Here is a 44399-nt window from a genome sequence, read left to right on the forward strand (position 1 = left end):
CGCCGCTTTCACGTCCGCCACACCTTTTTCGGCATCGACGAAACGCGCGGCTTCGGTTTCCGGGGCCAGGGTCGGGTCGTTGAACAGACCGTCGGCCAGCTCGCCGAGGCCGGCCTCCAGGGCAATCTGGCCCTTGGTGCGGCGTTTTTGCTTGTAGGGCAGGTACAAGTCTTCGAGACGGGTCTTGGTGTCGGCCAGCTTGATGTCACGCTCAAGTTGCGGGGTCAGCTTGCCCTGTTCCTGAATGCTGGCCAGGATGCTGACGCGCCGCTCGTCGAGTTCTCGCAAGTAGCGCAGGCGTTCTTCCAGATGACGCAGTTGGGTGTCATCGAGGCTGCCGGTCACTTCTTTTCGGTAACGGGCGATAAAGGGCACCGTGGAGCCTTCATCCAGTAGCGCGACGGCCGCTTCGACCTGTTGTGGGCGTACGCCGAGTTCCTCGGCGATGCGGCTGTTGATGCTGTCCATAAAACCACCTGAAAAATTGTGAAATCAGACCCGCCACCGCAGAAGCCGGGCTCGGCGAGACTGGTTGAGCGGCCTGGCGTGCGCCGCTGCCTGGGTCAAGAGGCTGCCTGTTGACCCGCGAAATTCAGAAAGTGCTGCCGGGCAAGGGAAAAAAACGATACGTCGGGATCACGATCCGACATTCCCTGGCACAAAAGGCCGCGCATTATAACCAGCGTTCCGTTCTTAGGGGGCTCCGTGGTCTGTAGGCTTGATACCCGGATTGGTGGAGATAGAGGAAAAATCTGCTAACAATGCACACGGTGCGTATAACGGCAGCTAGGCCATAATGCGCGCCGAGATCAAAGGAGCTTCCTATGAGCAGCACTGCACAAACTGCTGAAGGCGAAAAAATTCTTATTGTTGACGACGATCCGGGGCTGAGCAGCCTGCTGGAGCGCTTTTTCGTCAGCAAGGGCTACCGCGCCCGCACCGTACCGAACACCGAGCAAATGGATCGGCTGCTGGCCCGTGAGGTCTTCAACCTGGTGGTCCTCGACCTGATGCTGCCAGGTGAAGACGGTTTGACGGCCTGCCGTCGCCTGCGTGGCGCCAACAACCAGATCCCGATCATCATGCTTACCGCCAAGGGCGATGAGCTGAGCCGTATCAAGGGGCTGGAACTGGGTGCTGACGATTACCTGGCCAAGCCGTTCAACCCGGACGAGCTGATGGCTCGGGTCAAGGCGGTGTTGCGTCGTCAGTCGGCTCCGGTGCCTGGCGCCCCGGGCAGCGAAGATGAAAGCGTGACCTTCGGCGACTATGAACTGTCCCTGGCCACTCGCGAGCTCAAGCGCGGCGATGAAATACACATGCTCACCACCGGTGAGTTCGCCGTGCTCAAGGCCCTGGTGATGAACGCCCGTCAGCCGCTGACCCGCGACAAGCTGATGAACCTGGCCCGTGGCCGTGAATGGGATGCGCTGGAGCGATCCATCGACGTGCAGATTTCCCGTCTGCGCCGGATGATCGAGCCTGATCCTTCCAAGCCGCGATATATCCAGACTGTCTGGGGCGTGGGTTATGTGTTCGTGCCGGATGGTGCCGCCAGCAAGTGATCGGTGATTTGTAGGAGCGGGTGGCCTGGCGGATTGAATTTCTTCCTGCAGGCGACTCGCGGTCCGTTATTGTGCGAGCATCGCTCGCTCCTGCAAGTGTGTAGCGGCTATTCATGAAAACCCCCGTTTGGTTCCCCCAGAGCTTCTTCTCCCGCACCCTCTGGCTGGTGCTGATTGTCGTGCTCTTTTCCAAGGCACTGACGCTCGTCTACTTGCTGATGAACGAAGATGTGCTGGTGGACCGGCAGTACAGCCACGGTGTTGCCTTGACCCTTCGAGCCTATTGGGCTGCCGATGAAGCCAACCGGGAAAAGATTGCCGAAGCGGCGACCCTGATCCGGGTGGTTGGCGCCGGCGTGCCGGAAGGCGAACAACACTGGCCTTACAGCGAAATCTATCAACGGCAGATGCAGGACGAACTCGGCGCCGATACCGAAGTGCGATTACGTATGCACTCGCCTCCGGCGCTGTGGGTACGTGCGCCGAGCCTGGGGGATGGCTGGTTGAAGGTACCGTTGTACCCCCACCCGTTGCGCGGCCAGAAAATCTGGAACGTGCTTGGCTGGTTCCTGGCCATCGGCCTGTTGTCGACCGCTTCGGCGTGGATCTTCGTCAGCCAGCTCAATCAGCCGCTCAAGCGCCTGGTCTATGCGGCCCGACAGTTGGGCCAGGGCCGTAGCGTGCGGTTGCCCATCAGCGACACGCCCAGCGAAATGACCGAGGTGTACCGCGCTTTCAACCAGATGGCCGAGGACGTCGAGCAGGCCGGACGCGAGCGTGAACTGATGCTTGCGGGCGTCTCCCACGACCTGCGCACACCGTTGACCCGTTTACGGCTGTCGCTGGAGTTGATGGGCGAGCATACCGACCTGACCGATGAAATGGTCCGCGATATCGAAGACATGGACGCGATTCTCGATCAGTTCCTCGCGTTCATTCGCGACGGTCGGGACGAGTCCGTGGAAGAAGTCGATCTCAGCGAGTTGGTACGGGAAGTGGCCGCGCCCTATAACCAGAACTGCGAAAAAGTGCACCTGCGCCTGGAGCCGATCCAGCCGTTCCCGCTGCGCCGGGTGTCGATGAAGCGATTGCTGAACAACCTGATCGGCAATGCCCTGAACCACGCCGGCACGGGCGTCGAAGTGGCGGCCTATGTTTCCGGTGATACCAGCGCACCTTATGTGGTGCTCAGCGTCATGGACCGTGGTGCCGGGATCGATCCGTCGGAACTGGAAGCCATTTTCAACCCCTTCACCCGGGGCGACCGTGCCCGGGGCGGAAAAGGCACGGGATTGGGCCTGGCCATTGTCAAGCGCATCGCTTCAATGCACGGCGGTAATGTCGAATTGCGCAACCGCGCCGGGGGTGGTCTGGAAGCGCGGGTGAGGTTGCCGTTGGGGCTGTTGTTGCCCAGGGATGCGGTATAGGGACACACCCGTTTGCTCAAGAACTGATGTGGGAGCGAGCCTGCTCGCGATAGCGATGGATCAGCAGCATTGATGTTGAGTGACACACCGCCATCGCGAGCAGGCTCGCTCCCACATATCACCTAACCCTTGCCCTTGGTCCGGGTCATGTTCGGCCCGCCATTCTTTTCCAGATGCTCGATGATCATCCCCGCCACGTTCTTGCTCGTGGTGGTTTCGATCCCTTCCAGACCTGGCGAGGAGTTGACCTCCATTACCAGTGGCCCGTGATTGGAGCGCAGGATGTCTACGCCCGCCACGGCAAGGCCCATGACTTTAGCGGCGCGCAGGGCCGTCATGCGCTCTTGCGGCGTGATCTTGATCAGGCTGGCGCTGCCGCCGCGATGCAGGTTGGAGCGAAATTCCCCGGGCTTGGCCTGGCGCTTCATCGAAGCGATCACCTTGTCGCCGACCACGAAGCAGCGAATGTCCGCGCCGCCGGCTTCCTTGATGTATTCCTGGACCATGATGTTCTGCTTCAGTCCCATGAACGCTTCGATCACCGACTCGGCGGCCGTCGCGGTTTCACATAGCACTACGCCAATACCCTGGGTGCCTTCTAGCACCTTGATGACCAGTGGTGCGCCGTTGACCATGGCGATCAGATCGGGAATGTCGTCGGGAGAGTGGGCAAAACCGGTCACCGGCAAGCCGATCCCACGGCGCGACAACAATTGCAGCGAGCGCAACTTGTCCCGGGAGCGGGCGATGGCCACGGACTCGTTGAGGGGAAACACGCCCATCATTTCGAACTGGCGCAACACGGCACAACCATAGAACGTTACCGATGCACCGATGCGCGGGATCACCGCATCGAACCCTTCCAGCGGTTTTCCACGGTAGTGGATCTGCGGCTTGTGGCTGGCAATGTTCATGTAGGCGCGCAGGGTATCGATCACCACCATTTCATGGCCACGTTCGGTCCCGGCTTCAACCAGGCGACGAGTGGAATACAGACGCGGATTACGCGACAGCACAGCGATCTTCATGCAACACCTGTGGCAGAGGTAGTGGACACCGGGAACACCGGCTTGTCTTGAACATATTTGATGCCCGGATTGACCACCAACTGGCCGTCGATCAAGGCTTTGGAACCCAATAACAGGCGATATCGCATGGACTTGCGGCAGGCAAGCGTGAACTCGACTCGCCAGATCCGATCCCCCAGTGCCAGCGTCGTGCTGATCACGTAGCGAACCTGAGCGTGGCCGTTGGAGCTTTTTATCGTTTTGCGCGCCACCAATGGAGCTTCGCAGCGACGATGGCGCAACTGCACCACCGTTCCCAGATGCGCGGTGAAGCGCACCCATTTTTCACCGTCACGCTCGAACGGCTCGATGTCGGTGGCGTGCAGGCTGGAGGTGCTGGCGCCGGTGTCGATTTTTGCCCGCAGGCCCGCGACACCCAGGTCCGGGAGCGCCACCCACTCGCGCAGACCGACAACGGTCAGATGGTCAAAAGTCTTCAATAAAAAAACCTGCGATCAGTACATCGGATCGTGGAGCCCGCGAATTGCGGTATTCACGCAGAATAATCACAAAATGGCGACAGTTATCTACACACCTGTTTGCGCTCGTGACCGACAGCGGCGCGCATCGAGCCGCCAGTCGGTTCGGCCGACATTCTATCCGTCGGACCGAATTCGTGCGCCCGACAAAAACGGTAGTACAGTTCTGACTATTGGCTGAAAGAGGAATTGCAGTGGCACAAAAAAAGGAAGAAGACGACAAGGTCCGTCTCGATAAATGGTTGTGGGCAGCGCGATTCTATAAAACCCGTGCCCTGGCCAAGACCGCCATCGAAAGCGGCAAGGTCCATCACCGGGGTGAACGCTGCAAACCGGGCAAGGAGCCTCGCATCGGCGACGAATATGTCATTCGCGCCGGATTCGACGAAAAAACCGTGGTGGTCCAAGCCCTGTCGATCGTGCGCCGCGGCGCGCCTGAAGCCCAGACGCTGTATTGCGAAACCGAAGCCAGCATTGCCAAGCGTGAAGCCGCAGCCGCCCAACGCAAGGCCGGCGCCCTGGGGGTCAGCACCGATGGCAAGCCCAGCAAGAAGCAGCGGCGGGACCTGTTCAGGTTTCATGGTAGCAACAGCGAATAAAAGATCGGCCATTGGGGCCCGGAGTGCCTGTGGCTCAGATGAGCAGTCAGCCCATCGTCAGACAAAGCCTTGCGTTGCTTGGAACCCACCCGGAATGTCCATAAAATGCCCGCCATCCTTTGTCATCACCTCAGATACCAGACCCTATGACTGATTTGCCGGATACCGACTACACCCAACGCTTCATCTTCGATGACAGCGACACTCGTGGCGAGCTGGTGGCGTTGGAGCGTAGCTACGCCGAAGTGCTTGCCAAGCATCCCTATCCGGAACCGGTCGCCCAACTGCTCGGTGAACTGATGGCGGCTGCGGCGCTGCTGGTCGGCACCTTGAAGTTCGATGGCTTGCTGATTCTCCAGGCCCGTTCCGAAGGCCCGGTGCCGTTGTTGATGATCGAATGCTCCAGCGAACGCGAGATCCGTGGCCTGGCCCGTTATCACGCTGAGCAGATCGCCCCCGACGCGAGCCTGGCCGACATGATGCCCGATGGCGTGCTGGCCCTGACGGTCGACCCAACCCACGGCAAGCGCTACCAAGGCATTGTCGATCTCGATGGCACGTCCCTGGCTGAATGCTTCACCAACTACTTCGTCATGTCGCAACAGACCAACACTCGCTTCTGGCTATACGCCGACGGGCGGCGCGCCCGTGGTTTGCTGCTGCAGCAATTGCCCGCCGACCGCCTTCGCGACCCGGAAGAACGTGACGCCAGTTGGCAGCACATCACCGCTCTGGCCAGCACCCTGAGCGCCGATGAGCTGCTGAGCCTGGACAACGAAACCGTGCTGCATCGCCTCTACCACGAAGAGCAGGTGCGCCTGTTCGACGGTCAGCCGTTGCGCTTCCAATGCAGCTGCTCTCGTGAACGTTCCGGCAATGCGCTGGTCAGTCTGGGTCTGGAAGATGCGCAGCAATTGGTGATCGAACATGGTGGCGCCATCGAGATCGATTGCCAGTTTTGCAACGAGCGCTACCTGTTCGACGCTGCGGACATCGCCCAATTGTTCGCCGGTGCGGGTGTCGACACACCGTCAGATACTCGTCACTAAAACGGTTCAGCGCAGGTAAATCTCCTGGCAAACGCCGGATTTACGCCGTACTGACGGGAGGGCCCTACTTTTTTTGGGCTTTTCTGGCATAATCCGGCCCACTTTTTTCGGGTAGTAGTGCGCGACTTCCTACTACAAAACGTTTGGAGCACTCGGCCACAGGCCGACGGGGAATCTCATGACGCAAGCCAATAACGCCGTGTACACCGATCTGAGTGTCGATGATCTGGTCAAAGAAGCCCTCAGTCGCGGTGAAGGCGAGCTTGCCGATACTGGCGCGCTGGTTGTTCGCACCGGTCATCGTACCGGTCGTTCACCGGTTGACCGTTTCATCGTTGAAGAGCCGACCACCCAGGACGCCATCGCCTGGGGCCCGATCAACCGCAAGTTCCCGGCCGACAAGTTCGACGCCCTGTGGGACCGCGTAGCAGCCTATCTGGGCGAGCGTGAGCGTTTTGTCTCCCATGTTCATGTAGGTTCCGATCCTGCGCACTACCTGCCGGTCAAGATGACCACCGAGACTGCCTGGCATAACCTGTTCGGCCGCTGCCTGTTCATCAACCCCGAGCAGTACAACGCCGGTGGCAAGGATGAATGGCAGATCCTCAACGCGCCGAACTTCGTCTGCGAGCCTGAGCGCGACGGCACCAATTCCGACGGCACCGTGATCATCAACTTCGCGGCCAGGAAAGTGCTTATCGCTGGCATGCGTTACGCCGGTGAAATGAAGAAAGCACTGTTCTCCGTCCAGAACTTCCTGCTGCCAGCGGTTGACGTATTGCCGATGCACTGCGCCGCCAACATGGGCGAAGAGGGCGATGTGACCCTGTTCTTCGGCCTGTCGGGCACGGGTAAAACGACTCTGTCCGCCGATGAAAGCCGTTACCTGATCGGTGATGACGAGCACGGCTGGGGCGTTGGCGTGGTCTTCAACATTGAAGGCGGTTGCTATGCCAAGTGCATCGACCTGTCCGAGAAGAACGAGCCGGTTATCTGGAAAGCCATCCAGCACGGCGCCGTACTGGAAAACGTCGTCCTGGATCCGGTCACCAAGAAAGCCGATTACGCCGACGACAGCCTGACCCAGAACAGCCGCGCCGCGTACCCGCGTGAACTGATCGAAAAACGCGCACCGAAAAACCTCGGTGGCGAGCCAAACGCAGTGATCTTCCTGACTTGCGACCTGACCGGCGTACTGCCGCCGGTGTCGATCCTCAGTGAAGAACAAGCGGCCTACCACTTCCTGTCCGGCTACACCGCACTGGTGGGCTCGACTGAAATGGGTTCGGGCAGCGGCATCAAGTCGACGTTCTCCACCTGCTTCGGCGCTCCATTCTTCCCACGTCCTGCCGGTGAATACGCTGAGCTGCTGATCAAGCGTATTCGTGGCTTCGGCTCCAAGGTCTACCTGGTCAACACCGGCTGGACCGGCGGTGGCTACGGCGTCGGCAAGCGCTTCAACATCCCGACCACCCGTGCGGTGATCGCGGCCATCCAGAGCGGCGCGCTGATCGGTGCTGAAACCGAGCACCTGGACATCATCAACCTGGACGTGCCGCTGGCTGTTCCGGGCGTTGAGACTGGTCTGTTGAACCCACGCAACACCTGGACCGACAAGGCTGCGTACGACGAAGCGGCCAAAGCTTTGGCTGGCTTGTTCATCGAGAACTTCAAGAAGTTTGAAGTGAGCGACGCGATCAAGGCGGCTGGACCGCAGTTGTAAGGATTGGTTAGCGAATGAAAAAACCGCCCTCTTCAGGGCGGTTTTTTTATGGGCGGCTATCTGTACGTGTAAGGTTTGGAACTGCCATTATTCCATCTGAAATTGAGCTAAACAGCCAGAATAATGCCACTTAAGGCATCCAGACCGACTAGTCCTGTTCCACTTCCTGCGTATCCCACCGTTGTGCCTTGATGGCCTTGTAGAGCATGCCAATGGTCAACGGCATCTTGTTACCACGGCCCTTGGCCCTGCGTTTTTGAAACACATCGAATCCTTCCGGCTGAAAGTAGCGGTAAGCGTCGTAGTCGATGAGGTCGATGGCGAACCGCTCCTCCAAGGCTTCCATCAGATGCCGAGCGTCCGCGCCGTCACAGCCAAGGTCGAGATTGATGGCGGTGTCCAGACGGATTGTCTTGCGCTCCGGCAGACCGATTTCTTCATGGAGCAGTTCCATGAGCTGGCGCATGGCGTGGTCGTCGGGAAAGTCTGGAGCGAGGCGCATGGAAAAATGTCCGGGGCTGAGGGGGCGTCTGTAAAGGTGGGAAGTTTAGGGCGAAATTTTTCCCAATTGGAAAAAGAAGAAATATTCCACGACAGTCTCGGAACTGTCCTGAACCCAAAAATAAAGTGCAGGAATAATGCTCGCGCCTGAAGCTTCGACAGTCGCGAGCGGTAGCGGCTTTAGGATCAGTCAGCCAACGGCCCAGGGATGCGTCGCGAGGCGGCCTCCAGGTCCATCAGCCCTCTGCCGTAGGCTTCGTTGTTGGCGTAGATGCCGGTGCGGTTGGCTGTCGCCAGCAGATGTTCGCGCACTTGCTGTGCGTTGAGCTGCGGGTAGAGGCTTTGCAGCGCCGCCAGGGCGCCGCTGACCAACGCAGCGGCCGGGGATGTGCCTGCGGTTTGGACGTAACGGCCATCCTTGCCTACGGTTAGCAGGCCCGCCTGTGGGCCCGCGTCGCCCCCGGGTACGGCGATGCACCAGGCGGCTGCAACGCCGCAATAGTTGGATTTGCCATTGATTGCGCTGCCATCGTTTTTCAGTGCAACCACCGCGATCCATCCTCTTTCCAATTCAGGCAAGGCCACCGGCAACCCCGGTTCGGCCAGGGGCTCACGCTTGAGTTCGTTACCTGTCGGGAAGACAAACACAGCGCCGTCTTCCACCAGTTTTCGGGCAACGGCCAGGGAGTCGGGCATCACCTGGTTGTAACGCGCTTCAGTGATTTCGGTGGCGGGAATGGCGTTGGCCCAGGAGTTATTAAACAGGCGGGCGCCCTTGTCGAAACCGCTTTGCCAGGATTGTGCGATTTCGCTGTCGAAGAAAAACGGTTCGTTGTCGTCGCCGAAACGGAAGGGGATCAACCGGGCGTCAAACGCCATGCCATGCATCCCCTGACCGTCCTTGTTCGCGGCGAGGATGCCGGCCATTTGCGTGCCGTGACCGACACGGTCAACGGTGCCGGGACGGTTTTCGACATGGTCGAATCCGGGGTCACTCAGCCTGCCCTCGAACTCCGTCAGGTTGCTGTTCAGTCCAGAGTCGATGAGCGCCACGGTCACGTTCTGGCCGGTGCCGCCTCGGGCATACAGCGCTGAGGCCTTGACGATCTCCAGACCTTGCTGGGCACGGTATTCCGGTGTTTCAAAGGCGGCGGCTTCCGTGTGGGGTTGTTCAGGAAGGGTCAAGCAGCCGGCCAGCAGTGAGGCCGACGTTAGCGCCAGGGTGCGTAGCGCGGAAAAAGGATGTGGCATGGTTCATTCCTTGAACGAAGTTTTGAGCGCCAGGCTTCCTGGCCTGCAGCGCATGTGGATGGCGCACCTTACCTTGCAAGCGAAACGGGAACGAGACATCAAAGTGCCTGGATTTGTATCACTTCATGGCAAAGCATAAGGGCGCTGAGGCTGTATCATCCGGTATCGTTTTCTCCCAAACCTTTTCTCGACTCCCTGCGCTGTCCGGCTAGGCTTTTGGCATCGCAGCAGTCAAGGAGTGACCGCTTATGCACAGCACCCTGGAACAGGTTTTCGGTTATCCGCAGTTTCGCCCCGGTCAGGAGGCTGCCGTCAGCGCCGTGCTTGCCGGACGGTCGGCAGCAGCCATTTTCCCCACCGGCTCGGGCAAGTCCCTGTGTTATCAACTGCCGGCGCTGTTATTGCCGCACTTGACGCTGGTGGTCTCGCCGCTGTTGGCGCTGATGCAAGACCAACTGGCGTTCTTGCATCGCCATGGCATCGCGGCGGCGAGTATTGATTCAGTCCAGCATCGTGACGAAGCCAGCGAGGTCATGGCACGGGCCCGTTCCGGCGAATTGAAAATCCTGATGATTTCAGTGGAGCGGCTCAAGAACGAGCGCTTCCGCAATTTCCTGCAGCAGGTGCCAATCTCGTTGCTGGTGGTGGACGAGGCCCACTGTATTTCCGAATGGGGGCATAACTTTCGTCCCGACTACCTCAAGCTCCCCGATTATCAGCGTCAGTTCGACATTCCCCAGGTGTTGCTGTTGACGGCCACCGCTACGCCCAAAGTCATCGCGGACATGCAGGCGAAGTTCGCCATCGCCCCCGACGATGTGGTCACCACCGGTTTCTATCGACCCAATCTCAACCTGCTGGTGGAACCGGTGCGCGGTGCGGATAAGCGGCGGCGACTGGTGCAATGGCTGGGCGAGCGAGCCGGGCAACCGAGCATCGTCTATGTCACCTTGCAGCGAACCGCCGAGCAGATTGCCGAGCACTTGAGCCAGCATGGGATTGGGGCCGAGGCTTATCACGCCGGCTTACCTCATGAACAACGCGAAGCCATCCAGCGACGGTTCATGGGCGGGCAGTCCAATTGCATCGTCGCGACCATTGCCTTCGGCATGGGTATCGACAAGAGCGATATCCGCAACGTGGCGCATTTCGACCTGCCTAAATCCATCGAGAACTACAGCCAGGAAATCGGCCGGGCGGGGCGTGACGGGTTACCGTCCGATTGTCTGGTACTGGCCAACCGCGACAGCCTCAACGTGCTGGAAAACTTTGTTTATGGTGATACGCCGGAGCTGGCGGGTATTCGGTGCGTGCTTGATGAGTTGAAGGCCGCCGCTGCCGATGGGCAGTGGGAGTTCTTGCTGGGGCCGCTGGCGGACAAGAGCAACATCCGGCAACTGCCGCTCAAGACGCTGCTGGTGCAACTGGAACTGCGCCGGCTGATCGCGCCGCGTTATGCCTATTTCGCGGAGTATCGCTTCAAGTTTCTGATCGAGCCGCACGAGCTGCTGGAGCGCTTCGAGGGTGAACGAAGGGGCTTCGTCTCGGCCATCATCCAGACCTCCAGCCGTGCCCGTACCTGGGCCACGGTGGATTTCGACGGGATGCACCAGCAGTATCACGCCGAGCGTAACCGCGTGGTCAAGGCGCTGGATTACTTTCAGGAAAAAGGCTGGATCGAGCTGGAAAGCAAACAGATGACCGAGGTGTATAACGTGCTTGAAGCAGGGTTCGACGTTCAGGCACTGAGTGCAGAGTTGCACGACTATTTCACCCGACACGAGCGTGGGGAAATCGCGCGGATCAACGCCATGCTCGAGCTGTTCGCCACTGATCGTTGCCTCGGTTATCGGTTGGCGCAGTATTTCGGCGATGAAGATGCTCCGCAGCGTTGCGGTCATTGTTCGGTCTGCCATGGACATGTTGCCCGTCTGCCGGAGCCGCCGGCATTACCGGTACTGGTGGACAGAGACTTCAACGCGCTGTGTAGCGCCTTTATCAACAGGCACGAGCAGCATACTGGCGGTGCACCCTCTGCGGAGCGGGTGACCCGGTTCCTCTGCGGCATCAGCGTGCCGTTGTTCACCAAACTGAAGGCGCGGACGATTCCAGGATATGCGCAGTTGGAAGATTACCCATACGCCGAAGTTCGCCACTGGGTTCAAGCGGCTTTGTAATCCGCATCCATCCGATGAATGCCCGCCATCACACGAATAAATTTCAAAAATATTCTGTGGCTGACTAAGGTGAGAGCTGTCTTTGGATCGCCAACAAGAGAGCAAACATGAGCCAGACACCCTTCGATATTCAGCGCGCCGCCGTGGTCGGTGCAGGCACTATGGGGCGGGGCATCGTGATGTGCCTGGCCAACGCCGGCGTGACGGTGCAGTGGGTCGACAACAACCCGCAGATGCTGGAACAGGCGTTGGCTGCCGTGGCCGATACTTATGCTCACAACGTGCGCCAGGGCCGTATCGACCAGGGTGAAGCCGATGCCCGAATCGCCAGGGTGACGCGGGCAGATGACTACCCGGCGATCCGCAATGTGGATCTGGTCATCGAGGCGGTTTACGAGAACCTTGAGCTCAAGCAACAGATCTTCCGCGAGCTGGACGGCTTGCTCAAGCCGCAAGCCATTCTGGCGAGCAACACCTCGGCGCTGGACATCGATGCGATTGCCGCCGTCACCCGCCGGCCCACCCAGGTGCTGGGTCTGCACTTCTTCAGCCCGGCGCACATCATGAAGTTGCTGGAAATCGTTCGGGGGGCGCAGACCTCCAAAGCGGTGCTGGATGCAGCCCTGGCCTTGGGCAAACGCATGGGCAAGGTCAGCGTGGTGTCGGGCAACTGCCACGGGTTCATCGGCAACCGGATGCTTCACCCCTATGTGCTGGAGGCGCGCAAGATGCTGCTGGAAGGGGCGTTTCCCCATCAAGTGGATGCCGCATTGCAAGGTTTCGGCTTTGCCATGGGGCCGTTTCGCATGTACGACGTCGTTGGCATCGACCTTGAGTGGCGCGCTCGGGAACTGGCGGGAGAAGGACAGGATGCACCCGAGGTGCAGGTGGACAACCGTTTGTGCGAGCTGGGTCGGTTCGGCCAGAAAAGCGGCGACGGGTATTATCACTACGAAGCCGGCAGTCGGCAGGCCGAGCATGATGTAGAGGTCGATGCGCTGGTGCAGCGGGTCAGTGAAACGTTGGGTTTTCAGCGTCGCGAGATCGGCCCCGAGGAAGTGCTCGAGCGTTGCTTGCTGGCGCTGGTCAATGAGGGCGCAAAAATTCTGCAGGAAGGTATTGCCGAGTCGGCTCACGACATCGACCTGGTGTATCTCAACGGCTACGGCTTTCCCGCAGACAAGGGCGGCCCGATGGCCTGGGCCGACCATCAGGGACTTGAAGACATCCATGCACGGTTGCTGGAACTCGAAACGAAGCAGGGGGACCACTGGAAGCCCGCGCGTCTGATCGGGGAGCTGGCGGCACAGGGCAAGGGATTCGCACAACACCAGGCCTCAAAATCCTGAACAACGCATGAACCATTGAGCAACTGTAAAGGACACCTGATGCCCCAACGTAGCGAATACCCGCACCTGCAACCGATCACCACACGCTGGCACGACAACGATGTGTACGGTCACGTCAACAACGTGACTTATTACAGTTTTTTCGACACGGCGGTGAACACTTATCTGATCGAGGTCGGTGGCCTCGATATCCTCGACGGGGAGGTGGTGGGGTTCGTGGTGAGTTCGGCTTGCGACTACTTTGCTTCGATCGCCTTTCCCGACCGGATTGAAATCGGTCTGCGGGTGGGGAAGCTGGGCAGCAGTTCAGTGCAGTACGAGCTGGCGGTATTCAAGGCGGGGGAGGACGAGGCCTGCGCGGCGGGGCGCTTTGTGCATGTTTTTGTGGAGCGGTCTTCGAATCGGCCAGTGGCGATTCCGGATCGTTTGCGCGCCGCTTTGGAACGGCTGGTGATTTAAACGAAAATCGCAGTCTCCTGTCAGGCTCTTGAGAAGCGCTGACGAAGACTGCGATTTTCTATCGACGGCTGGTCAGAGCCAGTGATCAATCATCGTGATAGCGATGTTTGTGCTTGTGCTTGCGATGCCCGTAGGCATGGCCACGACCCGGATGGCCGTCACGGTAGTAGCGGCGATCACCACGGCGACCGTCATAACGACGATCGTCGTCATCGTCCTTGCCCATATAGTTGCCCAGTGCACCGCCAGCGCCGCCGCCTGCTGCAGCACCGATCAGGCTGCCGGTGGTGCCGCCTACGCTACGGCCGACCACGTTACCGCCGGCTGCGCCCAGCGCACCGCCAATCGCTGCTTCGCCGCGGCTGCGTTTGTCCGCACCGACCGCACTGCCACCCGCGCCACCCAAGGCTGCGCCGATGGTGGACCCGGTGTTGCCGCCCAAGGACTGGCCGACCACAGAACCCAGAACCCCGCCCAATGCGCCGCCCACGCCTGCTTCGGTGGTGCCACCGGCAGAGGCTACGCCACTGACCAGGCCAAGGGACAACAAGAGAATCGAGGAGAACTTCATAGAGGAGCCTCAAAGGGATGACGGCGCGATCCTGAGGCTGGCTTCGCTTGGTTACAATCGAAATCCGACGAGTAACACGACTTGTGCACAATTCGATAAGTTATTGTTTTATGGGCGGAACTTAACAGATTTTCGCCGGTCTTTAGCTACTTCGGACAGGCCGTTTTCTATGGAAAACGGCCTTTTTTGTGGGCGTTAGAAAATGCGCTGTAGCGAGGAAATTTATCTCGCTGGTAGAGAGCAACGAGGTTGCGATTTCCCCGGCCCGTTCAGTCCGAAGCGAACGATCAAGCTCTAAAGATCGCAGCCTGCGGCAGCTCCTACAGCCTGAGGGGAAATCTCATCGCCTTAGGGACTGTCTCAGGCCGACTTGGCCAGAATCAGCCCATTCTCGCTCGCCGCTTCCAGGCGGATCGCCACGAATTTCGAGGTCGGGGTATGGCTGCCGTCGCCGGTGCTCTCCAACGGCACCAACGGATTCACTTCAGGGTAATAGGCGGCGGCCTGTCCGGCGGGAATATCGAATGCCAGCAGGGTAAAGCCTTTGACCCGTCGCTCGCGCCCGTCATCCCAGAGCGAGACGATGTCGGCCTTCTGCCCAGGTTTGAAGCCCAGTCGAATGATGTCCGCTTCATTGACGAACAACACGTCACGCTGGCCCTTCACGCCGCGATAACGGTCATCGAGGCCATAGATGGTGGTGTTGTACTGATCGTGAGAACGCATGGACTGCATGATCAGGTCAGGCAATTGGCCGGTGGCGCGGGTGCGTTCATGCACCAGATCGGTCGGCAACCGGTTGGGCTTGAAGTTGGCGCGGCCGGAGGCGGTATTCCAGCGACGTGCACCGGCACTGTTGCCCAGATAGAAGCCGCCTGGGTTCTGGAGCTTTTCGTTGAAGTCTTTAAACCCCGGGATAGTGTCGGCGATCAAGTCGCGGATGCGGCTGTAATCAGCCACCAGCCAGTTCCAGTCCACCGGGCGGCTGCCCAGCGTGGCGGCGGCGATACCGGCGATGATCCAGGGTTCGGAGCGCATCTGGTTCGACAGCGGCTGCAATTGGCCATTGGACGCATGGACCATGCTGAACGAGTCTTCCACGGTCACCGCTTGCGCGCCTTCGACTTGAAGGTCGATGTCGGTGCGGCCCAGGCACGGCAGGATCAGCGCCTCTTTCCCATGAGCCAGATGGCTGCGGTTGAGCTTGGTGCTGATCTGCACAGTCAGGTCGCAATTGCCCAAGGCCTGGAACGTCCGATCACTGTCCGGGGTGGCCTGGGCGAAGTTGCCGCCCAGAGCGATGAAGACCTTCGCCCGGCCGTCAGCCATGGCGTGGATGGCTTCGACCACGTTGTGGCCATTCTCACGCGGCACCTTGAACTGGAAGCGACGCTCCAGCGAGTCAAGGAACGCCGCCGGCGGACGCTCGTTGATGCCCATGGTCCGGTCGCCCTGCACGTTACTGTGGCCGCGAACCGGGCACAGGCCGGCGCCCGGCCGGCCGATGTTGCCGCGCAGCAGCATCAGGTTGGCGATTTCCTGGATGGTCGCCACCGAATGGCGATGCTGGGTGATGCCCATCGCCCAGCACATGATCACGTTCTTGCTGATGGCGTACATGCGCGCCGCTTGTTCGATCTCGACCAGGGTCAAGCCCGACTGCTCAACGATCTGCTCCCACGGCGTGTCATCGACCACGGCCAGGTAATCCAGTACGTCGATGCTGTGCTCGTTCAGGAACGCGTGGTCGAACACCGCCGCAGCGCCGGTGTTTTGCGCCTCACGTTCCCATTGCAGCAGGAACTTGGCCATGCCCCGCAGCACGGCCATGTCGCCACCCAGGGCCGGACGGAAATAGGCGGAGTTGGTCGGTTTGTCCCCGTTGGTAAGCATCTCGATCGGGTTTTGCGGGTGCTGGAAACGCTCCAGGCCACGCTCTTTGAGCGGGTTGATGCACACCACCTGGGCGCCGCGTTTCACCGCTTCGCGCAGCGGTTCGAGCATGCGCGGATGGTTGGTGCCTGGGTTCTGGCCCCAGACGAAAATTGCGTCGGCATGCTCGAAATCGTCGAAAGTCACGGTGCCTTTGCCCACGCCGACACTCTGGGACAGCGCCACGCCACTGGCTTCATGGCACATGTTCGAGCAGTCGGGGAAGTTATTGGTGCCGTAGGCGCGCACAAACAACTGATAGAGGTAGGCCGCTTCGTTGCTGGCCCGGCCCGAAGTATAGAACTCAGCCTGGTTCGGGCTGGAGAGCCCCTGCAAGTGTTTGCCGATCAGGGCAAATGCCGCTTCCCAGCTGATGGGTTTGTAGCGGTCGGTTTCGGCGTCGTAGCTCAATGGCTCGGTCAGGCGCCCCTGGTATTCCAGCCAATAGTCGCTCTGCTCCAGCAGCGACGTCACACTGTGTTTTGCGAAGAACGTGCCATCGACACGGCGCTTGGTCGCTTCCCAGTTCACGGCTTTGGCGCCGTTCTCGCAGAACTTGACCATGCCGCTTTCCGGCGAGTCGCCCCAGGCACAGCCTGGGCAGTCAAAGCCGCCGTTCTGGTTGGTCTTGAGCATCATGCGCAGGTTCTTCAGCGCATTGTCGCTGGTCAGCCAGGCCTGGGCGACGCTGATCAACGCGCCCCAACCACCGGCCGGGCCCTTGTAGGGCTTGTAGCGCGGTACGGGTTTCTGATCGGCTTGTTGATGATTGCTCACGCTTGATTCTCCATCGCAGGGCTGTAGACCCGCGGCGCACTTTTTTGCGGCAGGTGGATGAGATTGAGGTTGTGTTGTCGGGCCCATTGCACGGCAAGGCCGGTGGGAGATGACAGGCTGACCAGGGTCTGGATGCCGGCGCGCAACACCTTCTGGATCAATTCGAGGCTGCAACGACTGGTGACGATCGCCACGCCTCCGTTCACCGGGATCTGTTGCCGGATCAGCGCGCCGATCAGTTTGTCGAGGGCGTTGTGCCGGCCGATGTCTTCGCGACCCAGCAGCAATTGGCCTTGGGCGTCCATGAACAGGGCCGCGTGTACCGCGCCGCAATGCTGGCCCAGGGGCTGGAACTGGCCGATGCGTTGACGCAGGCCTTCGAGCCACTGGGCCGGTGGCAGTGGCGTGCCGGGCAGTGCCTTGAGGTTCGGTAATGCCTGCTCCACCGCTTCCACCCCACAAAGCCCGCAGCCGCTGGTGCCGGCCAGTTGTCGGCGTTGTTGCTTGAGGCTCCAGAAGGCGCGATTGGCGATGGTTACCTGGGCGTATTGCGCAGAACCGTCGCCGCTCAGTTGCACGTCATAGATGTCCGCAGGGTCTTCAATGATGCCGCTGCCCAGGCTGAAGCCGACGATGAAGTCTTCAAGGTCAGAGGGCGTGACCAGCATGACAGCCTGACTGATGCCGTTATAGGCGATCGCCAGCGCCACTTCCTCGGCCAGCGCGGTGCTGTCCGATTGGGAATGGTCCAGGTTGCAATAGCGATAGCTCTGGCTGGCGGCTGGCGCGGGTATTTTCTCCGCAGGCGCAGAACAGACCGGAGGCTTGTCGTTCATAGGCATCACTGACAGTAGGAATAGTGTTAAGACTAAATGCGGCAATCTGCCACGTCTAATTGCTATTACTGATCTATCAATAGATGACGTCGATCAAGATGTCGTTGATGATTTCTGATAGAGGGCGAAGCAAGCCTCCGCCAAAGCCGAGCGCGGAGCGCCGCGGCGCATGATCAGACCCAACGGGACCAGGGTTTGCGCGTCTTTGATGGGCTGGATGCGCAAGTCCTGGGTCAGCAAACCCAGGCCACTGTCCAGCGGCATCACCGCGCAACACAGTCCGCCGTGTACGGCTTGTAACAATTGATGCACCGCGTCGGTTTGCAGCAGAGGGCGGGGTGTGAGGCCCCGACTGTGGAAGTTGTGGTCGATGGACTGACGAAAATGCATGCCGCTGGTGAGCATGCCCAGGGGCAACTCGATCAGTGCTTCCCAGCTCAGCGGCTGCTCGCCGAAATAGAAGTAGCGTTGGTCATAGAGCAGGCCCATGCGCGTATGGCTGAAGGGCAGGGCGTCAAAGCGTTCGGTGTCCAAGCGCTCCAGATAGGAAATGCCCAGGTCGATGCGGTTGTTCGCCAGTTGTTCGAGGATGCGTTCGGAGCTCAGGGAGGACAGCTCGAAATGCAGGTTAGGGTGCTCGCTGTGCAGGCGCTGCATCATCGACAACGGATCGAAGTCCGACAATGGCACCACACCCAGGCGCAGGGTACCCACCAGGTTGCCACGGCAGGCCGCCGCTTCGGCCTGAAGACCGTCATAGGCCGCCATGACCGTGCGCGCCCAGGCCAACACCCGTTCCCCTGGAGCGGTGAAACCTTCAAAGCGCTGGCCTCGATTGACCAGGGGCAGACCCAACTCCTCTTCAAGGCTGCGCAGGCGCATCGACAGAGTCGGTTGGGTGATGTGGCAGCGCGCGGCCGCCTGGCCGAAGTGGCGGGTTTCGTCGAGCGCGATGAGAAATTTCAGCTGCTTGATGTCCATCTTCGTTCCAGGGCGCGGGAAGGTTCGGATTCTAGCGCTTTGTGCGCGGCAGGGTCATTGGTCGGCTGGGAACCGGGTTCGTTTGGCTTGGTCTAGGCTTTTGCGTCTGGACACTTAAACCTATGGAGAGAACACGATGAGCCTTTTCAGTTTTTTGAAAGATGCCGGTGAGAAAATTCTTGATGCACTGACGCCCGACAAGGCACAGGCCAACAGCGAAGCGCTGACCAATCATGTAAAGGATGCGTTGACAGGCATTGATACTGCAAAAATCCAGGTGAAAGTCGAGGGCGAAAAAGTCATTGCCTCGGGTGAAGCCGCGACCCAGGAAGAGAAAGAAAAGATTTTGTTGGCGCTGGGCAACGTGCACGGTATCAGTGAAGTCGATGACCAAATCACGGTGACGGGTCCTGTGGCTACTGAGGCCAAGTTCGTTACCGTCGCAAAAGGTGACAACCTGAGCGCCATTTCCAAGCGTGTTTATGGTGATGCGAACAAGTACAACAAGATTTTTGAAGCCAACAAACCGATGCTGTCGCATCCGGACAAGATCTATCCGGGGCAGGTGCTGCGCATTCCTGAGTAGCCGGTCCCCTGTGGCGAGGGAGCTTGCTCCCGCTGGGCTGCGCAGCGGCCCCCATGCGACTGCTGCGCAGCCGAACGGGAGCAAGCTCCCTCGCCACATAGGGCTTTCAGAGCCCTTCGATCAGTGTCCGGTAGTCGATCAACGCTTCAAACTCCCCGGTGTCTTTCGGCCCTTTGCGGCTGTCCGGTACGCTAACCGCCAGCAGGTGCGCCACGCCGAACTCCCGAGCACTACGTAATACGGGCAAGGTGTCATCGATAAACAGGCTGCGGGCCGGGTCGAAGTTCAGGTCGGCTTGCAGCGCATCCCAAAATTGCGGACTTTCCTTGGGAAAACCGTAGTCGTGGGAGCTGATCAAACGCTCGAAATAGGGGGCCAGTTCGATGCGTTCCAGCTTCAGGGACAACGAATCGCGATGGGCGTTGGTGATCATGACCACCCGTTTACCCGCCCGCTGGATCGCCGCCAGGAACGTGTCGGCGTCCGGGCGCAGGGCAATCAGGTGCGCGGTTTCCAGCTTCAGTTCGCGCACCGGCAGTTTCAGCTCGATGCTCCAGAAGTCCAGGCAATACCACTGCAATTGACCGGCGTTGCGCTCGAACAGCGGCTGCAACTCCAGCTCGGCCATGGCCCGGCTCACGCCATGCAGTTCGGCGTAGCGCTGGGGCAAGTGTTCCATCCAGAAATGGTTGTCGTAATGCAGGTCCAGCAAGGTGCCGTCCATGTCCAGCAGCACCGTGTCGATCTCGTGCCAGGGCAGCAAGGCCATAAAACTTCTCCAGCGGTAATCGGATATCCGACACAAACAATCAGAATAGGCCGGGTATAGTAGCTCGCTATCGCCCAGGGAGCCGTTTATGCGCCAGAAACCCACCATACTCGATCGACGGATCGTCGCCACCAGCCGCCTGTTTTGCGTGGAAGAACTGAAACTGCGGTTTTCCAACGGCGTGGAGCGCACCTATGAACGTTTGGCGGGCAAGGGCGCAGGTTACGGCGCCGTGATGATCGTGGCGATGCTCGACACCGATCACGCCGTGCTGGTGGAAGAATACTGCGGCGGCACCGATGCCTACGAACTGTCCCTGCCCAAGGGGTTGATCGAGCCGGGTGAAGACGTGCTGGCGGCGGCTGAGCGGGAGCTTAAGGAAGAGGCCGGTTTTGGTGCGCGTCAACTGGAGCACCTGACTGAACTGTCCCTGTCCCCCGGCTACATGAGCCAGAAGATCCAGGTGGTGCTGGCGACCGATCTCTATGAAGAGCGGCTGGAAGGCGACGAGCCCGAGCCGATGCGCGTGGACAAGGTCAATCTGCGTGAGTTGTCGGCCTTGGCGCAAAACCCTCAATTCACGGAGGGTCGGGCCTTGGCGGCGCTGTACTTGGCCCGTGACCTGCTGACCCAGCGCGGAGCGTTCCTGTCATGAATTTTCCCGATCCCCTGATGGCTCCTGTGGTCGAGCTGGCGCTCAAGGCCGGTGAGGCGATCCTGCCGTTCTGGCGAGCCAATGTGCAGGTCAACCACAAGGCCGACGCATCGCCGGTGACCGCCGCAGACATGGCCGCTCACGATGTGATCGTGGCCGGGCTGACCGCGCTGGCGCCGGATATCCCGATCCTCTCCGAAGAGGACGCTAATATTGCGCAAAGCGTACGCGCCGGCTGGCAACGCTGGTGGTTGGTGGACCCGCTGGATGGAACCAAGGAGTTCATTTCCGGCAGTGAGGAATTCACCGTCAATATCGCACTGGTCGAGCAGGGGCGGGTGGTATTCGGCGTAGTGTCGATGCCCACCAATGGTCGCTTTTACGTCGGTGGCGCGGGGCTCGGCGCCTGGCGTGGCGACCAGGGTGGCGAGCCTTTGCCGATCGAAGTGCGTAACGTACCGGCACCGGGTGATGCTTTTACGGTGGTCGCCAGCCGTCGCCATACCAGCCCGGAGCAAGAGCGTCTCTTGGGCGGCTTGAGCGAGTGCCTGGGTGAGTTGCAACTGACGAGCATTGGCAGCTCGTTGAAGTTCTGCCTGCTGGCCGAGGGCGCGGCGGATTGCTATCCGCGACTGGCGCCGACGTCCCAATGGGACACCGCCGCCGCCCAAGGCGTGCTGGAGGGTGCGGGCGGTGAGGTGCTGGATCTACGCGGCGAGCCGTTCTGTTATCCACCGCGGGAGTCGCTGTTGAATGAGTCCTTCCTGGCGTTGCCGGCAAAGGCGGCGTGGAGGGCAAAGCTATTGGAACTCGCCCGCTCTTAAGCCGCCTCCGATCCTCTGTGGCGAGGGGATTTATCCCCGCTGGGGCGCGAAGCGGCCCTGTTGTTAGGGGGCTGTTGCGCAGCCCAACGGGGATAAATCCCCTCGCCACAGAGGCTGCGTTGCTTCAGCGGTGCAACACGTACTGCCCCACAAATTGCACCGCAGTGGCTTCGCTCCCGGCATTTATCACCTGGGTTTGCAAGGTCAGTCGCGCGCGTCCGTAGCGCCGGTAGGTGGCCAGGAAGCGTTTCCAGACCTTTTCTTCGGGGGGCTGGCAAATGACTGTGGCGTCCCTCGTGACCGGCAGAGGATAGCTGATCTGCCCTTCCTGAATGACGATATGCCCGTCCTCAATGCCTTCTTCGCGCAAGGCCAGGTGCAGCCAGCCCCAGCCGCCCAGCACTGCGCCGCAGTACAGGCTGCCGCCGAACATGGTGCTCTTGTGGTTGACGTTGGCCTCCAACGGTAAAAACAGACGCAGTTGCCGGGCCTGCCAGTCGAGCACCTTCAGGCCCATGTCCCGCGTCAACGGGATGTCGTGATGCAGGATCGATTCCAGGTAGCGGCTGTCGCGGTTCATGCAGGGCCTCTTTTGAAAGGGAAGATGGCAATCACTCAAGCAGACTCAATCGGACTCATCGGCATGGCCCTGGCTGTCGCCGAAGTTCAGCCCATGCTTGCGTAATTTGTCGTGCAAGGTCTTGCGCGGAATGCCCAGGGCTTCGGCGAGGCTACGCACCGAGCTGTGAGGGCGAGCCAGTTCGGCGGCGATCAGGGTTTTCTCGAAATTTTCCACCTGCTCGCTCAAACCGCCGCTGACCAGCTCGACCGGTGCGCCGGGGTTGCCGTCTGGCGCGCTGTTGTCCAGGGCCAGTTCCAGGCCCAGGGCAAAACGTTCGGCGGCGTTCTGCAATTCCCGCACGTTGCCCGGCCAGCTATGACGCAGCAGCAATGCCCGTTGGGCTGGTTGCAACTCGTGGGGCGGGAGGCCGTGACGGGCGCTGGCTTCGTCGGCGAAATGCTGGAACAGCATCAGGGCATCCTCACCACGTTCACGCAGCGGCGGTATACGCAGCGGCGCGACGTTCAGGCGGTAATACAGGTCGGCGCGAAAACGACCCTGATCAGCGGCCTGACGCAGGTCTTCCTTGGTGGCGGCGATGACGCGGATATCCAGCGGGATCTGTTGATTGCCCCCCAGTCGTTCCACCACCCGCTCTTGCAGCAGCCGCAGCAGTTTGACCTGAACGTCCAGGCTCATGCTTTCGATTTCATCGAGAAACAGCGTACCGCCGTTGGCGAACTCGAACTTGCCGATGCGGCGCTTCTGCGCGCCGGTGAAAGCGCCGGGCTCATGACCGAACAGCTCGCTCTCCACCACCGACTCGGCCAGGGCTCCGGCGTTGATCGCGACGAAGGGGCCGTTGCGCCGGCCCGACAGATCGTGCAGGGCTCGGGCGACGACCTCCTTGCCGGCCCCGGTTTCACCGAGGATCAGCACATCGGCGCGGGTCGCCGCCAGTGCACCGATCTGCTCGCGCAGGCGCAGCATCGAGGGCGATTGGCCGACGAGCCGGGCACTGAGTTCATGGCGGTCGCTCAGGGCCAGGCGCAGGCTGCGGTTGTCCAGCACCAGTCGGCGCAAAGCCAGGGCCCGACGCACGCTGTCGAGCAGGTGATCGCTGGGAAAAGGTTTTTCAAGGAAGTCATAGGCCCCCGCGCGCATGGCCTGCACCGCCAGCGGCACGTCGCCGTGGCCGGTGATCAGCAACACCGGCAGCTCCGGGTCCTGGGCATGGAGTTCGCTGAGCAACTCAAGACCGTCAATGCCCGGCATGCGAATGTCGCTGACCACCACACCCGGCCAGTCGCGGGACAGTTGCCCGGCCACGCCTTTGGCCTCGGCCAGGGACAGGACTTTCAGGCCGGCCAGGTCGAGGGTCTGGCTCAAGGCCTGACGCAAGTGGGGATCGTCGTCGATCAACACCACCTCAATCCGGTTATCGATGGTCATACGCTACGGTCCTCGGACGGTTGCAGGCTCACACCGGGCGCGCCAGCGCGCAACTTCAGGGTAATCAGGGCGCCGCCTTCCTTGTGGTTGGCGAACGACAGTTCACCGCCGAAGGCGCGCATCAGGGTGTCGCAAATCGCCAGCCCCAGGCCAAGGCCCTGGGTGCGGGTCTTGGTGGTGTAGAAGGGCTCGCCCGCGCGAGCCAGGGCTTCCATGCAAAACCCTGGGCCGTTATCGCGGATGTACAGGTTGACGCCGGTTTCAGTGGCTTCGGCACTGAGCCAGAGTTTGCGCGGCGGGCCTTTTTCAGTCAGGGCGTCGAGAGCGTTGGCCAGCAGGTTGCCAAGCACCTGGCGCAAGCGCGTTTCCCCGGCCTCGACCCACAACGTGGCGGCCGGCAGGTCGCGGATCAGCTCCACTTCCATACTGCGCCGACGTTTGGCGAGCAGTGCCAGGGCATCATCCAGCGCCGGTTGCAGGGCGACGCTTTCCGGGGCGTGACGGTCGCGGCGGGCGAACGCGCGTAAGTGGGCGATGATCGAGGCCATGCGCCCGGTCAGCTCACTGATCAGCTTGAGGTTGCCTCGGGCGTCCTCGGTGCGCTGGTGATCGAGCAATATTTCGGCGTTTTCGGCGTAGCTGCGAATCGCCGCCAGCGGCTGGTTGAGTTCGTGGCTGATGCTGGCCGACATGGTGCCCAGGGCCGACAGCTTGCCGGCCTGCACCAGGTCATCCTGGGCGCGGACCAGTTCCTGCTGGGCCTGTTCGCGCTCCAGCACCTCTTGCTTGAGTCGTCGGTTCAGGCCTTCCAGGTCACTGGTGCGCTCGGCCACCCGACCTTCCAGCTCCTGACGGGCCTTGCCTTCGAAAGCGATACGATCCAGGTAATGCCGCCGGCGCTGCATCATCAACCCGAGCAACAGCATCAGGACCAGCAACGCCGCGCCGCCGATGACCACCACGGTGCGCACTGGACGGTCGATCAGAGTACGCGGGGCGAGAATGCTCACGCTCCAGCCGGTCTCTTCGATGGACTGGGTCTGGATCAGCCAGGCGTTCGCATCCAGGTTCAGCGGCTTTGGGTCGCGGGTTGGGTAAGGTTGTACGGCGCTGATGGAATTGCGTTCTTCGTCATTGAAGGGGCGGGTCGAGCGGAATCGCCATTCCTGTCGCGAAGTGAGGATCACCACGCCGTTGTGATCGGTCACCAGCAGTTGCTCGGGGGTTTTGCCCCAGAGGCTTTCGGTGTGGTCCAGATCAACCTTGACCACCAGCACGCCGATCACTTTTTCACGGTCGCGCACCGCTGCGGCGAAGAAATAACCGCGTTTGGCCGAGGTGGTGCCCAAGCCGAAAAAGCGACCCAGCCGCCCGGCCATGGCTTCGATGTAATACGGTCGGAAGGCAAAGTTGCGGCCGACGAAACTGTCGTGTTTGTCCCAGTTCGATGCCGCCAGGGTCTTGCCGGTGGGGTCCATCAGGTACATGACCTCTGCACCGGTCTGGGCGCTGATGTTTTTAAGCAGTCGATTGGCATTGCCCTGGATGATGCCGTCGTCCGGTGTCAGTAAGGTGGCGCGCAGGGCCGGCAGTTCACCGAGAATCTGCGGCAGCACTTCATAGCGGTGCAGGGTGCCCAACAGGTTGGCGACGTAGAGATCGAGGGTCTGGCGGTTCTGCCCGGCCAGTTCACTGCGGTAGTAACGCTCGGCCAGATGTTCCAGCGGCCACAGCAACGGCGCCAGGCACAGCGCAAGCAAGGCCAGGCTGCGCCAGCGGGGTCTGCGGGGAAGAGTGGAATTCATGAGCATCAGGCGCCTGTGGGGACAGGCGCATTATGCCTAGTGTCCGGCGGCAAGGCACTGGTGCAACGCGCTTCGCCAGTCTGGCTGGCTGACACCCCATTGCTCAAGCAGGCGCGTGCAATCCAGACGCGAGTTCAGCGGGCGTGGGGCCGGAGTCGGGTAAGCACTGGAGGGGATGGGCTCAAGCACCGCGCACGGTTTGTGCTGCTCGATCAGGTGCTCGCCGATGGCCTGGGCAAAGCCGAACCAGGACGTTTCGCCCTGCGCCGTCAGGTGATAAGTTCCCCAGGCGCCGCACCGCTCGGCCTGCCAGCATTCGATCAAGTGGGCAGTGCTCTCGGCGATAGTCCCGGCCCAGGTCGGTGCGCCGATCTGATCGTTGACCACCCGCAGGTGCGGTTTTTCCTGCAGCAGACGTTGCATGGTCAACAGGAAGTTGCGTCCTTCCCTGGAGTACACCCAACTGGTACGCAATATCAGGTGCTGCCCGGCGGCGTGGCGAATGGCCTCCTCGCCGGCCAGCTTGCTGCGCCCGTAGACACTCAGCGGGTTGGGCGAGTCGGCCTCGGTGTAGGGCTCAGGCTTGTGGCCATCGAAGACGTAATCGGTGGAGTAGTGGATCAGCGGCGCACCCAACTCGACCGCCACTTGAGCCAGGACGCCCGGCGCCGTGGCATTGATGGCGAAGGCCCGCTCCGGTTCGCTCTCGGCCTGGTCGACGGCAGTGTGGGCGGCGGCATTGATGATCAGGTCAGGCCGCAGGGCTGTGATGGGTGAACGAAGGTGATCGGGGCGCGCCAGGTCGAGCTGGTCGCTGCCGCGCACGATCAACTCAGCCATGCCGGTCAGGCGCGACTGGAGCGCTCGGGAGACCTGGCCGTTCTGACCGATGATCAGGATGCGCAAGGAGGTATTCATGGGAACAGGTCGGCCTCGTGCAGAGCCTTGCCGGCCTGGTCCTTGGGTGACAGGATCGGCGCGCTTTGCAATTCCCAGTCGATGGCCAGGTCCGGGTCGTCCCAACGAATGCAGCGCTCGGCCGAGGGCGCATAGTAGTCGGTGGTTTTGTAGAGAAAATCGGCGCTATCGCTGAGCACGACGAAGCCATGGGCGAAGCCCGGTGGGACCCACAGTTGCCGATGGTTCTGCGCCGATAGGCGTACGCTCACCCATTGCCCGAAAGTGGCCGAGCTGCGACGAATGTCCACCGCCACGTCGAGCACTTCCCCGGCCGTGACCCGCACCAGTTTTCCCTGGGCTTGTTCAATTTGATAATGCAGGCCGCGCAGCACGCCCCTGGCCGAGCGCGAGTGATTATCCTGGACGAACTGCAAGGCGCAGCCGGTGGCCTCGGCAAACGCCCGGGCGTTGAAACTTTCATAGAAAAAGCCGCGATCATCACCGAAAACCTTCGGTTCGATGATCAGGACTTCAGGCAGTCGGGTGGCGATGACGTTCAACGTGTCTCTCCGGCGATCTGGAACAGGTATTGGCCGTAACCGGTCTTGCCAAAGTACTGGGCGCGTTCAAGGATGTGCTCGCGGCTGACCCAGCCCTGTTGGTAGGCAATTTCTTCCAGGCAGGCGACTTTCAAACCTTGGCGGTGCTCGATGGTTTGCACATATTGCGAAGCCTCCAGCAGGCTGTCGTGGGTGCCGGTGTCCAGCCAGGCGAAGCCACGGCCGAAACGCTCGACGTGCAGGTCGCCGCGCTGCAGGTAGACGTTGTTGACGTCGGTGATTTCCAGTTCGCCTCGTTTGGAGGGTTTGATGGTTTTGGCGATCTGGATCACGTCATTATCGTAGAAATACAGGCCGGTTACCGCGTAGCTGGATTTGGGCGCGGTAGGTTTTTCTTCAATGGAAATGGCTCGTCCTTCGGGATCGAAGTCGATCACGCCAAATCGCTCAGGGTCCTTGACCCAGTAACCGAATACCGTTGCGCCGGTCTGCCGGGTGGCGGCCGTCTGCAGTTGCTCGCCGAAATGCTGACCGTGAAAAATGTTGTCGCCCAGGATCAGGCACACCGGATCGTTACCGATAAATTGCTCGCCGATCAGGAACGCCTGGGCCAGGCCATCCGGCGATGGCTGCTCGGCGTAGTTGAATTGCACGCCAAACTGACTGCCGTCGCCCAACAGGTTGCGATACTGCGGCAAGTCCTGAGGGGTGGAAATCACCAGGATGTCCTTGATGCCGGCGAGCATCAGCACCGAAATCGGGTAATAGATCATCGGCTTGTCGTAAACCGGTAACAACTGTTTGGAAACCCCGAGGGTAATGGGGTGCAGTCGGGTGCCGGAGCCGCCGGCCAGAACGATGCCTTTCATCATGCAATTGCATCCTTGTTGTCGAGCGAGCCCAGGCGTTCGCCCTGATAGCTACCGTCCTGGACACGTCGGCACCACAGCAGGTTTTCGAGGTACCACTGCACGGTTTTACGCAGGCCGGTCTCGAAGGTTTCCCGGGGCGTCCAGCCCAGTTTGCGCTCGATCTTGCCGGCATCGATGGCGTAGCGCAGGTCGTGACCGGGGCGGTCTTTGACGAAGGTGATCAGGTCGGCATAGTGCTCCACGCCGTTGGGTTTGTGGGGCGCCAGTTCTTCGAGCAGGGCGCAGATGCTGCGCACCACGTCGATGTTCTTCTGTTCATTGTGGCCGCCAATGTTGTAGGTCTCACCCACGGCACCTTCGGTCACCACCTTGAGCAGCGCCCGGGCGTGGTCTTCGACGTACAGCCAGTCGCGCACTTGTTGGCCGTCGCCGTATACCGGCAACGGCTTACCGGCCAGGGCATTGAGGATCACCAGCGGAATCAGCTTCTCGGGAAAGTGAAACGGCCCATAGTTGTTGGAGCAGTTGGTCAGCAGCACGGGCAAGCCGTAAGTGCGTTGCCAGGCGCGTACCAGATGGTCGGAAGCCGCCTTGCTCGCTGAGTACGGCGAGCTGGGGGCGTAGGCGGTGGTTTCGGTGAACAAATCATCCGCGCCATGCAAGTCGCCATACACTTCGTCGGTGGAAATGTGATGGAAGCGAAACGCGCGTTTCTGCGGCTCGGCCAGGGTCTGCCAATAGGCGCGGGTGGCTTCCAGCAGGCTGTAGGTGCCCACGATATTGGTCTGGATGAAGTCCGCCGGGCCGTCGATGGAGCGGTCTACGTGGGACTCGGCCGCCAGATGCATGATGGCCTCAGGCTTGAACCTGGCCAGTATCGCACTGACCGTCGGTTGATCGACGATATCGGCCTGGACGAACTCGTAGCGGCTGTCGTGATCGATGCTGCTCAGCGATTCGAGATTGCCGGCATAGGTCAGCTTGTCGAGGTTCAGGACCTGATGTCCAGTATCTAGGATCAAGTGCCGTATAAGCGCCGAGCCGATAAAACCGGCACCGCCAGTGATGAGAATGCGCATCCGATCAAGCCTTTTTCCGTGGAACAACAAAGCATTGGAGCATAGCTTGTCGGCATGGCGAGGGCGGTGCAAGCAGGATATTTCGGGGCACGTTCACGCGCTTGGCAATTGACCTGCGGTAAAGGGGTTGCTTATCCCCCGACTCAATGGCGAGATAGACATCCGATAAAACCACCTCAGGGGTCGTTGTATGCCACTCGCCACGTTGGTTCACCGTGCCAGTTTGCCAAGCCCACAGATCAGTGCCGAACAGGCGCTGGTGCTGCTGCGCTCGAATTACGGACTCAGCGGTGACCTGCGACCCTTGGGCAGCCAGCAGGACCTCAACTATCGCGTCGACAGCGAGCGCGGACGGTTTGTGCTGAAGATTTGCCATGGTGACTACGCCGTCCAGGAACTCCAGGCCCAGCATGCCGCCCTCAAGCATCTGGCCGAGCACGGCGCGGTGAAAGTGCCGCGGGTGATCGCTGCCAACAATGGCCAGGATCTGTTGACCCTGGAGATCGCAGGGCAAGCGGTTCATGTGCGGCTGCTGGAGTACATTGATGGCCAGCCGCTCACCCAGCTCAACCATTGGGGACCTGAACTGGTCACGGGGCTGGGGCGTTTGTGCGCACACATCGACCTGGCCCTGGCCACTTTCGATCACCCTGGCCTGGAACGCACCCTGCAATGGGACGCCCGCCACGCCAATGCGCTGGTTGGCCACCTGCTGCCCGTCATCGACGATGATCAAGAACGCAACCTGATCGCCGAGGCGGCGCAACAGGCCGAACGACGCTTGCAGCCGCTCAAGGCCAGCCTGCCGGTGCAGGCGATTCACATGGACATCACCGATGACAACGTGGTCTGGCAGCGCGACGCCCAGCGCCAATGGCAATTGCAGGGTGTCATCGATTTCGGCGATCTGATCCGCACCTGGCGCGTGACCGATCTGTCGGTGACCTGTGCAGCCTTGTTGCACCATGCCGACGGCGATCCGTTTTTCATCCTGCCGGCGATCAAGGCCTACAACGCGCTCAACCCGCTGCAGCATGAGGAATTGCTGGCGCTTTGGCCGCTGATCGTCGCCCGCGCTGCCGTGCTGGTGCTTAGCGGTGAACAGCAGGTCTCCATTGACCCGGAAAATCAATACAGCCGCGACAACCTGGACCATGAGTGGGAGATTTTTCGAATTGCTCAGTCGGTCCCGTTCGAACTGATGGAAGCGGCGATCCTCTCGTGCGTGGGCCACAATCTGCCACCCGTTGCCAGTGAAGGCTTTGTGCCGCTGTTGCCGACCTTGGTGGGCCGCGAGTTCGCCCTGATCGACCTGGGTGTCCTGAGCCCGCATTTCGAAGCCGGCAACTGGGAGCAGGAGGGGATCGACCAGCGTCTGCTGAGCGAAGCCGCCGCGGTCCATGGATTGGCCGCCAGCCGCTACGGGCAGTACCGATTGTCTCGGACCCGGCCGGACAGCGCCGTTGAACCGGATACTTATCCATTACACGTAGAATTGCAGGTGCCGCGGGGCACGCCGCTGGAATCGCCGTTTGCCGGGGTGGTGCACAAGGCTGCCGACGGCATGTTGCAACTGGACAGCGTGCAACTGAGCATTCGGCTGTGGGGCGTGACATCGCCGCTGCATTCCGGGGCTGCGCTGGTCAAGGGCCAGGTCTTGGGCGAAGTCGATGGACCGTTGCGGGTGCAGTTGTGTCGCGGCGCTCACCTGAATCCCCCGTTGTTCTGCACGCCATCCAGGGCGTCGGCCTGGCAGGCGCTCTGCCCCTCGCCGGCGGTGCTGCTGGGACTGGCCTGCGATGCCGAGCCAGAGATCGACCCTCAGCAATTGCTGGCCCGGCGCGATGCGAGCTTTGCCCGTTCGCAGAAGCACTATTACGTTGATCCGCCGCGCATTGAGCGCGGCTGGCGCAATCACCTGATCGACATGCAGGGCCGTTCTTACCTGGACATGCTCAACAACGTCGCGGTGCTGGGCCACGGGCATCCGCGCATGGCGGCGGTGGCGGCCCGGCAGTGGTCGCTGCTCAACACCAACTCACGCTTTCACTATGCCGCGATTGCCGAGTTTTCCGAGCGCTTGCTGGCGCTGGCGCCGCCCGGCATGGATCGGGTATTTCTGGTCAACAGTGGCACCGAGGCCAACGACCTGGCGATCCGTCTGGCCTGGGCCTACAGCGGCGGCCGGGACATGCTCAGTGTGCTGGAGGCCTATCACGGCTGGTCGGTAGCGGCCGATGCGGTCTCGACGTCCATTGCCGACAACCCAAAGGCCCTGAGCAGTCGCCCGGATTGGGTACATCCGGTGACCGCACCAAACACTTATCGCGGTGAGTTCCGCGGCCCCAACAGCGCGCCGGACTACCTGCGCAGCGTCGAGCACAACCTGGCAAAAATCGCCGAACACAAGCGCCAGCTCGCCGGCTTCATCTGCGAACCGGTGTACGGCAATGCTGGTGGGATCGCATTGCCGCCGGGCTATCTGAAGCAGGTCTACGCGATGGTGCGTGAGCGCGGCGGTGTCTGCATCGCTGACGAAGTGCAGGTCGGCTACGGGCGCATGGGCGAATTCTTCTGGGGTTTCGAAGAACAGGATGTCGTGCCGGACATCATCACCATGGCCAAGGGCATGGGTAACGGCCAGCCGCTGGGAGCGGTCATCACCCGCCGGGAAATCGCCGAGGCGCTGGAAGCTGAAGGGTATTTCTTCTCGTCAGCCGGCGGCAGTCCGGTCAGTTGCCAGATCGGCATGGCCGTGCTGGACGTCATGGAAGAAGAACAGCTGTGGGAAAACGCCCGGGCAGTGGGTGGGCATTTCAAGGCCCGCCTGCAAGCCTTGATCGACCAATATCCGTTGGTCGGTGCGGTGCATGGCTCCGGTTTTTACCTGGGTGTGGAGCTGATCCGCAACCGCGACACCCTCGAGCCGGCCACCGAAGAAACCACGGCGCTGTGCAACCGCTTGCGGGAGCTGGGCATTTTCATGCAACCGACCGGCGACTACCTGAACATCCTCAAGATCAAACCGCCGATGGTCACCAGCCGCCAGAGCGTGGATTTCTTTGTCGATATGTTGGCGAAGGTGTTGGACGAGGGGGTTTGACTCACTGAGGCAAACGCTTTCCCTGTGGGAGCGGGCTTGCTCGCGAAAGCGGTGTGAAGTTGTAGGCGATGTTGAATGTGCCGCCGTCTTCGCGAGCAAGCCCGCTCCCACGGGATTTAGTAGGCTTAAAATCGATTTTTGTCGGCTTTAGCTGCAGGGTTTACGATGTGTTGAGCGTTTTATGCTTTTAAAGACGATTTTTATCGGTTATAAAGTCGGCACCACACATGCTCTGGAGCTCCATTCATGAGTCGTATCGTCACCGTTGCCGCTACCCAGATGGCCTGTTCCTGGGACTTGGAGGCCAACATCGAGACCGCTGAAAAGCAGGTTCGCGAGGCTGCCGCCAAAGGAGCGCAGATCATCCTGCTCCAGGAGTTGTTCGAGACGCCGTACTTTTGCCAGAAGCCCAACCCGGACTACCTGCAATTGGCGACTCCGGTCGAAGATAACGTCGCTATCAGGCATTTTCAGAAAGTCGCCAGGGAGCTGCAGGTCGTCTTGCCCATCAGCTTTTTTGAACGGGCCGGTCGTGCGCGTTTCAACAGTATTGCGATCATTGATGCCGACGGCCGTAACCTGGGGGTATACCGCAAGAGTCACATCCCGGACGGTCCTGGTTACCATGAGAAGTACTACTTCAACCCTGGCGATACCGGTTTCAAGGTCTGGAATACTCGCTACGCCAGGATCGGCGTGGGCATCTGCTGGGACCAGTGGTTTCCCGAGTGCGCCCGCAGCATGGCGCTGCAAGGCGCGGAAATTCTGTTCTACCCGACCGCCATTGGCAGCGAGCCGCACGACAAGAGCATTTCGTCCCGCGATCACTGGCAGCGCGTGCAACAAGGCCATGCCGGCGCGAACGTGATGCCGCTGGTGGCCAGCAACCGCATCGGCAACGAAGAGCAGGATGGCTACGACATCACGTTCTACGGCTCCTCGTTCATCGCCAATCAGTTCGGTGAAAAGGTCCAGGAGTTGAACGAAACCGAAGAAGGCGTGTTGGTGCACAGCTTTGACCTGGACGAGCTGGAACACATTCGCAGTGCCTGGGGCACTTTTCGTGATCGTCGTGCGGACCTGTACGGCTCGATCAAAACCCTCGATGGCTCACTGGAGTCCTGATTTATGACAACGTTGCACAGCACTCCCCGCGCGGATGGTTTCCACATGCCCGCCGAGTGGGCACCCCAGACCCAGGTCTGGATGGTCTGGCCCGAGCGCCCGGACAACTGGCGCCTGGGCGGCAAGCCCGCGCAGGCTGCTCATGTGGCGGTCGCCAAAGCCATCGCCCGGTTCGAACCGGTGACCGTGGCGGTGTCGGCGAGTCAATACGAAAATGCCCGGGCGCATCTCGACGTGCCGAATATCCGTGTGGTGGAAATGTCCAGCGACGACGCCTGGGTTCGGGACACCGGCCCGACGTTCGTCATCAATGACAGTGGCGAAGTGCGCGGCGTCGACTGGGATTTCAACGCCTGGGGTGGTTTTGATGGTGGCCTGTATGCGCCGTGGAACCGGGATTCGCAAGTGGCCAGCAAGATTCTCGAGATTGAACGCAGCCCGCGTTACCGCACCGAAGGTTTCGTGCTTGAGGGTGGCTCGATCCACGTCGATGGCGAGGGCACCCTGATCACCACCGAGGAATGCTTGCTCAACCGCAATCGCAATCCGCACCTGAGCCGCGAAGACATCGAGGCGGTGCTCAGCGCGCAGTTGGCTGTGGACAAAATCATCTGGCTGCCGGACGGCCTGTTCAACGACGAAACCGACGGGCATGTGGATAACTTCTGCTGCTACGTGCACCCTGGCGAAGTATTGCTGGCCTGGACCGACGACCCGCAGGACCCGAACTACACCCGCTGCCACGCCGCGATGGACGTACTGCAAAACAGCACTGACGCCAAGGGACGCCCGTTCACAGTGCACAAGATGCCGATTCCGGGGCCGTTGTATGCTACCGAAGAGGAATGCGCCGGCGTGGACGCGGTGCAAGGCTCCCAGGAGCGCAATCCGACCGTGCGGTTGGCCGGTTCCTACGTGAACTTCCTGATCGTCAACGGCGGCATCATCGCGCCGAGCTTCGACGATCCACTCGATGGCCCGGCGAAAGCGCTTCTGCAACGGCTTTTTCCAGAGCACGAAGTGGTCATGGTGCCGGGGCGCGAACTGTTACTGGGGGGCGGAAACATCCACTGCCTTACCCAACAACAGCCTGCGCCGCGCACAAAATGAGTGGTGATGTAACAGCCAGGTAATAGCGCTGGCGGCCGCTCTGCGCCGGGCTTTTTGGATCCATTTTGCTTTGGCCCGCGGCCTGATTGGGGATGCGGGCTTTTTTATGTCCGCAGATCGGCGGTGCAGGCACATTGGCATAGCTCTTGTATCTGTATCCCGGCAGTTCTGGGGAGCGGAGCTGAGTTGTTTTGTCATAAACCTTGGATAAATTGGCCGCTCATCAACCAGGAGAGGGCGCTGGAATGAATATGATAAGCGAGCGCACATACCATCCCTTGGCCGTTGTGAACGGTGAATCGCTTAAAGCCTTGGCGCAGTGGTTGAAGTCCAACGGATCGCGTCAGATCAGAGAACCCGACCCGCGTCGGATGATCAAGGAACGCTATCCGGCTGGCCTGTTCAGCGAGGCTGAACTGGAAGCTTTATGGGATGTGATGCAAGGCTAGAATTCAACGGATTGATAAAAAGCGCTGGCCGGAATGGCAGCGCTTTTTTTATGGGCGATGGAGATGGAATCGTCACACTTGGCGCGCCCACACGAACCGTTCCGGTTCCTTAGATTTTTTCGCCTGATTACAGACAATTCACGAAATTGACACATCATTGAAGGCAGGACTAGGATTCGTCCACGCCTGTGGCTAACAGCCATGACTCTTAAATAATAAAAAGGCCCGCCACGATCATTCGTGGGCGGGCCTTTTCATTATTTTCAGGAGCAAGAGTCCGAAAAAGAGCGCAAAGCGCCGTTTCGGCTGCCGTCGCAGTGCGTATCAACCCGTACAAGGAAAATAATCATGTTGAACAAGCGCATTGCTCTGATCGCACTGGGGATTTTAAACACGACATATGCCATGGCCAGCGACCAGGCTGAGTCCAAGGGGTTCGTTGAGGACAGCAGCCTGAACGTGCTGTTACGCAACGCCTATATGAATCGCGACTACAAAAACGGAAATGAAGACAAAGCCGAATGGGGCCAGGCCGCTATCGGAACGTTCTCGTCCGGTTTTACCCAAGGCACTGTGGGCGTGGGTGTAGACGCCTTCGGTCTGTACGCGCTGCGTCTGGATGGCGGCAAAGGTCGCAGCGGTGCGGGCGGCATCGACTTCTTCAAGCAAGGCGACAGCGGTAACGCGGCCGATGACCTGTCCAAGTTTGGCGCAGCGGTCAAGTTCCGTGTTTCCAGTACCGTGTTGGCCTACGGTGACCAGATGCCGGCCCTGCCGGTGCTGAGCTACGACAACTCGCGCCTGCTGCCGGAAAGCTACACCGGCACGCTGATCACTTCTAAAGAGATCAAGGGCCTGGAGCTGAACGCTGGACGTTTCACCGCCGAGTCGCGCAAGAGCGCCGAGGGTCGTGACAGCGGTGGCCTGAAGTCGATCAACGTATTGGGCGGCAGCTATCAGTTCACCGAGCAGTTCAAGGCTTCGCTCTACGCCTCGGATGTCGAGGACGTGTTGAAGAAGCAGTACGTGAACGCCAACTACGTATTCCCATTGGCCAAGGATCAGTCCCTGACCCTGGACTTCAACGGCTATCGCACCAAGCTGGACAACAGCTATGTTCGCGAAAACAACGTCACCGGCGATGACAACAAGATCTGGAGCCTGGCCGCTACCTTCGCCACCGGGCCGCACAGTTTCACGCTCGCCCACCAGCGCAGCACTGGCGACAGCAACCTGGGCTATGCCTACGGCGGTTATCAGCGTGAGCAGAATCGTGTCGGTGACGGTGGTAACACGATCTACCTGGCCAACTCCTTCTGGTCCGACTTCAACGCTGAAGACGAACGCAGCTGGCAATTGGGTTATGGCCTGGACTTCACCACGTTCGGGATCCCCGGCCTGACGTATAACGTGGCTTATGTGCGTGGCGATAACATCACCACCTCCACCAGCGAAGGCGGGACTGAGCGCGAGATCTTCAACCAGTTCAAGTACGTGGTTCAAAACGGCCCCGCCAAAGACCTGAGCGTGCGGTTGCGCAGTTCGTTCCTGCGTGTTTCGCAAAAATCCAGCGAGTACAACGTTAGCGGCAATGAGCTGCGGGTGTTCGTGGATTATCCGATCAGCGTCTTCTGATGCCTGATCACGTTCCAAACGCCTGATGAAAAACCCCGAGCGCAAACTCGGGGTTTTTTCTTTGGACGGCAAAAAAACCGTTGGAACAGTCTGTTTTTCCGAGAAAAAGTCGTACTAATGAAACATTGCCCACCGTTTCAAGCATGGCTTGAAATGCCTCAAATACTTTCTCATGGACGTAAATACTGTACCCACTAGATTAGGCTGCTCAATGCAGTGGAGACCTATGAAAAATGATCGTTCTGAACAGGGAAGTCGGCGAAGCGCTCAGACGTGACAAATACGTCAATGTCCGCGGTGGAGACTTCAATCTCTACGGTCATTTCGGTGACTTTGTCCGGCTGACCAAGAGCTGGGAAAACATGGAGCCCGACAGCTACTACGGCCAGGCCGAGTCAGGCATGCGTTTTCGCCGCTACAGCGACTTCGAATACAACCCCAGGACCCGCGAACTCTCGCAGCTCGAGCACCGGGCCTACATTCAGTCCAAGGCTAACAACAGCTATGTCGGTGGACTGGAGCGGCATTTCCAGGACTTTTCCAACGAAGTGATCAACTCACCGGTGATGCGCAGTCTGATCGACACGGACTTTGAGGTGTACAAGAACGTCCTTCCTCAGGAGCTGCACGAGGAAATCTGGCAGTGCCAGATCCACCAGATCCGTATCGAGATCAAGCCGGGCAAGCAACTGGAAATCACCCCTGAAGGGATTCATTGCGACGGGTACCCGTTCAGCGGCGTGCACTTCTGGGGCCGTCATAATGTGGCCGGCGCAGAGAGTCGTCTGTACACCGCCCAGGAAGAACAACTGGCGGCGATTACCTACGAGGACATTCTCGACACCACGTTCTTCCTCGACCGCGACATGCGCCATTACGTCACCCCGGCCCGGAACGTCCATAGCCACGAAATGGCTTTCAGGCAGATCCTGGCGATTTCCTTCTCGCGGCCCGGGACCGCTTTTGACATTGTTCGCTGAACAGCTCGAACCCATGGACGATCTGGAGCAACAGGTTCTGTTGCGCCGGGCAATGGTCAGGGACGCCGAACGACTGGAGCAGTTCTTTCGCGGTTTCGACGAAGTGTCGTTCTGCGAGTGGCAGGATGCCCGATTCTTGCGTGGGGTGTTGTTGCAGGAGACCACCACTGCGTACCTGGCCGTTGATGTCCGCGGGGAGGTGGTGGGGGCGGTGATTGGCGGCATGCTCGGCACCCGTGGCACCATCAATCACCTGGCCGTCAGCCCAGGGCATCGCACCCGAGGCCTGGGCCAGCGGCTGGTGGAGGCGGCATCGGCCGACATGAAGCGGGTCGGCGTACTGCGCATGTTCCTGTTCGTCGACGATGCTAATCTGGCCGGCAAGCGGTTTTGGGCAGCCCAAGGCTTTTGTGAGCCTCGGGGTGAAATCACTTTCGAGAGGGATCTATGAGCAAGACTTCCAGCCAGCCGCTGGTGGTCGAACCACAAGCCTCGCGTACCTTTGCTGAAGCCAGTCCGGTGGTAGCGGGTTATTTTACGGTTTCGTTTGTGTTCGGTCTGATGGCGGTCAACGCCGGGTTGCCCTTGTGGCTGCCGGTGGCGATGTGCCTGTTCGTTTACGCGGGCGCTTCGCAATTCGCGGCGCTGGCGTTGATTTCCAGTGGAGCATCGCTGACCACCATCGTGCTCACCACCTTTCTGATCAACGCGCGGCACATGCTGATGTCGGTGTACATGGCCAAGGCATTGCGGGCGCTGGGGCTCAGTCGTTTCGAGCGCTGGTGCTACGCGGCAGGGCTCACGGATGAGTCGTTCGCCTTCCACAGCGTCAAACTCGGCACCGGGGCGCCGGTCAGCGTGCGTTACCTGATCGGCTTCAACCTCTTTTGCCACACTTCCTGGGTGCTCGGCGGTCTGCTGGGAGCGGTGTGTGCGCAATACGCGGCGCACCTGATCAAATACCAGCTCGACTACGCCCTGACTGCGATGATGCTCTACGTGCTGGTTTCGCTGTGCAATACCCGTAACAAACTGATCGCTGCCCTGGCGGCGGTCGTCTGCATGGGCGGGCTGAGCCTGCTGGGCAGCTCGCCGTTCAATGTCTTCATTGCCACGTTCGTTGGCTGCGGGGTGGGCGTATGCCTGACCAAACGTTCCTGATCCTGGTCGTGGCCCTGATGATGGCGGTGACCTTTCTGCCGCGGGCCCTGCCGCTGCAGGTCAATACTGAAAACTGGCCACCGTTCGTCGCCCGCGCCTTGGAATACCTGCCGGTGGCGATCGTCGCTGCTATCAGCCTCACCCCGTTGTTGATCAAGGATCAGCAGATACAACTCGACCGTCCGGAGTTCTATGCCGCGATTCCGACGCTGTTATGTGCGTATTTCAGCCGCAACCTGTTTCTCAGTGTGGCGGTGGGCACGGCGGCGTACATCGCGCTCGGTTCGTTCCTTTAGCGTCAGGTCCACAACATCGTGCAGCGCCTGGCCGGACAACTCTGGATTATTCACCGCCAGACGGACCTCGAGGAAATCCTCGAAGTCCGGGAAAATCGTCAAGTCGTTACGCAACGCCGCTTCCCGGGACACCAATCCCAGGCCATCGAGCTGGGTAATCAACGACAATGTCAGCGTTTCACTGCAGGAATACACCATCCGCTGACTCGAGCCGTACTCACCCAGGCCGGCATCCAGGAAGCGAAGGAAACTGTGGGAATACGGACATTCCTCGGCCGGACGCACCTGAAACTTATCGCCGAGCAAACCGAGGGAGTCGTCCTCTTCGCCACAATGGGCGCCGACCACCTGCACCTGAACGTCCGGCATGGTGATGCTGGAAAAGCCGCTCTGCTGCGGACCGATCAGGATCGCCAGGTCGAAATCTTCATTCTTGAGCTTGCTCAGGTTTTCCATCGACTCGGCGTAACTGAACTCCAACTGATACTGAGGAAACACGGCGATCAGCCGATCGATCATCCGCCGGTTGAACTCCGCCGGCAGCGTGGTATTGAGCGCCGCTCTCAGCGTGCGCTGCCGGGGTGTCTTCAGCGCCGCGACCTTCTCTTCCAACTGCCGCGTGGCAACCAGCACCTGATCCATGAACGGCGTCAGTTCCGAGCCTTGGCTCGTCAACGTCAGGCCCTTGTTCGACCGCCGGAACAACCGGAAGCCGAACTGCTCCTCAACTTTGTTCAACTGTGCCGCCAATGCCTGCACCGTGAGGCAGGAATGTTCCGCTGCCGCCGACAAGGAGCCGGTCTGCACGATGCGCATGAGGTTGCGTAAGGTTCTGCTATCCATGAGGTAATGCCCTCTGCTTAAGTGGGCTCGCTATTGTTGTGCACCTGGCCTGGTCAGGCAGTGCATGCCGGCTATCATCATGTACCTTGCCACGGTTGTCGCGGTTTTGTGGCGAAAAGCTCCGGCAGACGATGGTTGGAGCTTATGCGGGATTTGGGTTTTTTGCCTGATCAACGGTAATCGAAGCGGTCAGCGAGTCCGTAAGTGGCTGGCGCAAAGAAAATTCCTGCACACGGCTGGCTGAATTGTTCAGGTAGAGGGTGGTAAAATACGTTTACGAACAAAAAATAATAATTTATCCGTATTTGTACTACTCTCTAGGTGTCAGCCTAGCAATGGAGCCCAAATCTCATGGCAACCTCCTCCATCAGCCTCAACGCGCAGCAACAATTGGACTTCCCGGACGCGGGTCGGGTCGCGTTGAAGTTTTTCTTCAACCTCATGGCGTTGTGGGGCTGCAGCGTCGAGCAGCAGCGCACGTTGCTGGGCAAGGTAGGCAACACGACTTTCTATAAGTACAAGCAATTACCGGAAAACGTCAGGCTGCCTCACGACACACTGGAGCGCATTTCCTATCTCATGGGCATTCACAAGGCGCTGAGCATCATCTTCAGCAACAGCCGGGACCGCGCTTACCAGTGGGTCAACAGCCCCAATACCGCTGCGCCCTTCAACGGCCAGTCGGCATTGGCCTACATGCTCGCCGGGCGGGTGGTGGACATCGCCGATGTGCGGCGTTATCTCGACGGAGTACGCGGTTGATGACGCCACCCCTGGCGGACCCGCAATGGAAGCGTGCCTACCGGATCGTCAACAGCAGCTTCCCGCCGATTGCGCTGTTCGAAGATGTGCTTGATCCCGAGGACCTGCCCACCGCATATGCCCTGGAAGCACTGACCAACGACCGGCTCATGGAAGAAGCCGGCGTGCTGTCCCGGGTACGCCCCGAGGATCGCATTTCCGGGCCCGGCTCCTCGCCGGTGATGGCCGCGTTTACCCACATCGGCAAAAGCAGCCGCTTCAGCGACGGCACCTTCGGCGTCTACTACGCGGCCAGCAGCCAGGAAGCCGCCATTGCCGAGACCTGCTACCACCAGGCGCGATTCCTCGGAGCGACCAACGAGCCGGATCTGGAATTGACCATGCGCACTTACGTCAACAAGGTCATCAAGCCGCTGCACGACATCCGCCAAGACTACCCGCACCTGCACGACCCGGACCCCACCGCCTACGGTCCGTCCCAGGTGTTCGCCCGGCAACTGCGCGAAACCTTGTCCTGGGGCTTGCTGTACAACAGCGTTCGCCTGTCCGGGCACGAATGCGTCGCGGCGTTTCGCCCTCCGGCGGTTTCGGTTCCGGTGCAGGGCAAGCATATCCGTTACGTCTGGAGCGCCCAGAAGCGGGAGATTTCGTTTGTGTTTGAGGTGAGCGAGGTGTGAGTCAGGCTTTAGGGTGTTTTATGGCTGGGCAATAATTATTGCCCAGCCATAATTTTCAATAATTCGCGAGTATTGAAAGCAGAAGCTGCTACGCAGCCCAGCGAGAGCACGCGCCCTCGCCACATACGTGAATGCAGCCGTTTGATCAAATCTTGAACTGCTGCACTGAAGCCTGCATCGACCCCGCTGCATCGTTCAATTGATCCGCTGTTTGCGTCAGGTTGTGAATCGAGCGTGTGTTCTCGCGGGACTGCTCGGCAATCGACTCCACCCTCTGAGCCATTTCATCGCTGGCCTTCGATTGTTCGGCAATGGTCTGGGAAATTTCCTCGACCACTTCTGCCGCGTGCCGGGCGCCGGTGCGGATTTCGCTGATGGACACCCCGGCCTGCTGGGCCAGTGACACGCCTTCGTCCACGCGGCTGACGCAAGCCTGCATGTTCGCTACCGCATCCCGGGCGCTGGTCTGGATGCGCTCGATCATCGCGGTGATTTCCTGGGTGGACTGAGTAGTGCGCGCCGCCAGGTTACGCACCTCATCGGCCACCACCGCAAAGCCGCGCCCCGCCTCCCCGGCACGGGCGGCTTCGATGGCGGCGTTAAGGGCCAACAGATTGGTTTGCTCGGCGATGCTCTTGATCACCTGAATGATCGAATGAATGTCTTCAGACGAGGCGTCCAGCGCCGTGATCTTGCTGGACGACTGATTGACCACCTCGGCGATCCGGCTCATGCCTTCCACCACCCCAAGAATCACTTGCCCGCCGCTGCTGGCCAGTTGTTCGGACTGCGCCGAGATCGTCCGGGCGCTGTCGGCGTGCTGATGGATCTGGCTGATGTTCGCCATCATCTGCTCCATGCTCGCCGCCATGCTGGTGGCGCTCTGAGCCTGCTGATCGGCGCTGGACACAATCTGCCGCGCCGTATCGCCCAATACGCGCGAGGTGCCATGCAACTCGTCACTCTGGCCGCGGATCGTGGCGATCATTTGCCGCAAATTGACCTGCATCTGCTCGATCACGCGTTGCAACTGGCCCAGCTCATCCTTGCTGTGCGCGCCCATTGAGCGTTGCAAATCCCCTTGGGAAATCGCCTGAGTGTTGAGGATGATGTTATTCAGCGGCGTAAGCACCGCCTTGAGCAGGCTCCAGGACAACAGCGCCAACGCCACACAGGTGGCCAGCAACGTGAAAACCAGCCAGCGCTCCGACGTTTGAATGCTGTGGTCCTGATGCTCGCGGGTGGCATGGGCCTGGCTCTCGATCAACTCACTCACCGCCTCGTTACGCTCCTCCAGCGCCGAAAACGCCCCGTCGAACTCCGTCCGCAACGCCCGGCCATCCTGGGCACCACCCAACGCCTTAGCGATCACCTGCTGAGCCGATGCAATATAGGTTTCCACTTGCGGCTTCAGCTCGGTAATAGCCTGAGCGATCGCTTGCGGCAACTGGGCCTCGGCATTCTCGGCGATGACCTTGCGCATCCGTTGTGCATGCTCATCGAACGCCTCTCTCACCTCCTTGGCTCCCGCGGCATCCCCCGGCGCCACCAGCAAAGCGGCCAACACATCGCCACGAATGGCGTCGTGCATCATGTCCGCCTCCATGTGCTTGCGCATGGCCGAAATACTGGTCTCGCTACGCGCCAGGGCGCTGGTCATGCTGATATAGCCCCACAACCCGATACCGCCGAGCACAAGGGCAAAGAAAAGGCTGATCAACCCCGAGCCTATGATCTTGGTCCTGATCTTCATCGCCTGATACTCCAGAGGGGGCGGGATTTGAGGGCAAGTGTAGTAGAGCGCAAGCGCAGCGCCTGGTGCGGGCGACGCTGCTATAAAGGGTATCGGCGGAAAAAAGATTAAGTGAATGTTGCGCACGGCCCGTGACGAGGGAGCTTGCTCCCATTGGGGGGGCGAAGCAGCCCCCTTTGTTCCTGCGCCCGGTTCTCAGTGCCTGATCCAATGAAAAAAATCGGGGACAGACCCTTGCCGGTGTAAGGTGTTCATCAACCGCTCACCATCGAGGCTGCCATGACCGGAATATCCCTGAACCTGCCGGAAGACCTTTCGAACTCGCTCTCCGATCTGGCTAAGACGAATGGCCAAACCGGTAGCTATCTGGCGATGGATGTTCTTCGCGACTACATCGAGCACGAGAAGGCTTTGACTGCGCAGATTGAACTGGCGGTCGAAGAGGCTGATCAAGGTAAATTCGCCACCGACGACCAGGTTGCGGCAATGCGCGCCCGCCGCTGGAGCAGGAATGCGGGTTGAGTGGCTTGAAAAAGCCCTCAGAAACCTGGAAGACGAAGCGAGCTATATAGCCCTTGAAACCCCAAGGCTGCTGATGATTTCTCAGATGCGATTTTCGCCAGCGTAGACAAACTTGTCCGGTTTCCGGCCATGGGCAGTGCCCAACTGGTCCTATCTCATCCCCTATCGGGTACGCGGTGACCGCCTTCAAATCCTTGGGGTATTCCATACGCGGCAACGCCCTCGCGCCAAGTGGTGACGGGGCGCAAAGCGAGGGACGACGTACATCCTCCAGACTCATTTAAGAAATAACGGGCACAGACCACGATTAATTTGGCGTCTCTGCATATTCATTCAAGCTAGGAATCGTGGTCTGTTCCCGAATCGCTCAGCTCCTGGTCCAATGCCGCCCCCGCTTAAGTGAGCAGCATCGGATGTCCCCGGTGACCTAAGCGGACATATTCCCCGGCGCCTCCAGCACCTTCACCACATCATCAATCACCGCCTTGCTCATATCCTGTAAATAACACGACGCCCAGGCATACCGATCCGTGCTGCGAATCATCGCCGCATCCTCGGCCAGAAGCTTGGCGACGTGGAGCAGATCGGAGGCATGGGAGAGGGCTTCGCCGATGGGGACGCCGCTGGTGACGCGGAACAATGGGCGATCGGAGTGGAAGGAGAAGGGGGTCAGGCCTGGGGTTTTGAGGTCTTGCGGGTTTGGCATTGTCTGGCTCCTTGACTGAGAGAGCCGCAACCGTCCTTTCCTACGGGATTGGGTGGCGGCCATGCACGGGGTAGGAAAACCGGGAATCAAGGCACCCGGCACACCCGAAGGTGTCCCGCGCACAGCCGCCATAACGCATATCGCAGATACAAAAAAAGCGCCTGCAATAGTAAGCGAGGCGCAGCTGATACGCCTTGATTTACTTCGGGTTTCCTACGCCCGGTCGCTGAATTGGCAACGACAGTTGGAGGGTAGCGGTCGATTGGATAGGGGACAATCGTGGCGCCATGCTGGCGGGATTAGAAATTTTGTGTCCGGGATTAACGCATCTGGGGCGGACGGAGCGAGCTTGCGTCTGTATGGCAGATTGTCGGTGGTTGTGATGGCCTCATCGCGAGCAGGCTCGCTCCCACAGAGTTCAGTGTGTGGATAGGAAAGTGGATGTGCAGAAACAACAAAGCCCTCGCATT

The 44399-nt window shown here is 60.1% G+C and carries 43 protein-coding genes and 1 pseudogene (1 of these 44 only partly in view); 24 read left to right on the forward strand and 20 right to left on the reverse strand.

Annotation, left to right across the window (positions count from 1 at the left end):
* Nucleotides 1-468, reverse strand: partial view of a Tex family protein gene (locus BMY45_RS23245; protein ID WP_092402056.1) — the beginning only. Its footprint begins 1857 nt before the window's first position; only the first 468 of its 2325 coding nucleotides appear in the window; it begins with the start codon at nt 466-468; its stop codon lies off the left edge, out of view.
* A gap of 356 nt (nt 469-824) precedes the next feature.
* On the opposite strand from BMY45_RS23245, the gene ompR reads away from it, so the two are divergent.
* Both ompR and BMY45_RS23255 read left to right on the forward strand, forming a co-directional pair.
* The gene (gene ompR, locus BMY45_RS23250) at nt 825-1565 is read left to right on the forward strand and encodes an osmolarity response regulator transcription factor OmpR (RefSeq protein WP_025211284.1); all 741 of its coding nucleotides are present in this window, start codon (nt 825-827) and stop codon (nt 1563-1565) included.
* 113 nt (nt 1566-1678) lie between these two features.
* Nucleotides 1679-2992: an ATP-binding protein gene (locus tag BMY45_RS23255; protein WP_047226842.1), complete on the forward strand. Its 1314-nt coding sequence runs from the start codon at nt 1679-1681 to the stop codon at nt 2990-2992.
* A gap of 122 nt (nt 2993-3114) precedes the next feature.
* Here BMY45_RS23255 and rimK read toward each other — a convergent pair whose 3' ends face one another.
* Nucleotides 3115-4020 (reverse strand): 30S ribosomal protein S6--L-glutamate ligase, encoded by a 906-nt coding sequence (gene rimK / locus BMY45_RS23260; protein ID WP_092402059.1) that lies wholly within the window; start codon nt 4018-4020, stop codon nt 3115-3117.
* A complete protein-coding gene (locus BMY45_RS23265; RefSeq protein ID WP_171061301.1) occupies nt 4017-4481 on the reverse strand; it encodes a retropepsin-like aspartic endopeptidase RimB in 465 nt (154 codons plus the stop codon). The genes rimK and BMY45_RS23265 overlap by 4 nt, the downstream gene beginning before the upstream one ends.
* A gap of 251 nt (nt 4482-4732) precedes the next feature.
* On the opposite strand from BMY45_RS23265, the gene BMY45_RS23270 reads away from it, so the two are divergent.
* The 3 genes from BMY45_RS23270 to BMY45_RS23285 all read left to right on the forward strand — a co-directional run bounded on the left by BMY45_RS23270 (nt 4733) and on the right by BMY45_RS23285 (nt 7909).
* Nucleotides 4733-5137, forward strand: a complete 405-nt coding sequence (locus BMY45_RS23270; RefSeq protein ID WP_092402062.1) for an RNA-binding S4 domain-containing protein — start codon at nt 4733-4735, stop codon at nt 5135-5137.
* Nucleotides 5138-5283: 146 nt separating this feature from the next.
* The gene (hslO, locus tag BMY45_RS23275; protein ID WP_092402065.1) at nt 5284-6186 is read left to right on the forward strand and encodes an Hsp33 family molecular chaperone HslO; all 903 of its coding nucleotides are present in this window, start codon (nt 5284-5286) and stop codon (nt 6184-6186) included.
* Between the two features lie 178 nt (nt 6187-6364).
* The gene (locus BMY45_RS23285; protein WP_047226846.1) at nt 6365-7909 is read left to right on the forward strand and encodes a phosphoenolpyruvate carboxykinase; all 1545 of its coding nucleotides are present in this window, start codon (nt 6365-6367) and stop codon (nt 7907-7909) included.
* Nucleotides 7910-8057: 148 nt separating this feature from the next.
* Here the strand turns inward: BMY45_RS23285 and BMY45_RS23290 are convergent, their stop codons facing one another.
* Nucleotides 8058-8411, reverse strand: coding sequence for a DUF1493 family protein (locus BMY45_RS23290; RefSeq protein ID WP_092402068.1), 354 nt, complete (start codon nt 8409-8411; stop codon nt 8058-8060).
* Between the two features lie 185 nt (nt 8412-8596).
* On the reverse strand, nt 8597-9661 hold the full coding sequence (locus tag BMY45_RS23295; protein ID WP_092402071.1) for a S8 family peptidase: 1065 nt from the start codon (nt 9659-9661) through the stop codon (nt 8597-8599).
* 248 nt (nt 9662-9909) lie between these two features.
* On the opposite strand from BMY45_RS23295, the gene BMY45_RS23300 reads away from it, so the two are divergent.
* The 3 genes from BMY45_RS23300 (at nt 9910) to BMY45_RS23310 (ending at nt 13646) form a co-directional block, all read left to right on the forward strand.
* Nucleotides 9910-11838: a RecQ family ATP-dependent DNA helicase gene (locus BMY45_RS23300; protein ID WP_092402074.1), complete on the forward strand. Its 1929-nt coding sequence runs from the start codon at nt 9910-9912 to the stop codon at nt 11836-11838.
* Nucleotides 11839-11945: 107 nt separating this feature from the next.
* Nucleotides 11946-13187, forward strand: coding sequence for a 3-hydroxyacyl-CoA dehydrogenase (locus BMY45_RS23305; RefSeq protein ID WP_092402077.1), 1242 nt, complete (start codon nt 11946-11948; stop codon nt 13185-13187).
* A gap of 39 nt (nt 13188-13226) precedes the next feature.
* Nucleotides 13227-13646 (forward strand): acyl-CoA thioesterase, encoded by a 420-nt coding sequence (locus BMY45_RS23310; protein WP_092402080.1) that lies wholly within the window; start codon nt 13227-13229, stop codon nt 13644-13646.
* A gap of 85 nt (nt 13647-13731) precedes the next feature.
* Here BMY45_RS23310 and BMY45_RS23315 read toward each other — a convergent pair whose 3' ends face one another.
* The 4 genes from BMY45_RS23315 to BMY45_RS23330 all read right to left on the reverse strand — a co-directional run bounded on the left by BMY45_RS23315 (nt 13732) and on the right by BMY45_RS23330 (nt 18743).
* The gene (locus BMY45_RS23315) at nt 13732-14217 is read right to left on the reverse strand and encodes a glycine zipper domain-containing protein (RefSeq protein ID WP_092402083.1); all 486 of its coding nucleotides are present in this window, start codon (nt 14215-14217) and stop codon (nt 13732-13734) included.
* Between the two features lie 360 nt (nt 14218-14577).
* Nucleotides 14578-16926 (reverse strand): FdhF/YdeP family oxidoreductase, encoded by a 2349-nt coding sequence (locus tag BMY45_RS23320; protein ID WP_092402085.1) that lies wholly within the window; start codon nt 16924-16926, stop codon nt 14578-14580.
* A complete protein-coding gene (gene fdhD / locus BMY45_RS23325; protein ID WP_092402088.1) occupies nt 16923-17762 on the reverse strand; it encodes a formate dehydrogenase accessory sulfurtransferase FdhD in 840 nt (279 codons plus the stop codon). The genes BMY45_RS23320 and fdhD overlap by 4 nt, the downstream gene beginning before the upstream one ends.
* 93 nt (nt 17763-17855) lie before the next feature.
* Nucleotides 17856-18743: a LysR family transcriptional regulator gene (locus BMY45_RS23330; RefSeq protein ID WP_092402091.1), complete on the reverse strand. Its 888-nt coding sequence runs from the start codon at nt 18741-18743 to the stop codon at nt 17856-17858.
* A 136-nt stretch (nt 18744-18879) separates the two neighbouring features.
* Here BMY45_RS23330 and lysM point away from each other — a divergent pair, with 136 nt between their 5' ends.
* A complete protein-coding gene (gene lysM / locus BMY45_RS23335) occupies nt 18880-19329 on the forward strand; it encodes a peptidoglycan-binding protein LysM (protein ID WP_092402094.1) in 450 nt (149 codons plus the stop codon).
* 106 nt (nt 19330-19435) lie between these two features.
* On the opposite strand, the gene yrfG is transcribed toward lysM, so the two are convergent.
* Nucleotides 19436-20098 carry a GMP/IMP nucleotidase gene (gene yrfG, locus BMY45_RS23340; RefSeq protein WP_092402097.1) on the reverse strand — a complete coding sequence of 221 codons (663 nt, stop codon included), beginning with the start codon at nt 20096-20098 and terminating at the stop codon, nt 19436-19438.
* A gap of 88 nt (nt 20099-20186) precedes the next feature.
* On the opposite strand from yrfG, the gene nudE reads away from it, so the two are divergent.
* Nucleotides 20187-20753: an ADP compounds hydrolase NudE gene (gene nudE, locus BMY45_RS23345; protein WP_092402100.1), complete on the forward strand. Its 567-nt coding sequence runs from the start codon at nt 20187-20189 to the stop codon at nt 20751-20753.
* Nucleotides 20750-21577, forward strand: coding sequence for a 3'(2'),5'-bisphosphate nucleotidase CysQ (cysQ, locus tag BMY45_RS23350; RefSeq protein WP_092402103.1), 828 nt, complete (start codon nt 20750-20752; stop codon nt 21575-21577). The genes nudE and cysQ overlap by 4 nt, the downstream gene beginning before the upstream one ends.
* Before the next feature lie 124 nt (nt 21578-21701).
* On the opposite strand, the gene BMY45_RS23355 is transcribed toward cysQ, so the two are convergent.
* From BMY45_RS23355 to rfbB, 7 genes are read right to left on the reverse strand one after another with little or no spacing between them, the layout of a single operon-like run.
* Nucleotides 21702-22157, reverse strand: coding sequence for a YiiD C-terminal domain-containing protein (locus BMY45_RS23355; RefSeq protein WP_092402106.1), 456 nt, complete (start codon nt 22155-22157; stop codon nt 21702-21704).
* 45 nt (nt 22158-22202) lie between these two features.
* Nucleotides 22203-23591, reverse strand: coding sequence for a sigma-54-dependent transcriptional regulator (locus BMY45_RS23360; RefSeq protein ID WP_092402109.1), 1389 nt, complete (start codon nt 23589-23591; stop codon nt 22203-22205).
* Nucleotides 23588-25396: a sensor histidine kinase gene (locus BMY45_RS23365; RefSeq protein WP_092402159.1), complete on the reverse strand. Its 1809-nt coding sequence runs from the start codon at nt 25394-25396 to the stop codon at nt 23588-23590. The genes BMY45_RS23360 and BMY45_RS23365 overlap by 4 nt, the downstream gene beginning before the upstream one ends.
* Before the next feature lie 36 nt (nt 25397-25432).
* Nucleotides 25433-26314, reverse strand: a complete 882-nt coding sequence (gene rfbD / locus BMY45_RS23370) for a dTDP-4-dehydrorhamnose reductase (protein ID WP_092402112.1) — start codon at nt 26312-26314, stop codon at nt 25433-25435.
* Nucleotides 26311-26856, reverse strand: coding sequence for a dTDP-4-dehydrorhamnose 3,5-epimerase (gene rfbC / locus BMY45_RS23375; protein WP_092402115.1), 546 nt, complete (start codon nt 26854-26856; stop codon nt 26311-26313). Before rfbC ends, rfbD begins: the two co-directional genes overlap by 4 nt.
* Nucleotides 26853-27728 carry a glucose-1-phosphate thymidylyltransferase RfbA gene (rfbA, locus tag BMY45_RS23380; protein ID WP_092402119.1) on the reverse strand — a complete coding sequence of 292 codons (876 nt, stop codon included), beginning with the start codon at nt 27726-27728 and terminating at the stop codon, nt 26853-26855. Before rfbA ends, rfbC begins: the two co-directional genes overlap by 4 nt.
* Nucleotides 27725-28807, reverse strand: coding sequence for a dTDP-glucose 4,6-dehydratase (gene rfbB / locus BMY45_RS23385; RefSeq protein WP_092402122.1), 1083 nt, complete (start codon nt 28805-28807; stop codon nt 27725-27727). The genes rfbA and rfbB overlap by 4 nt, the downstream gene beginning before the upstream one ends.
* 190 nt (nt 28808-28997) lie before the next feature.
* Between rfbB and BMY45_RS23390 the strand changes: the two genes are divergently transcribed.
* From BMY45_RS23390 to BMY45_RS23430, 9 genes are all read left to right on the forward strand, one after another.
* Nucleotides 28998-31910: an aminotransferase gene (locus tag BMY45_RS23390; protein WP_092402125.1), complete on the forward strand. Its 2913-nt coding sequence runs from the start codon at nt 28998-29000 to the stop codon at nt 31908-31910.
* A 246-nt stretch (nt 31911-32156) separates the two neighbouring features.
* Nucleotides 32157-33035: an N-carbamoylputrescine amidase gene (aguB, locus tag BMY45_RS23395; protein WP_092402128.1), complete on the forward strand. Its 879-nt coding sequence runs from the start codon at nt 32157-32159 to the stop codon at nt 33033-33035.
* Nucleotides 33036-33038: 3 nt separating this feature from the next.
* Entirely contained in the window at nt 33039-34145 is a 1107-nt protein-coding gene (gene aguA / locus BMY45_RS23400) for an agmatine deiminase (RefSeq protein WP_092402131.1), read from the forward strand.
* Between the two features lie 245 nt (nt 34146-34390).
* Complete coding sequence (locus BMY45_RS23405; RefSeq protein WP_092402134.1) at nt 34391-34594, forward strand: hypothetical protein; 204 nt, start codon at nt 34391-34393, stop codon at nt 34592-34594.
* 348 nt (nt 34595-34942) lie between these two features.
* Nucleotides 34943-36229, forward strand: coding sequence for an OprD family porin (locus BMY45_RS23410; protein WP_092402136.1), 1287 nt, complete (start codon nt 34943-34945; stop codon nt 36227-36229).
* 233 nt (nt 36230-36462) lie between these two features.
* On the forward strand, nt 36463-37209 hold the full coding sequence (locus BMY45_RS23415) for a 2OG-Fe dioxygenase family protein (RefSeq protein ID WP_092402139.1): 747 nt from the start codon (nt 36463-36465) through the stop codon (nt 37207-37209).
* 13 nt (nt 37210-37222) lie between these two features.
* Nucleotides 37223-37660 (forward strand): GNAT family N-acetyltransferase, encoded by a 438-nt coding sequence (locus BMY45_RS23420; RefSeq protein ID WP_177193384.1) that lies wholly within the window; start codon nt 37223-37225, stop codon nt 37658-37660.
* Nucleotides 37657-38370: an AzlC family ABC transporter permease gene (locus tag BMY45_RS23425; protein WP_047226872.1), complete on the forward strand. Its 714-nt coding sequence runs from the start codon at nt 37657-37659 to the stop codon at nt 38368-38370. Before BMY45_RS23420 ends, BMY45_RS23425 begins: the two co-directional genes overlap by 4 nt.
* On the forward strand, nt 38349-38666 hold the full coding sequence (locus tag BMY45_RS23430; protein ID WP_047226873.1) for an AzlD domain-containing protein: 318 nt from the start codon (nt 38349-38351) through the stop codon (nt 38664-38666). Before BMY45_RS23425 ends, BMY45_RS23430 begins: the two co-directional genes overlap by 22 nt.
* Here the strand turns inward: BMY45_RS23430 and BMY45_RS23435 are convergent.
* Nucleotides 38583-39509, reverse strand: a complete 927-nt coding sequence (locus BMY45_RS23435; RefSeq protein WP_092402142.1) for a LysR family transcriptional regulator — start codon at nt 39507-39509, stop codon at nt 38583-38585. The genes BMY45_RS23430 and BMY45_RS23435 overlap by 84 nt on opposite strands.
* A gap of 351 nt (nt 39510-39860) precedes the next feature.
* On the opposite strand from BMY45_RS23435, the gene BMY45_RS23440 reads away from it, so the two are divergent.
* On the forward strand, nt 39861-40271 hold the full coding sequence (locus BMY45_RS23440; RefSeq protein ID WP_092402145.1) for an MbcA/ParS/Xre antitoxin family protein: 411 nt from the start codon (nt 39861-39863) through the stop codon (nt 40269-40271).
* Entirely contained in the window at nt 40271-40948 is a 678-nt protein-coding gene (locus BMY45_RS23445; protein ID WP_092402148.1) for an RES family NAD+ phosphorylase, read from the forward strand. The genes BMY45_RS23440 and BMY45_RS23445 overlap by 1 nt, the downstream gene beginning before the upstream one ends.
* A gap of 145 nt (nt 40949-41093) precedes the next feature.
* On the opposite strand, the gene BMY45_RS23450 is transcribed toward BMY45_RS23445, so the two are convergent.
* The gene (locus BMY45_RS23450; RefSeq protein ID WP_092402151.1) at nt 41094-42701 is read right to left on the reverse strand and encodes a methyl-accepting chemotaxis protein; all 1608 of its coding nucleotides are present in this window, start codon (nt 42699-42701) and stop codon (nt 41094-41096) included.
* A gap of 279 nt (nt 42702-42980) precedes the next feature.
* Here BMY45_RS23450 and BMY45_RS23455 point away from each other — a divergent pair, with 279 nt between their 5' ends.
* Both BMY45_RS23455 and BMY45_RS28695 read left to right on the forward strand, forming a co-directional pair.
* Nucleotides 42981-43223: a CopG family ribbon-helix-helix protein gene (locus BMY45_RS23455; RefSeq protein WP_092402154.1), complete on the forward strand. Its 243-nt coding sequence runs from the start codon at nt 42981-42983 to the stop codon at nt 43221-43223.
* A pseudogene (locus BMY45_RS28695) lies at nt 43213-43461 on the forward strand (type II toxin-antitoxin system RelE/ParE family toxin). The gene BMY45_RS23455 and the pseudogene BMY45_RS28695 overlap by 11 nt, the downstream one beginning before the upstream one ends.
* Nucleotides 43462-43650: 189 nt before the next feature.
* Here BMY45_RS28695 and BMY45_RS23465 read toward each other — a convergent pair.
* The gene (locus BMY45_RS23465) at nt 43651-43929 is read right to left on the reverse strand and encodes a DUF3077 domain-containing protein (protein ID WP_092402157.1); all 279 of its coding nucleotides are present in this window, start codon (nt 43927-43929) and stop codon (nt 43651-43653) included.
* Nucleotides 43930-44399 lie beyond the last annotated feature (470 nt).

It is taken from the genome of Pseudomonas sp. NFACC39-1 (assembly GCF_900110355.1).
Lineage (GTDB): Bacteria > Pseudomonadota > Gammaproteobacteria > Pseudomonadales > Pseudomonadaceae > Aquipseudomonas > Aquipseudomonas tehranensis.

What these genes read in the sequence shown, in the direction of transcription:
- ompR (WP_025211284.1), top strand. Translation starts at nt 825, where the DNA reads ATGAGCAGCACTGCACAAACTGCTGAAGGCGAAAAAATTCTTATTGTT.
- BMY45_RS23255 (WP_047226842.1), top strand. Translation starts at nt 1,679, where the DNA reads ATGAAAACCCCCGTTTGGTTCCCCCAGAGCTTCTTCTCCCGCACCCTC.
- rimK (WP_092402059.1), bottom strand. Translation starts at nt 4,020, where the DNA reads ATGAAGATCGCTGTGCTGTCGCGTAATCCGCGTCTGTATTCCACTCGT.
- hslO (WP_092402065.1), top strand. Translation starts at nt 5,284, where the DNA reads ATGACTGATTTGCCGGATACCGACTACACCCAACGCTTCATCTTCGAT.
- BMY45_RS23285 (WP_047226846.1), top strand. Translation starts at nt 6,365, where the DNA reads ATGACGCAAGCCAATAACGCCGTGTACACCGATCTGAGTGTCGATGAT.
- BMY45_RS23290 (WP_092402068.1), bottom strand. Translation starts at nt 8,411, where the DNA reads ATGCGCCTCGCTCCAGACTTTCCCGACGACCACGCCATGCGCCAGCTC.
- BMY45_RS23295 (WP_092402071.1), bottom strand. Translation starts at nt 9,661, where the DNA reads ATGCCACATCCTTTTTCCGCGCTACGCACCCTGGCGCTAACGTCGGCC.
- BMY45_RS23300 (WP_092402074.1), top strand. Translation starts at nt 9,910, where the DNA reads ATGCACAGCACCCTGGAACAGGTTTTCGGTTATCCGCAGTTTCGCCCC.
- BMY45_RS23305 (WP_092402077.1), top strand. Translation starts at nt 11,946, where the DNA reads ATGAGCCAGACACCCTTCGATATTCAGCGCGCCGCCGTGGTCGGTGCA.
- BMY45_RS23310 (WP_092402080.1), top strand. Translation starts at nt 13,227, where the DNA reads ATGCCCCAACGTAGCGAATACCCGCACCTGCAACCGATCACCACACGC.
- BMY45_RS23315 (WP_092402083.1), bottom strand. Translation starts at nt 14,217, where the DNA reads ATGAAGTTCTCCTCGATTCTCTTGTTGTCCCTTGGCCTGGTCAGTGGC.
- fdhD (WP_092402088.1), bottom strand. Translation starts at nt 17,762, where the DNA reads ATGAACGACAAGCCTCCGGTCTGTTCTGCGCCTGCGGAGAAAATACCC.
- BMY45_RS23330 (WP_092402091.1), bottom strand. Translation starts at nt 18,743, where the DNA reads ATGGACATCAAGCAGCTGAAATTTCTCATCGCGCTCGACGAAACCCGC.
- lysM (WP_092402094.1), top strand. Translation starts at nt 18,880, where the DNA reads ATGAGCCTTTTCAGTTTTTTGAAAGATGCCGGTGAGAAAATTCTTGAT.
- yrfG (WP_092402097.1), bottom strand. Translation starts at nt 20,098, where the DNA reads ATGGCCTTGCTGCCCTGGCACGAGATCGACACGGTGCTGCTGGACATG.
- nudE (WP_092402100.1), top strand. Translation starts at nt 20,187, where the DNA reads ATGCGCCAGAAACCCACCATACTCGATCGACGGATCGTCGCCACCAGC.
- cysQ (WP_092402103.1), top strand. Translation starts at nt 20,750, where the DNA reads ATGAATTTTCCCGATCCCCTGATGGCTCCTGTGGTCGAGCTGGCGCTC.
- BMY45_RS23355 (WP_092402106.1), bottom strand. Translation starts at nt 22,157, where the DNA reads ATGAACCGCGACAGCCGCTACCTGGAATCGATCCTGCATCACGACATC.
- BMY45_RS23360 (WP_092402109.1), bottom strand. Translation starts at nt 23,591, where the DNA reads ATGACCATCGATAACCGGATTGAGGTGGTGTTGATCGACGACGATCCC.
- BMY45_RS23365 (WP_092402159.1), bottom strand. Translation starts at nt 25,396, where the DNA reads ATGAATTCCACTCTTCCCCGCAGACCCCGCTGGCGCAGCCTGGCCTTG.
- rfbD (WP_092402112.1), bottom strand. Translation starts at nt 26,314, where the DNA reads ATGAATACCTCCTTGCGCATCCTGATCATCGGTCAGAACGGCCAGGTC.
- rfbA (WP_092402119.1), bottom strand. Translation starts at nt 27,728, where the DNA reads ATGATGAAAGGCATCGTTCTGGCCGGCGGCTCCGGCACCCGACTGCAC.
- rfbB (WP_092402122.1), bottom strand. Translation starts at nt 28,807, where the DNA reads ATGCGCATTCTCATCACTGGCGGTGCCGGTTTTATCGGCTCGGCGCTT.
- BMY45_RS23390 (WP_092402125.1), top strand. Translation starts at nt 28,998, where the DNA reads ATGCCACTCGCCACGTTGGTTCACCGTGCCAGTTTGCCAAGCCCACAG.
- aguB (WP_092402128.1), top strand. Translation starts at nt 32,157, where the DNA reads ATGAGTCGTATCGTCACCGTTGCCGCTACCCAGATGGCCTGTTCCTGG.
- aguA (WP_092402131.1), top strand. Translation starts at nt 33,039, where the DNA reads ATGACAACGTTGCACAGCACTCCCCGCGCGGATGGTTTCCACATGCCC.
- BMY45_RS23405 (WP_092402134.1), top strand. Translation starts at nt 34,391, where the DNA reads ATGAATATGATAAGCGAGCGCACATACCATCCCTTGGCCGTTGTGAAC.
- BMY45_RS23410 (WP_092402136.1), top strand. Translation starts at nt 34,943, where the DNA reads ATGTTGAACAAGCGCATTGCTCTGATCGCACTGGGGATTTTAAACACG.
- BMY45_RS23415 (WP_092402139.1), top strand. Translation starts at nt 36,463, where the DNA reads ATGATCGTTCTGAACAGGGAAGTCGGCGAAGCGCTCAGACGTGACAAA.
- BMY45_RS23420 (WP_177193384.1), top strand. Translation starts at nt 37,223, where the DNA reads ATGGACGATCTGGAGCAACAGGTTCTGTTGCGCCGGGCAATGGTCAGG.
- BMY45_RS23425 (WP_047226872.1), top strand. Translation starts at nt 37,657, where the DNA reads ATGAGCAAGACTTCCAGCCAGCCGCTGGTGGTCGAACCACAAGCCTCG.
- BMY45_RS23430 (WP_047226873.1), top strand. Translation starts at nt 38,349, where the DNA reads ATGCCTGACCAAACGTTCCTGATCCTGGTCGTGGCCCTGATGATGGCG.
- BMY45_RS23435 (WP_092402142.1), bottom strand. Translation starts at nt 39,509, where the DNA reads ATGGATAGCAGAACCTTACGCAACCTCATGCGCATCGTGCAGACCGGC.
- BMY45_RS23440 (WP_092402145.1), top strand. Translation starts at nt 39,861, where the DNA reads ATGGCAACCTCCTCCATCAGCCTCAACGCGCAGCAACAATTGGACTTC.
- BMY45_RS23445 (WP_092402148.1), top strand. Translation starts at nt 40,271, where the DNA reads ATGACGCCACCCCTGGCGGACCCGCAATGGAAGCGTGCCTACCGGATC.
- BMY45_RS23450 (WP_092402151.1), bottom strand. Translation starts at nt 42,701, where the DNA reads ATGAAGATCAGGACCAAGATCATAGGCTCGGGGTTGATCAGCCTTTTC.
- BMY45_RS23455 (WP_092402154.1), top strand. Translation starts at nt 42,981, where the DNA reads ATGACCGGAATATCCCTGAACCTGCCGGAAGACCTTTCGAACTCGCTC.
- BMY45_RS23465 (WP_092402157.1), bottom strand. Translation starts at nt 43,929, where the DNA reads ATGCCAAACCCGCAAGACCTCAAAACCCCAGGCCTGACCCCCTTCTCC.